The sequence below is a fragment of the Bacillus sp. TH50 genome (assembly GCF_016650565.1).
Taxonomy (GTDB): domain Bacteria; phylum Bacillota; class Bacilli; order Bacillales; family Bacillaceae_G; genus Bacillus_A; species Bacillus_A mycoides.
This window is the reverse complement of record NZ_JAEKFM010000003.1, coordinates 2,765,835-2,823,505: the sequence shown is the minus strand read 5'-3', so window position 1 is coordinate 2,823,505 and position 57,671 is coordinate 2,765,835. Positions and strand designations below refer to the sequence as shown.

At 38.9% G+C, this 57,671-nt stretch carries 61 protein-coding genes (2 of these 61 cut by a window edge); 57 read left to right on the top strand and 4 right to left on the bottom strand.

Annotated elements, in window-relative coordinates; translation table 11 throughout:
- The 6 genes from JFU23_RS14775 to pyrG all read left to right on the top strand — a co-directional run.
- On the top strand, nt 1-481 hold the 3' portion of the coding sequence (locus tag JFU23_RS14775) for a 3-hydroxybutyryl-CoA dehydrogenase (RefSeq protein WP_002016322.1). Its footprint begins 371 nt before the window's first position; only the last 481 of its 852 coding nucleotides appear in the window; its start codon lies beyond the left edge, outside the window; it ends in the stop codon at nt 479-481.
- Nucleotides 482-553: 72 nt separating this feature from the next.
- A complete protein-coding gene (locus tag JFU23_RS14770; protein WP_002034888.1) occupies nt 554-1,684 on the top strand; it encodes an acyl-CoA dehydrogenase in 1,131 nt (376 codons plus the stop codon).
- Nucleotides 1,685-1,706: 22 nt separating this feature from the next.
- Entirely contained in the window at nt 1,707-2,846 is a 1,140-nt protein-coding gene (gene acdA / locus JFU23_RS14765) for an acyl-CoA dehydrogenase AcdA (protein WP_002016320.1), read from the top strand.
- 64 nt (nt 2,847-2,910) lie between these two features.
- Nucleotides 2,911-3,540 (top strand): TetR/AcrR family transcriptional regulator, encoded by a 630-nt coding sequence (locus tag JFU23_RS14760; protein ID WP_002034889.1) that lies wholly within the window; start codon nt 2,911-2,913, stop codon nt 3,538-3,540.
- A 165-nt stretch (nt 3,541-3,705) separates the two neighbouring features.
- A complete protein-coding gene (gene rpoE, locus JFU23_RS14755; RefSeq protein WP_002143883.1) occupies nt 3,706-4,233 on the top strand; it encodes a DNA-directed RNA polymerase subunit delta in 528 nt (175 codons plus the stop codon).
- A gap of 257 nt (nt 4,234-4,490) precedes the next feature.
- Nucleotides 4,491-6,098, top strand: a complete 1,608-nt coding sequence (pyrG, locus tag JFU23_RS14750; protein WP_002016314.1) for a CTP synthase — start codon at nt 4,491-4,493, stop codon at nt 6,096-6,098.
- A gap of 33 nt (nt 6,099-6,131) precedes the next feature.
- Here the strand turns inward: pyrG and JFU23_RS14745 are convergent, their stop codons facing one another.
- Nucleotides 6,132-6,656 carry a DUF2529 domain-containing protein gene (locus tag JFU23_RS14745; protein ID WP_201032178.1) on the bottom strand — a complete coding sequence of 175 codons (525 nt, stop codon included), beginning with the start codon at nt 6,654-6,656 and terminating at the stop codon, nt 6,132-6,134.
- Between the two features lie 202 nt (nt 6,657-6,858).
- On the opposite strand from JFU23_RS14745, the gene spo0F reads away from it, so the two are divergent.
- The 14 genes from spo0F to JFU23_RS14675 all read left to right on the top strand — a co-directional run bounded on the left by spo0F (nt 6,859) and on the right by JFU23_RS14675 (nt 20,994).
- Nucleotides 6,859-7,227 (top strand): sporulation initiation phosphotransferase Spo0F, encoded by a 369-nt coding sequence (gene spo0F / locus JFU23_RS14740; RefSeq protein ID WP_000398592.1) that lies wholly within the window; start codon nt 6,859-6,861, stop codon nt 7,225-7,227.
- 211 nt (nt 7,228-7,438) lie between these two features.
- On the top strand, nt 7,439-8,296 hold the full coding sequence (locus tag JFU23_RS14735; RefSeq protein WP_201032177.1) for a class II fructose-bisphosphate aldolase: 858 nt from the start codon (nt 7,439-7,441) through the stop codon (nt 8,294-8,296).
- A 347-nt stretch (nt 8,297-8,643) separates the two neighbouring features.
- Nucleotides 8,644-9,933, top strand: a complete 1,290-nt coding sequence (murA, locus tag JFU23_RS14730; protein ID WP_002034893.1) for a UDP-N-acetylglucosamine 1-carboxyvinyltransferase — start codon at nt 8,644-8,646, stop codon at nt 9,931-9,933.
- Between the two features lie 183 nt (nt 9,934-10,116).
- Complete coding sequence (gene glpX / locus JFU23_RS14725) at nt 10,117-11,082, top strand: class II fructose-bisphosphatase (protein WP_002016310.1); 966 nt, start codon at nt 10,117-10,119, stop codon at nt 11,080-11,082.
- Between the two features lie 504 nt (nt 11,083-11,586).
- Nucleotides 11,587-12,858 carry a transcription termination factor Rho gene (gene rho, locus JFU23_RS14720; protein WP_002016308.1) on the top strand — a complete coding sequence of 424 codons (1,272 nt, stop codon included), beginning with the start codon at nt 11,587-11,589 and terminating at the stop codon, nt 12,856-12,858.
- Nucleotides 12,859-13,427: 569 nt separating this feature from the next.
- On the top strand, nt 13,428-13,673 hold the full coding sequence (locus JFU23_RS14715; RefSeq protein ID WP_000643447.1) for a type B 50S ribosomal protein L31: 246 nt from the start codon (nt 13,428-13,430) through the stop codon (nt 13,671-13,673).
- 110 nt (nt 13,674-13,783) lie between these two features.
- On the top strand, nt 13,784-14,368 hold the full coding sequence (locus JFU23_RS14710) for a thymidine kinase (protein WP_000281086.1): 585 nt from the start codon (nt 13,784-13,786) through the stop codon (nt 14,366-14,368).
- A 721-nt stretch (nt 14,369-15,089) separates the two neighbouring features.
- Nucleotides 15,090-16,157 carry a peptide chain release factor 1 gene (gene prfA / locus JFU23_RS14705; protein WP_002139009.1) on the top strand — a complete coding sequence of 356 codons (1,068 nt, stop codon included), beginning with the start codon at nt 15,090-15,092 and terminating at the stop codon, nt 16,155-16,157.
- On the top strand, nt 16,157-17,008 hold the full coding sequence (gene prmC, locus JFU23_RS14700) for a peptide chain release factor N(5)-glutamine methyltransferase (RefSeq protein ID WP_201032176.1): 852 nt from the start codon (nt 16,157-16,159) through the stop codon (nt 17,006-17,008). Before prfA ends, prmC begins: the two co-directional genes overlap by 1 nt.
- A 331-nt stretch (nt 17,009-17,339) precedes the next feature.
- Nucleotides 17,340-18,200 (top strand): stage II sporulation protein R, encoded by an 861-nt coding sequence (gene spoIIR / locus JFU23_RS14695; protein WP_085312859.1) that lies wholly within the window; start codon nt 17,340-17,342, stop codon nt 18,198-18,200.
- 49 nt (nt 18,201-18,249) lie between these two features.
- On the top strand, nt 18,250-18,708 hold the full coding sequence (locus JFU23_RS14690; protein WP_201032175.1) for a GNAT family N-acetyltransferase: 459 nt from the start codon (nt 18,250-18,252) through the stop codon (nt 18,706-18,708).
- 108 nt (nt 18,709-18,816) lie between these two features.
- Complete coding sequence (locus JFU23_RS14685; protein ID WP_002016299.1) at nt 18,817-19,857, top strand: L-threonylcarbamoyladenylate synthase; 1,041 nt, start codon at nt 18,817-18,819, stop codon at nt 19,855-19,857.
- A gap of 77 nt (nt 19,858-19,934) precedes the next feature.
- Nucleotides 19,935-20,483 (top strand): manganese efflux pump MntP, encoded by a 549-nt coding sequence (locus JFU23_RS14680; RefSeq protein ID WP_201032174.1) that lies wholly within the window; start codon nt 19,935-19,937, stop codon nt 20,481-20,483.
- Nucleotides 20,484-20,715: 232 nt separating this feature from the next.
- Nucleotides 20,716-20,994, top strand: coding sequence for a DUF3935 domain-containing protein (locus tag JFU23_RS14675; protein WP_002034899.1), 279 nt, complete (start codon nt 20,716-20,718; stop codon nt 20,992-20,994).
- Nucleotides 20,995-21,423: 429 nt separating this feature from the next.
- On the opposite strand, the gene JFU23_RS14670 is transcribed toward JFU23_RS14675, so the two are convergent.
- Complete coding sequence (locus tag JFU23_RS14670) at nt 21,424-22,035, bottom strand: flavin reductase family protein (protein ID WP_201032173.1); 612 nt, start codon at nt 22,033-22,035, stop codon at nt 21,424-21,426.
- 165 nt (nt 22,036-22,200) lie between these two features.
- Nucleotides 22,201-22,587 (bottom strand): DoxX family protein, encoded by a 387-nt coding sequence (locus JFU23_RS14665; protein WP_002068579.1) that lies wholly within the window; start codon nt 22,585-22,587, stop codon nt 22,201-22,203.
- Between the two features lie 386 nt (nt 22,588-22,973).
- On the opposite strand from JFU23_RS14665, the gene JFU23_RS14660 reads away from it, so the two are divergent.
- The 19 genes from JFU23_RS14660 (at nt 22,974) to JFU23_RS14570 (ending at nt 37,538) form a co-directional block, all read left to right on the top strand.
- Nucleotides 22,974-23,471: a PTS sugar transporter subunit IIA gene (locus JFU23_RS14660; protein WP_002016294.1), complete on the top strand. Its 498-nt coding sequence runs from the start codon at nt 22,974-22,976 to the stop codon at nt 23,469-23,471.
- Between the two features lie 301 nt (nt 23,472-23,772).
- Nucleotides 23,773-24,213 carry a low molecular weight protein arginine phosphatase gene (locus JFU23_RS14655; RefSeq protein ID WP_002130066.1) on the top strand — a complete coding sequence of 147 codons (441 nt, stop codon included), beginning with the start codon at nt 23,773-23,775 and terminating at the stop codon, nt 24,211-24,213.
- A 96-nt stretch (nt 24,214-24,309) separates the two neighbouring features.
- Complete coding sequence (rpiB, locus tag JFU23_RS14650) at nt 24,310-24,753, top strand: ribose 5-phosphate isomerase B (protein ID WP_000869917.1); 444 nt, start codon at nt 24,310-24,312, stop codon at nt 24,751-24,753.
- 66 nt (nt 24,754-24,819) lie between these two features.
- Nucleotides 24,820-25,392, top strand: a complete 573-nt coding sequence (locus JFU23_RS14645; RefSeq protein WP_002130064.1) for a TIGR01440 family protein — start codon at nt 24,820-24,822, stop codon at nt 25,390-25,392.
- 253 nt (nt 25,393-25,645) lie between these two features.
- On the top strand, nt 25,646-26,887 hold the full coding sequence (gene glyA / locus JFU23_RS14640; RefSeq protein ID WP_002143868.1) for a serine hydroxymethyltransferase: 1,242 nt from the start codon (nt 25,646-25,648) through the stop codon (nt 26,885-26,887).
- Nucleotides 26,888-27,159: 272 nt separating this feature from the next.
- Entirely contained in the window at nt 27,160-27,789 is a 630-nt protein-coding gene (gene upp / locus JFU23_RS14635; protein ID WP_000517533.1) for a uracil phosphoribosyltransferase, read from the top strand.
- A gap of 380 nt (nt 27,790-28,169) precedes the next feature.
- Nucleotides 28,170-28,283 carry a DUF4024 domain-containing protein gene (locus JFU23_RS14630; RefSeq protein ID WP_000232963.1) on the top strand — a complete coding sequence of 38 codons (114 nt, stop codon included), beginning with the start codon at nt 28,170-28,172 and terminating at the stop codon, nt 28,281-28,283.
- A 26-nt stretch (nt 28,284-28,309) separates the two neighbouring features.
- Nucleotides 28,310-28,534, top strand: a complete 225-nt coding sequence (locus JFU23_RS14625; RefSeq protein ID WP_002089742.1) for an AtpZ/AtpI family protein — start codon at nt 28,310-28,312, stop codon at nt 28,532-28,534.
- Nucleotides 28,534-28,926, top strand: coding sequence for an ATP synthase subunit I (locus JFU23_RS14620; protein WP_002016288.1), 393 nt, complete (start codon nt 28,534-28,536; stop codon nt 28,924-28,926). The genes JFU23_RS14625 and JFU23_RS14620 overlap by 1 nt, the downstream gene beginning before the upstream one ends.
- A 7-nt stretch (nt 28,927-28,933) precedes the next feature.
- A complete protein-coding gene (gene atpB, locus JFU23_RS14615; protein WP_201032172.1) occupies nt 28,934-29,653 on the top strand; it encodes a F0F1 ATP synthase subunit A in 720 nt (239 codons plus the stop codon).
- A 56-nt stretch (nt 29,654-29,709) separates the two neighbouring features.
- The gene (gene atpE, locus JFU23_RS14610) at nt 29,710-29,928 is read left to right on the top strand and encodes a F0F1 ATP synthase subunit C (protein ID WP_000052064.1); all 219 of its coding nucleotides are present in this window, start codon (nt 29,710-29,712) and stop codon (nt 29,926-29,928) included.
- Between the two features lie 129 nt (nt 29,929-30,057).
- Entirely contained in the window at nt 30,058-30,564 is a 507-nt protein-coding gene (atpF, locus tag JFU23_RS14605) for a F0F1 ATP synthase subunit B (RefSeq protein ID WP_002016287.1), read from the top strand.
- The gene (atpH, locus tag JFU23_RS14600; RefSeq protein ID WP_002130060.1) at nt 30,561-31,103 is read left to right on the top strand and encodes a F0F1 ATP synthase subunit delta; all 543 of its coding nucleotides are present in this window, start codon (nt 30,561-30,563) and stop codon (nt 31,101-31,103) included. Before atpF ends, atpH begins: the two co-directional genes overlap by 4 nt.
- An 11-nt stretch (nt 31,104-31,114) precedes the next feature.
- The gene (gene atpA / locus JFU23_RS14595; protein WP_002016284.1) at nt 31,115-32,623 is read left to right on the top strand and encodes a F0F1 ATP synthase subunit alpha; all 1,509 of its coding nucleotides are present in this window, start codon (nt 31,115-31,117) and stop codon (nt 32,621-32,623) included.
- 214 nt (nt 32,624-32,837) lie between these two features.
- Complete coding sequence (atpG, locus tag JFU23_RS14590) at nt 32,838-33,698, top strand: F0F1 ATP synthase subunit gamma (RefSeq protein WP_002016283.1); 861 nt, start codon at nt 32,838-32,840, stop codon at nt 33,696-33,698.
- A gap of 194 nt (nt 33,699-33,892) precedes the next feature.
- On the top strand, nt 33,893-35,302 hold the full coding sequence (gene atpD / locus JFU23_RS14585) for a F0F1 ATP synthase subunit beta (protein WP_002139020.1): 1,410 nt from the start codon (nt 33,893-33,895) through the stop codon (nt 35,300-35,302).
- A gap of 20 nt (nt 35,303-35,322) precedes the next feature.
- Nucleotides 35,323-35,724, top strand: coding sequence for a F0F1 ATP synthase subunit epsilon (gene atpC / locus JFU23_RS14580; RefSeq protein ID WP_002016279.1), 402 nt, complete (start codon nt 35,323-35,325; stop codon nt 35,722-35,724).
- A gap of 330 nt (nt 35,725-36,054) precedes the next feature.
- On the top strand, nt 36,055-36,840 hold the full coding sequence (locus JFU23_RS14575; RefSeq protein ID WP_002016277.1) for a DUF975 family protein: 786 nt from the start codon (nt 36,055-36,057) through the stop codon (nt 36,838-36,840).
- A gap of 44 nt (nt 36,841-36,884) precedes the next feature.
- Nucleotides 36,885-37,538, top strand: a complete 654-nt coding sequence (locus tag JFU23_RS14570) for a DUF975 family protein (protein ID WP_085312853.1) — start codon at nt 36,885-36,887, stop codon at nt 37,536-37,538.
- A gap of 17 nt (nt 37,539-37,555) precedes the next feature.
- Here JFU23_RS14570 and JFU23_RS14565 read toward each other — a convergent pair whose 3' ends face one another.
- Nucleotides 37,556-40,285, bottom strand: a complete 2,730-nt coding sequence (locus JFU23_RS14565; protein WP_201032171.1) for a putative bifunctional diguanylate cyclase/phosphodiesterase — start codon at nt 40,283-40,285, stop codon at nt 37,556-37,558.
- Nucleotides 40,286-40,591: 306 nt separating this feature from the next.
- Here JFU23_RS14565 and nuoA point away from each other — a divergent pair, with 306 nt between their 5' ends.
- The 18 genes from nuoA to JFU23_RS14475 form a co-directional block, all read left to right on the top strand.
- Nucleotides 40,592-40,960, top strand: a complete 369-nt coding sequence (gene nuoA / locus JFU23_RS14560) for an NADH-quinone oxidoreductase subunit NuoA (protein WP_000179270.1) — start codon at nt 40,592-40,594, stop codon at nt 40,958-40,960.
- On the top strand, nt 40,951-41,469 hold the full coding sequence (gene nuoB / locus JFU23_RS14555; protein ID WP_002089729.1) for an NADH-quinone oxidoreductase subunit NuoB: 519 nt from the start codon (nt 40,951-40,953) through the stop codon (nt 41,467-41,469). Before nuoA ends, nuoB begins: the two co-directional genes overlap by 10 nt.
- Entirely contained in the window at nt 41,466-43,049 is a 1,584-nt protein-coding gene (locus tag JFU23_RS14550; RefSeq protein ID WP_201032170.1) for an NADH-quinone oxidoreductase subunit C, read from the top strand. Before nuoB ends, JFU23_RS14550 begins: the two co-directional genes overlap by 4 nt.
- 3 nt (nt 43,050-43,052) lie before the next feature.
- On the top strand, nt 43,053-44,153 hold the full coding sequence (gene nuoD, locus JFU23_RS14545; RefSeq protein WP_201032169.1) for an NADH-quinone oxidoreductase subunit NuoD: 1,101 nt from the start codon (nt 43,053-43,055) through the stop codon (nt 44,151-44,153).
- Nucleotides 44,153-45,154: an NADH-quinone oxidoreductase subunit NuoH gene (gene nuoH, locus JFU23_RS14540; RefSeq protein WP_002068471.1), complete on the top strand. Its 1,002-nt coding sequence runs from the start codon at nt 44,153-44,155 to the stop codon at nt 45,152-45,154. Before nuoD ends, nuoH begins: the two co-directional genes overlap by 1 nt.
- A gap of 25 nt (nt 45,155-45,179) precedes the next feature.
- Nucleotides 45,180-45,599 carry an NADH-quinone oxidoreductase subunit NuoI gene (gene nuoI / locus JFU23_RS14535; RefSeq protein WP_002016193.1) on the top strand — a complete coding sequence of 140 codons (420 nt, stop codon included), beginning with the start codon at nt 45,180-45,182 and terminating at the stop codon, nt 45,597-45,599.
- The gene (locus JFU23_RS14530) at nt 45,596-46,120 is read left to right on the top strand and encodes an NADH-quinone oxidoreductase subunit J (protein ID WP_001012819.1); all 525 of its coding nucleotides are present in this window, start codon (nt 45,596-45,598) and stop codon (nt 46,118-46,120) included. The genes nuoI and JFU23_RS14530 overlap by 4 nt, the downstream gene beginning before the upstream one ends.
- Entirely contained in the window at nt 46,113-46,427 is a 315-nt protein-coding gene (gene nuoK, locus JFU23_RS14525; RefSeq protein WP_000100081.1) for an NADH-quinone oxidoreductase subunit NuoK, read from the top strand. Before JFU23_RS14530 ends, nuoK begins: the two co-directional genes overlap by 8 nt.
- A 29-nt stretch (nt 46,428-46,456) precedes the next feature.
- Nucleotides 46,457-48,319, top strand: coding sequence for an NADH-quinone oxidoreductase subunit L (nuoL, locus tag JFU23_RS14520; RefSeq protein WP_201032168.1), 1,863 nt, complete (start codon nt 46,457-46,459; stop codon nt 48,317-48,319).
- On the top strand, nt 48,316-49,818 hold the full coding sequence (locus tag JFU23_RS14515; protein WP_201032167.1) for an NADH-quinone oxidoreductase subunit M: 1,503 nt from the start codon (nt 48,316-48,318) through the stop codon (nt 49,816-49,818). The genes nuoL and JFU23_RS14515 overlap by 4 nt, the downstream gene beginning before the upstream one ends.
- A gap of 7 nt (nt 49,819-49,825) precedes the next feature.
- The gene (nuoN, locus tag JFU23_RS14510; RefSeq protein ID WP_341850031.1) at nt 49,826-51,340 is read left to right on the top strand and encodes an NADH-quinone oxidoreductase subunit NuoN; all 1,515 of its coding nucleotides are present in this window, start codon (nt 49,826-49,828) and stop codon (nt 51,338-51,340) included.
- 208 nt (nt 51,341-51,548) lie between these two features.
- Complete coding sequence (locus JFU23_RS14505; protein ID WP_002016201.1) at nt 51,549-51,785, top strand: DUF1146 family protein; 237 nt, start codon at nt 51,549-51,551, stop codon at nt 51,783-51,785.
- 51 nt (nt 51,786-51,836) lie between these two features.
- Entirely contained in the window at nt 51,837-52,541 is a 705-nt protein-coding gene (locus tag JFU23_RS14500) for a YwmB family TATA-box binding protein (protein WP_201032165.1), read from the top strand.
- Nucleotides 52,542-52,580: 39 nt separating this feature from the next.
- Entirely contained in the window at nt 52,581-53,885 is a 1,305-nt protein-coding gene (gene murA / locus JFU23_RS14495; protein WP_002068497.1) for a UDP-N-acetylglucosamine 1-carboxyvinyltransferase, read from the top strand.
- A 254-nt stretch (nt 53,886-54,139) separates the two neighbouring features.
- Nucleotides 54,140-55,159, top strand: coding sequence for a stage II sporulation protein D (gene spoIID / locus JFU23_RS14490; RefSeq protein WP_201032164.1), 1,020 nt, complete (start codon nt 54,140-54,142; stop codon nt 55,157-55,159).
- Between the two features lie 102 nt (nt 55,160-55,261).
- Nucleotides 55,262-56,269, top strand: coding sequence for a LytTR family transcriptional regulator DNA-binding domain-containing protein (locus JFU23_RS14485; protein WP_201032163.1), 1,008 nt, complete (start codon nt 55,262-55,264; stop codon nt 56,267-56,269).
- 179 nt (nt 56,270-56,448) lie between these two features.
- On the top strand, nt 56,449-57,291 hold the full coding sequence (locus tag JFU23_RS14480; protein ID WP_144512916.1) for an ABC transporter ATP-binding protein: 843 nt from the start codon (nt 56,449-56,451) through the stop codon (nt 57,289-57,291).
- A protein-coding gene (locus JFU23_RS14475) for an ABC transporter permease (RefSeq protein WP_201032162.1) crosses the window boundary here: on the top strand, nt 57,291-57,671 show its 5' portion. Its footprint extends 324 nt past the window's final position; 381 of the gene's 705 nt are visible here — the first part of the coding sequence; its start codon is at nt 57,291-57,293; its stop codon lies beyond the right edge, outside the window. The genes JFU23_RS14480 and JFU23_RS14475 overlap by 1 nt, the downstream gene beginning before the upstream one ends.

The following is a 57,671-nucleotide window of genomic DNA, read 5'->3' as shown; positions in this document are numbered from 1 at the left end:
GGAAATTGCAGCGGTAACGAAACGTCCTGAGAAAGTAATCGGCATGCACTTTATGAATCCAGTTCCAGTTATGAAACTCGTTGAAATTATTCGTGGTTTAGCTACAGATGATGCAGTGTACGAAACGATTGAGGATATTACGAAAAAAATCGGGAAAGTGCCAGTTGAAGTAAATGATTTCCCAGGGTTTGTATCGAACCGTATTTTATTACCGATGATTAACGAAGCGATTTATACGTTATACGAAGGAGTGGCGACGAAAGAAGCGATTGATGAAGTAATGAAACTCGGTATGAATCATCCGATGGGACCACTTACGTTAGCTGATTTTATCGGTTTAGATACGTGTTTATACATTATGGAAGTGTTGCATGAAGGATTAGGAGATAGTAAATATCGCCCATGTCCATTATTACGTAAGTATGTGAATGCAGGATGGTTAGGACGTAAAACCGGTCGTGGTTTCTACGTTTACGAATAAATTCCTCCCTTTATTAAAGTAGTGGTCTGACCAAATTGTTAAGAAGATATATAGCAAACGGAGGCGAAGTACATGAATTTTCATTTTACTGAAGAGCAACAAATGATGAGGAAAATGGTTCGAGATTTTGCACAGAAGGAAATAGCTCCCTTTGTTCCTAGTATGGAACAAGGGGTGTTCCCGAAAGAGATTTTGCAAAAGATGGGTGAGCTTGGACTAATGGGTATTCCAGCGCCTGCAAAATATGGCGGGGCAGAAATGGATTTTATTTCTTACATTCTAGCAATTGAGGAAATTTCAAAGGTAAGTGCAACGGTTGGTGTAATTTTAGCTGTACATACGTCAGTTGGAATGAATCCGATTTTATACTTCGGAACAGAAGAACAGAAGCAGAAATATGTTTCTAAATTGGCGACTGGTGAATATTTAGGCGCATTTGCTCTAACAGAACCGAATGCAGGATCAGATGCAGGTAGTTTGAAATCGAGAGCTGTAAAGAAAGACGATCACTACATCATTAATGGATCGAAAGTCTTTATTACAAATGGTGGTGAAGCAAGTACATATATCGTCTTCGCGTCTACAAATCCAGATGCGGGGAAAAGCGGGATTTCAGCATTTATAGTAGAGAAAGATACACCAGGCTTAATCATTGGAAAAGATGAGCATAAGATGGGTCTTCTTGGTTCTCGTACAGTGCAACTTACGTTTGAAGATATGAAAGTGCCGGCCGAGAATTTACTTGGTGAAGAAGGACAAGGATTTAAGGTGGCAATGGCGAATTTAGATGTTGGGCGAATTGGAATCGGAGCACAAGCATTAGGAATCGCGGAAGCGGCGCTTGCATGTGCGATTGATTATGCGAAAGAGCGTGAGCAATTCGGAAAGCCAATTGCGGCGCAGCAAGGACTCGGATTCAAACTTGCAGATATGGCAACAAGTGTAGAAGCATCGCGATTACTTGTATACAGAGCAGCATCGCTAAGAGCACAAGGATTACCATGCGGTAAAGAAGCTTCTATTGCGAAATTATTTGCTTCTAAGACGGCTGTTGAAGTTGCGATTGAAGCGGTGCAAGTATTTGGTGGTTATGGTTATACGAAAGATTATCCAGTAGAAAGATTTTTCCGTGATGCGAAGATCACACAAATATATGAAGGAACGAGCGAAATACAAAAGCTTGTAATTAGTCGAGCTTTATAAAAAGGCAGAGGGGGAGACGGGAATGCATTTTAAATTATCAGAAGAACATGAAATGATAAGAAAAATGGTTCGGGATTTTGCGAGGAATGAAGTAGCACCGACAGCAGCAGAGCGTGATGAGGAAGAGCGATTTGATCGCGCTTTATTTGATCAAATGGCAGAGCTTGGTTTAACCGGTATTCCGTGGCCTGAAGAATACGGCGGAATTGGAAGCGATTACTTGGCGTATGTAATTGCCGTTGAAGAATTATCCCGCGTTTGTGCTTCTACAGGTGTAACGTTGTCTGCACATACTTCACTTGCTGGATGGCCAATTTTTAAATTTGGAACGGAAGAGCAAAAACAAAAGTTTTTGCGCCCAATGGCTGAAGGGAAGAAAATTGGTGCATATGGCTTAACAGAACCAAGCTCTGGATCAGATGCTGGTGGAATGAGGACGACTGCAAAACGAGATGGAGACCATTACATTTTAAATGGTTCGAAAATTTTTATTACAAATGGCGGTATTGCTGATATTTATGTTGTTTTTGCATTAACAGATCCTGATTCGAAGCAGCGCGGCACGAGTGCATTTATTGTGGAGAGTGATACGCTAGGATTTTCGGTTGGGAAGAAGGAAAGTAAGCTGGGGATTCGTTCTTCGCCAACAACTGAAATTATATTTGAAGACTGCCGTATTCCTGTAGAGAATTTACTAGGGGAAGAGGGCCAAGGATTTAAAGTTGCGATGCAGACATTAGATGGCGGCCGTAATGGTATTGCGGCACAAGCAGTCGGTATTGCACAATCCGCTTTAGATGCTTCTGTAGAATATGCAAGAGAACGTCATCAGTTTGGGAAGCCAATTGCGGCGCAACAAGGAATTGGCTTTAAACTTGCGGATATGGCAACGGATGTAGAGGCAGCGCGTCTTTTAACATATCAAGCGGCTTGGCTTGAATCTGAAGGGCTTCCGTATGGGAAAGAGTCAGCGATGTCAAAAGTATTTGCAGGTGATACAGCGATGAAGGTAACGACTGAAGCGGTACAAGTATTTGGTGGTTATGGTTATACGAAAGATTATCCAGTAGAGCGTTATATGCGCGATGCAAAGATTACACAAATATATGAGGGAACACAAGAGATTCAAAGGCTTGTAATTTCTCGTATGTTAACGAAGTAGGAACAAAAGCGTAGGTATTTTCCTACGCTTTTTACTTCCAAAAATAATAGAGAGAGGTGAAGGGATGGTTAAACATAATGTACATGCGTCAGTGAAAGATGAAAAATTAGTTGCGTTAAGACGTGAACAAATGATTAAAGGTGCGGTGCAGCTGTTTAAGCAAAAAGGATTCCCGCGTACAACAACGAGAGAAATTGCGAAAGCGGCTGGATTTAGTATCGGAACACTTTATGAGTATATTCGCACAAAAGATGATGTATTATATTTAGTTTGTGATAGTATTTATGAACATGTAAAAGAGCGGTTAGAGGAAGTAGTGTGTACAGAGAAGGGAAGTATAGAAAGCTTAAAGATAGCGATAATGAATTATTTTAAAGTGATGGATGAATTGCAAGAAGAAGTATTAATTATGTATCAAGAGGTACGTTTTTTACCGAAGGAATCACTCCCATATGTATTAGAAAAAGAGTTTCAAATGGTCGGGATGTTTGAGGATATTTTAGAGCAGTGTACGGAAAATGGGACATTTACACTAAATAAAAAGGAAATACAGCTTCTTGCACATAATATTTTCATACAAGGACAAATGTGGGGATTTAGACGTTGGGCCCTGCAAAAACTGTATACTCTCGAAGAATATACAGAAATGCAAATTAGGTATGTACTGCAAGGAGCACATATGTCTCCGAAATAAAGAATGGACAAATTATAATTTTATTGCCCGTAAATAGCGCGATAAAAGTTTCCCGTTTTTTTTGTAGCATATTTGTGCGACTTTTGTTTATAATGAATAGTATGGATTTTTTTAAGCAGACCGTTATATATAAGCTTATATTTGAAGAAAGGAAGTGCCGCATAAGTGGGTTTTAAGCAATATTCACCAGAAGAGCTAAAAGAATGTTCAATGATTGAAGTTGTACATAGTGTTTTAGGGAATAAAAGACAAGCAACGACATTCAACGAGTTGGTTCAAGAAATCGCTCAAGTGCTGGGACTATCTCAAGGGCAAGTTAATACGAAACTCGCACAATTTTATACAGATTTAAACATCGATGGACGTTTCATTAATTTAGGAGAAAATCGTTGGGGGCTACGTAGCTGGTACCCATATGAGCAAATTGATGAAGAAATTCTGCCTCAGCCAAAACCGAAGAAGAAACGCAAAGTTGAAGAAGACGGTTTTGACGACTACATTGAAGAAGATGATGTAGAAGAAGTAGAAGAAGAAGTAGAAGAAGATGTAGTAGATTTGGACAAAGTTCTTGAAGACGAAGACGCAGATGATGAAGATGATGATCTTGATGATTTAGAAGAAGATAATGAAGACTTCGCAGAAGAAGAACTTGAGTATGATGAAACTGAAGAAGAAGAAGAGGAAGAGCGGTAGTTCTTGACTTTTCATTATCGTCCATGTAGAATCATTTTTGGGCTCTTTAAAAAAAGACGATAATACTTTTAAAGTGTAAATATAAAAGAAAATTGCTCCCTACTTATTACTTTATGTGATGAGGGGAGCAATTTTCTTTTTTGTTTTTTGTTTAGAAAATAAAAAGAGTCTAACAATAAGATGGATACAGTGTTATCTACATACGTTGCGCTTTGCAACGGTGATTATATAACAGCAAAATAGGAGGGAGCTTTTTCATGACTAAGTATATTTTTGTAACAGGCGGTGTAGTATCGTCTTTAGGTAAAGGTATTACAGCAGCATCTCTTGGAAGACTTTTAAAGAATCGTGGTTTAAACGTAACTATTCAAAAGTTTGATCCATACATTAACGTAGACCCAGGGACTATGAGCCCCTACCAACACGGTGAGGTATTCGTAACAGATGATGGTGCAGAAACGGACTTAGACCTAGGTCACTATGAGCGTTTTATCGACATCAACTTAAACAAATACAGCAACGTAACAACAGGTAAAATTTACTCTTCAGTTCTTCAAAAAGAGCGTCGTGGTGAATATTTAGGAGGAACAGTTCAAGTTATTCCTCACATTACTAACGAAATTAAAGAACGTGTATATCGTTCTGGTCGCGAAACAAATGCCGACGTTGTTATTACAGAAATCGGTGGAACTGTTGGTGATATCGAGTCTTTACCATTCTTAGAAGCAATTCGTCAAATTAAGAGCGACATCGGTCGTGACAATGTAATGTACATTCACTGTACGTTAATCCCGTACTTAAAAGCAGCGGGTGAAATGAAAACAAAACCAACGCAACATAGCGTTAAAGAGCTTCGCAGCTTAGGTATTCAACCAAATATTATCGTTGTTCGTACAGAACTACCTGTTTCTCAGGACATGAAAGACAAGCTTGCATTATTCTGTGACATCGATACAAAAGCAGTTATCGAAGCACGCGATGCAGATACTTTATATGCGGTTCCATTATCTCTTCAAGAACAAAACATGGACCAAATCGTTTGTGATCACTTGAAGTTAGACAATCCAGCTGCAGATATGACAGATTGGACTGCGCTAGTTAATAAAGTACGTAACCTTTCTAAGAAAACAAAAATCGCTCTTGTTGGTAAATACGTAGAGCTTCAAGATGCATACATTTCTGTTGTAGAAGCGCTTCGTCATGCAGGTTATTCATTCGACACAGATGTAGAAGTGAAATGGGTAAATGCTGAGCACGTAACAGCAGAGAACGTAAAAGAATTAGTTGGCGACACAGATGGTATCCTTGTACCAGGTGGCTTCGGCGATCGTGGTGTAGAAGGTAAAATCGTTGCAATTCAATATGCTCGTGAAAACAAAGTTCCATTCTTAGGAATTTGCCTAGGTATGCAACTTGCATCAATCGAATTTGCACGTAACGTATTAGGATTAGAAGGAGCTAACTCTTCTGAAATTAATCCTGACACACCTTATGCAATTATCGATTTATTACCAGAACAAAAAGATGTAGAAGATTTAGGTGGTACACTTCGCCTTGGTCTATACCCATGTAAGCTTGCTGAAGAAACAAATGCTTACAATGCTTACAATGAGCCGGTTGTATATGAGCGTCATCGTCATCGTTATGAGTTCAACAATCAATTCCGTCCAGATATGGAAAAAGCAGGATTTGTATTCTCTGGTACAAGCCCAGACGGTCGTCTAGTGGAAATTATTGAATTACAAGATCACCCTTGGTTCGTGGCAGCACAGTTCCATCCAGAACTTGTATCTCGTCCAAACCGTCCACAACCATTGTTCCATGACTTCGTAAGTGCTTCTATTACGAATAAAGAGAGCAAGTAATAAAAAAAAAGCGCCTGAAATAGGGCGCTTTTTTTAATATTCGTTTAACATTTCATCAATTGTAAATTTCAATCCGTGATAAGCAAATAAAGCTATAATTAAACTTGGGAACCCATAGCGGTTACCTTCATCATCTGGAATAAGACCTTTTAACAGCTTTGTATCAATATGTACATCTGTATATTGTTCCAGTGATTCAACACCTTCTTGAATAGCCGAGATTCCAACGATAGATTGGCCTTCTTCATGAAGTTTTTTCGCGGTTTTTATAATTTCTTCATCTGTCGAAAAACGACTAATAAGAAGTACGCGGTCCGCAGAAGTCACTGCCGCCGGTTCACCGTTTTCTATTAAACGTTTTGCTTGTTTCATTGGTTCGGCGCCAAATAATGCTTCTGAAACAATACCTTCCATTTCGTTTGTACCATGCAAGTAAATGAAGCCGTTGCCAACTAACGCCTGGGCAAGTAGACGAGCGCTATCTTCTATATTCATTTCTTCTTTTTGAGAAATTTTGGAGAAATATCCACTTAATTGAGTCGAGAAAATTTTTAACATGTTGTTGCTCCTTTCTTTCGTGTTAGCTGGTTCTCATTATAGCTTATTTTTTTTGGAAAGGGGAAATAGTAGGGTGGCATAACAAAATAGGAAACGGTAAAATAAGAAAGAATAGGAAGGGATTTGGCAAAGAGTAGCGAAAATAAACCGATAAGATATAAGAAGCTTTAAATCTTGTACTTACACAGAAAGGTTGGGAGTTATGGAAGGGAAAATTTTAATCGTTGATGATCAATACGGCATTCGTGTTTTATTGCATGAAGTGTTCCAAAAAGAAGGTTATCAGACGTTCCAAGCAGCGAATGGATTTCAAGCTTTAGATATCGTGAAAAAAGATAATCCGGATTTAGTAGTGTTAGATATGAAAATCCCAGGTATGGATGGTATAGAGATTTTAAAACATGTAAAAGAAATTGATGAGAGTATTAAAGTGATTTTAATGACTGCTTATGGAGAATTGGATATGATTCAAGAAGCGAAAGATTTAGGAGCTTTAATGCACTTTGCTAAACCGTTTGATATTGATGAGATTCGTCAAGCAGTGAGAGATCAGCTTGCTGTAGAGGCGTAAAAAATGAATTTTTTATAAAAAATATAGAAAAAAGCGTTTACATGGACTATTGAGCAGGTGAATACAGTTGAGTTTTTGAGTACAAGTTGTTATCCTATTGAGTGTAGAAAGAAGTCCGGTATGTAAATATACATATTTTACCTTATTCTGGTCATACTACCAGCGATAAGAATTTATCGGATACAAAAAACGTTTTTTAGGAGGATTCACCATGCCTTTAGTTTCTATGAAAGAAATGCTAAACACAGCACTAGAAGGAAAATACGCAGTTGGTCAATTCAACATGAACAACTTAGAGTGGACTCAAGCTATCTTAGCTGCTGCGGAAAAAGAAAAATCTCCTGTAATCTTAGGTGTATCTGAGGGTGCAGCTCGTCATATGACTGGTTTCAAAACAGTTGTAGCTATGGTTAAAGCTTTAATCGAAGAAATGAACATTTCTGTTCCTGTAGCGATTCACCTTGACCATGGTTCAAGCTTCGAAAAATGTAAAGAAGCAATTGATGCAGGTTTCACATCTGTAATGATCGACGCTTCTCACCACCCATTCGATGAAAACGTTGAAACTACTAAAAAAGTGGTAGAATACGCACACGCTCGTAACGTATCTGTTGAAGCTGAGCTTGGAACAGTTGGCGGACAAGAAGACGACATCATCGCTGAAGGCGTAATTTACGCTGATCCAGCAGAGTGTAAGCACCTTGTTGAAGCAACAGGTATCGATTGCCTAGCTCCAGCTTTAGGTTCTGTACACGGTCCTTACAAAGGTGAGCCTAACTTAGGATTCGCTGAAATGGAACAAGTTCGCGACTTCACTGGCGTACCTTTAGTATTACACGGTGGTACTGGTATCCCAACTGCTGATATCGTAAAAGCTATTTCTTTAGGTACTTCAAAAATTAACGTAAACACTGAGAACCAAATTGAGTTTACAAAAGCTGTTCGTGAAGCATTAAACAAAGACCAAGAAGTTTACGATCCTCGTAAATATATTGGACCTGGCCGCGACGCTATCAAAGCAACTGTTGCTGGTAAAATGCGTGAGTTCGGTTCTAACGGTAAAGCGTAAGAATAAAATTCCGTTTTGGAAACCGTCTAGTCTTTTAGACGGTTTCCTTTCGTTGTATAATGAAAGCGCGAACAAGTCTAAAGATTTTATAAAGTGAATTTTTGGTTTGCAAATATAGAAAATAATGTGCATAGTCCTATTAATAAATGTGGTAAGTATCTGAATTGAGTAATTTGATTCGATGAATAGTTAATCTTCATCTATTTGTACAGCAGGGGAGCTACAGGTGATGGTTTTCTACTTATTGAGTTTCGGGATGGAAAGAGTGATTGAGATTCTTAAGGGGGAATCTTCTACTTCTTATAAAGAAGTAGAAGATAAATACATTCATAAGAAGGGAGCTCAATATGGAAAAGTTGCTAATTGAAGGCGGAAGAGCTTTAAATGGAACGATTCGTGTGAGTGGTGCAAAGAACAGTGCTGTTGCACTAATTCCAGCGACAATTTTAGCAGATACTCCAGTAACTATTGGCGGTGTTCCTAATATTTCGGACGTGAAAATGTTAGGAGACTTACTAGAGGAAATTGGAGGGAAAGTAACTTATGGGCAGGAAGAAGAGATGGTAGTCGATCCTTCTAACATGGTTGCGATGCCTTTACCAAATGGAAAAGTGAAAAAATTGCGCGCCTCTTATTATTTAATGGGTGCAATGCTTGGCCGTTTTAAAAAAGCTGTTATTGGGCTTCCAGGTGGATGTCATTTAGGGCCACGACCGATTGATCAGCATATTAAAGGGTTTGAAGCGTTAGGGGCATATGTTACAAATGAACAAGGTGCCATTTATTTAAGAGCAGACGAACTACGTGGGGCACGTATTTATTTAGATGTTGTTAGTGTAGGAGCTACAATTAATATTATGCTAGCGGCTGTACGAGCGAAAGGTAGAACTGTTATTGAAAATGCAGCGAAAGAACCAGAGATTATTGATGTAGCTACATTGTTAACGAGTATGGGAGCACGTATTAAAGGTGCTGGTACAGACGTAATCCGAATTGATGGTGTGGATTCACTGCACGGTTGTCACCACACTATTATTCCAGACCGTATTGAAGCTGGTACGTATATGATTTTAGGAGCAGCATCAGGAGGAGAAGTAACAGTTGATAATGTTATTCCTCAGCATTTAGAATCCGTTACTGCGAAGCTAAGAGAAGCTGGTGTTCAAATTGAAACGAACGATGACCAAATTACAGTGAACGGCAATAGAAGGTTAAAAGTAGTTGATGTAAAAACGCTTGTATATCCAGGGTTTCCAACGGATTTACAACAGCCGTTTACAACGCTTTTAACAAAAGCACATGGAACAGGAGTTGTAACTGATACAATTTACAGCGCACGTTTCAAGCATATTGATGAATTGCGCCGTATGAACGCGCAAATTAAAGTAGAAGGCCGTTCAGCAATTGTGACTGGACCGGTTTTATTGCAAGGTGCGAAGGTGAAAGCGAGTGACCTACGAGCTGGTGCGTCCCTTGTTATTGCGGGTTTAATGGCAGATGGCATTACAGAAGTAACGGGACTTGATCATATTGATCGAGGTTACGAAAATATAGTAGACAAGCTTAAAGGGCTTGGTGCAAACATTTGGCGAGAACAAATGACAAAGCAAGAAATTGAAGAAATGAAGAATGCATAAAGTGAAACTTTAATCAGTATGGGGTATCCCACGTCGATTATTAACCCTCACCAATCGGGATAAGGTGGTGATACTTCCGTTAATGGGGAGCGAAGAATCACTACTAACGGAAGTACACTTTATAGAAAAATAAGGTTCACAAAATACGGCAGAAATATAAAGGCTTAAAGGAGAGGGATTATCGTGGAAAGAAGTTTATCTATGGAGTTAGTACGTGTAACAGAGGCTGCAGCATTATCATCAGCGCGTTGGATGGGGCGCGGGAAAAAAGATGAGGCAGATGGTGCAGCAACATCAGCTATGCGTGATGTATTTGATACAATTCCGATGAAAGGTACAGTTGTAATTGGCGAAGGTGAAATGGATGAAGCGCCAATGCTATATATCGGAGAAAAATTGGGTACAGGATATGGACCACGCGTAGACGTTGCAGTTGATCCTTTAGAAGGGACAAATATCGTAGCGGCTGGCGGCTGGAATGCGCTTGCTGTTATTGCAATTGCAGATCACGGCAATTTGTTACATGCTCCTGACATGTACATGGATAAAATAGCGGTTGGTCCAGAAGCAGTTGGTGCAGTTGATATTGACGCACCTATTATCGACAACTTACGTGCAGTTGCGAAAGCGAAAAATAAAGATATCGAAGATGTTGTAGCGACAGTTTTAAACCGTCCACGTCATCAAGCAATTATCGAAGAAATTCGTAAAGCTGGTGCTCGTATTAAATTAATTAACGATGGAGATGTAGCTGGAGCAATCAATACAGCATTTGACCGTACTGGTGTAGATATTCTATTCGGTTCTGGTGGAGCACCTGAAGGTGTATTAGCTGCGGTCGCATTAAAATGCTTAGGTGGAGAAATTCATGGGAAGCTCTTACCTCAAAACGAAGCTGAACTAGCTCGTTGTAAAAGAATGGGTATTGAAGATATCAATCGTATCCTTCGTATGGAAGACTTAGTAAAAGGTGACGATGCAATCTTTGCAGCAACAGGTGTAACAGACGGAGAACTATTACGAGGCGTTCAATTTAAAGGTAGCGTCGGAACAACACAATCCCTTGTTATGCGTGCAAAATCAGGCACAGTACGCTTCGTAGACGGCCGCCATAGCTTAAATAAAAAACCGAATTTGGTTATTAAATAAAAAGTGCAAGCGGCTCGTTCAGAAGGGGAGGGGGATGGAGCTTCAGACGAAGAGGCGCTTTTTGCCTCGCAGGAAGAAGTGAAGCCACCGACCATTCTAGCCGCTGGAACTGGATTAAGTAAAAAGTGCAAGCGGCTCGTTTAGAATCGCAGGACACTTCAAACTCCTGACGAAGAGGCGCTTTTTGCCTCGCAGGAAGAAGCGAAACCACCGACCATTCTAGCTGCTGAAGCTGGATTAAATAAAAGCAGAAATGCCTTATCTATTCTGCCTTAAAATCAGGTGAGTAGAAAAAAGAAAGAAATATGAAAAGGCGAAGACAAATTTTCTTGTCTTCGCTTCTTGTATTTGTGTTTCAACGTATTGATTAAAACTAGATAAAAGGGTTACAATAGTGAATATTATCCTACTTGAACTTATTGCCTTTCATTATTATTTATTTGCCTTCCGTATTTTTCCCTTTACCCATGTGAAAAGAGAATAAAGTTAAAGTGTGGTGTCTGAATGAATTTGTCAATTGCAGCATTAGAAAACATGAAATTAAAAGAGTTATACGAGCTTGCGAAGGAATTTAAGATTTCGTATTACAGCAAGTTAACGAAAAAAGAGCTAATCTTCTCTATCTTAAAAGCTCGAGCAGAAAAAGAAGGTTTCTTTTTCATGGAAGGCGTATTAGAAATTATTCAATCAGAAGGATTTGGATTCTTACGTCCTATCAATTATTCTCCAAGCTCAGAAGATATTTATATCTCGGCTTCGCAAATTCGTCGTTTCGATTTACGTAATGGAGATAAGGTTTCTGGTAAAGTACGACCTCCGAAAGAAAATGAGCGCTATTTTGGATTGCTACAAGTTGAAGCTGTAAATGGAGATGATCCAGACTCAGCAAAAGAGCGTGTACATTTCCCTGCATTAACACCGTTATACCCAGATCGCCAAATGAAATTGGAGACGGAAACGAAAAAGTTACCGACACGCATCATGGATTTAATCGCACCAGTTGGATTTGGACAACGTGGTTTAATTGTTGCGCCTCCAAAGGCTGGTAAAACAAGTCTGTTAAAAGAAATTGCACACAGTGTCACAACAAATCATCCGGAAGCAGAATTAATTGTACTTTTAATTGATGAGCGTCCAGAGGAAGTAACAGATATTGAACGTTCTGTTAAAGGTGATGTTGTAAGTTCTACTTTTGATGAAGTGCCAGAGAATCATATTAAAGTAGCGGAGCTTGTATTAGAGCGTGCAATGCGTCTTGTAGAACATAAAAGGGACGTTGTCATTTTAATGGATAGTATTACCCGTTTAGCGCGTGCTTACAACCTTGTTATTCCGCCAAGTGGTAGAACCTTATCGGGTGGTATTGATCCTGCTGCTTTTCATAGACCGAAGCGTTTCTTTGGGGCTGCGCGTAATATCGAAGAGGGCGGTAGCCTAACGATTTTAGCAACAGCGCTTGTTGATACAGGGTCTCGTATGGATGATGTAATTTACGAGGAGTTTAAAGGAACTGGAAATATGGAACTTCACTTAGATCGCTCATTAGCTGAGCGCCGTATCTTCCCAGCGATTGATATTCGTCGCTCTGGTACGCGTAAAGAAGACCTATTAATTCCGAAAGAACATTTAGACAAGCTGTGGGGTATTCGTAAAACAATGCGTGATACACCAGACTTTGTTGAAGGCTTCTTACGTAAACTTCGTCAAACAAAGACAAATGAAGAATTTTTACAAAACATTGTTGCAGACTCAAAAAGGTATGTAACCACTAAGTAAAGGGAAAAGATGGGGACTCGCTTATTTCGTAGTAAGCGAGTTTTTTATGTTTTTAAGGGAATATTAGAGAGTAATATATGGAAAAAAATTTGTTTTTTAAGATGGAAATCATATTTGGATTGAGAGCTTGAAGTGCCCTACGATTCTGGGCGAGCCGCTTGCGCTTTAAGGTGTATCTAGTTCCATCTCCAGCGGCTAGAATGGTCGGTGGCTTCGCTTCTTCCTACGAGGCAAAAAGCGCCTCTACGTCAGAAGCTCCATCCACCTCTCATTCTGAACAAGCCGCTTGTGCTTTTAGGTATATCCAGCTCCAACGGCTAGAATCTCCGGCCATTTCGCTCTCTCGGTCGAAGCAAAAAGCGCTTCTTGGTCGAGAGCTTGAAGTGACCTGGATTCTGAACGAGCCGCTTGTGCTTTTAATTTTTAAAAAGACAAAAACAGGTAGTTGCAAAATGGAGTTAGCCTTGTTATAATTTCATCATATGTGTTTCATCAATATAGTTGTGTAAGCAGCTGAAGATGAAAAACTCTGTTTCGAAAATGATTCAGGGCGGAAGGAGATGAAAAGAATGAAAGCAGGAATCCATCCAAATTACAATAAAGTTGTATTTATGGACACGAACACTGGCTTCAAATTCTTAAGCGGGTCTACAAAAGGCTCTAGCGAAACTGTTGAGTGGGAAGATGGTAACACTTATCCATTACTAAAAATTGAGATCAGTTCTGATTCTCACCCATTCTACACTGGACGTCAGAAGTTTGCTACTGCAGACGGACGTGTTGACCGCTTCAATAAGAAATACGGCATCAAGTAATAAAGAACATAAAACAGGCAAGTGTATGTATTCGCTTGTCTGTTTTTTTTGCGAAAATATTAAACCTTTACCCTACTTTGGATTAGGAAAGTAGATGAAAGGAGAGCTCAATGTACTTAATGAATCAAAATGGTTGGATTGAAGTGATTTGCGGGAGTATGTTTTCTGGGAAATCAGAAGAGCTCATCCGCCGTATACGCCGTACACAATTTGCGAAACAACATGCGATTGTATTTAAACCATGTATTGATAATCGTTATAGTGAAGAAGATGTTGTATCACATAATGGATTAAAGGTTAAAGCAGTTCCTGTTTCAGCTTCAAAAGATATATTTAACCATGTAACAGAAGAAATGGATGTTATTGCAATCGATGAGGTACAATTTTTTGATGGGGACATTGTGGAAGTGGTGCAAGTATTGGCAAATCGTGGCTATCGTGTCATTGTAGCTGGATTAGACCAAGATTTCCGTGGTCTACCATTTGGACAAGTTCCTCAGCTGATGGCGATTGCTGAACATGTAACTAAATTGCAGGCAGTTTGTTCTGCATGTGGATCTCCTGCAAGTCGTACGCAACGTTTAATCGATGGAGAACCAGCGGCATTTGATGATCCAATTATTTTAGTTGGGGCTTCAGAATCGTATGAACCACGTTGTCGTCATTGTCATGCAGTACCTACAAAACAAAGATAAGTGAAACTCGCTATGTAGAGCGGGTTTTTTTCGAAAATAGATGAAGATTGGTGGCAAGCTCTTCGTGTCTAAGAACCGCCGCAACTCAAGGTGAAAAGCACCTTTTGTGCGAGAGAACCTTAGCCAGTCAGAGCTGAGCGAGCCGCTTGCGCTTTTAAATATTATCTAGCTCCAGCGGCTAGAATGGTCGGTGGTTTCGCTTCTTCCTGCGAGGCAAAGGGCGCCTCTCTGTCAGAAGCTCCAACCTCCTCCCATTCTGAGCGAGCCGCTTGCGCTTTAAATATTATCTAGCTCCAGCGGCTAGAATGGTCGGTGGTTTCGCTTCTTCCTGCGAGGCAAAGGGCGCCTCTCTGTCAGAAGCTCCAACCTCCTCCCATTCTGAGCGAGCCGCTTGCGCTTTAAATATTATCTAGCTCCAGCGGCTAGAATCTCCGGCCATTTCACTCTCTCGCTCGAAGCAAAAAGCGCTTCAAGGTCGAGAGTTCCAATGTCCTGCGATTCTGAGCAAGCCGCTTACGCTTTTAAATATTATCTAGCTCCAGCGGCTAGAATCTCCGGCCATTTCACTCTCTCGCTCGAAGCAAAAAGCGCTTCAAGGTCGAGAGTTCCAATGTCCTGCGATTCTGAGCAAGCCGCTTACGCTTTTAAATATAATTTGCGTTTTTTTGATTAAGTACCATATACTATTTGTATTAGATACTAGGATGTAGAGGTGAATGGTGTGTTAGATCGTTTGCAAGCTGTAGAAAATCGTTATGAGAAGTTGAATGAATTGTTAAGTGACCCAGAGGTTATTAGCGATACAAATAAGCTTCGTGAGTATTCAAAAGAGCAATCTGATATTCAGGACACGGTAGAGGTGTACCGTGAGTATAAAGATGTTCGTGAGCAATTACGAGATGCAAAAGCAATGTTAGAAGATAAGTTAGACGCTGATATGCGTGATATGGTAAAAGAAGAGGTTTCTGAATTAGAAGGACAAGAGAAAACATTATCAGAACGTCTGAAAATTTTACTTGTTCCAAAAGACCCTAATGATGATAAAAACGTTATCGTTGAGGTTCGTGGCGCTGCTGGTGGTGACGAGGCAGCTTTATTTGCTGGTGATTTATATCGTATGTATAGCCGTTATGCTGAGGTGCAAGGTTGGAAAACTGAAATTATCGAAGCGAGCTATACAGAGTTAGGTGGATATAAAGAGATTATCTTTATGATTAATGGTAAAGGTGCTTTCGCGAAGCTGAAATTCGAGAATGGTGCTCACCGTGTGCAACGTGTTCCTGAAACGGAATCTGGTGGACGTATTCATACATCTACAGCAACTGTAGCTGTACTACCAGAGGCAGAAGAAGTAGAAATTAATATTCATGAAAAAGATGTTCGTGTTGATACGTTTGCTTCTAGTGGTCCTGGTGGACAAAGCGTTAATACAACGATGTCAGCGGTACGTTTAACGCATTTACCGACTGGTGTAGTTGTATCTTGTCAGGATGAGAAATCACAAATTAAGAATAAAGAAAAAGCGATGAAAGTATTACGCGCACGTGTTTATGATAAATTTAGACAAGAAGCGCAAGCTGAGTATGATCAAAACCGTAAACAAGCTGTTGGTACGGGAGATCGTTCAGAGCGTATTCGTACGTATAACTTCCCGCAAAACCGTGTTACAGACCATCGAATCGGTTTAACGATTCAAAAGCTAGATCAAATCCTACAAGGTAAGTTAGATGATTTCATCAATGCCTTAGTGATGGAAGATCAGGCGCAAAAGATGGAGGCAGCTGAGTAATGCGTGTCTATGAAGCCCTGAAATGGGCTTCTTCTTTTTTACAGGAAAATGGACGAGATGAAAATGCGGGAGAAATTGTCCTTTGTCATGTATTAAAGACGAACAGAACCGGAATGCTCATGAATATGCGTGAAGAAATAACTGCGGAACAAGAGAAAAGTTTTGCACAATTTATCCACAAGCATGTAGAAGGTATTCCGATCCAATATATGCTCGGTTATGAAATGTTTTATGGCCGATCATTCTTTGTAAATGAAGAGGTATTGATACCAAGACCGGAAACAGAGGAACTTATAGTTGGAGTGCTAGAGAGAATTGAGCGCCATTTCGGTAATGAGGAGCTTCACATAGCGGATATTGGAACAGGTAGTGGAGCGATTTCTATTACGCTCGCTTTAGAAAATAAAAATCTTCATGTGTATACAGTAGATATCGCACAGGAGTCGATTGAAGTTGCAAAAGAAAATGCAAAAACTTTAGGGGCGGATGTAACTTTCTATCACGGCGATTTACTATCTCCGTTTTATGAAACAGGTCAGAAGTTAGATGTTGTTGTTTCCAATCCTCCGTACATACCAGAGGAAGATTGGCGTGGTCTTTCTAATGTTGTGAAGGAGCATGAGCCGAAGCGTGCGCTTGTTGGTGGGGAAGATGGACTAGATTTCTATCGTCGTTTTATGGAGGAATTGCCGAATGTATTACAGAACAAGGCGATTGTGGCGTTTGAAATTGGTGTAGGGCAAGGTGAAGATGTGAAAGCATTATTACAGCAAACTTTCCCGCGCGCTCAAGTTGAAGTTGTATTTGATATTAATGGAAAAGATCGCATGGTATTTGCAGAGATGGAGTAAGGCATAAGCCTTACTCTATTTTTTGTATGAAAAATTCGTAACTACTCAGCCATACATTTTATTTAGAATTTTGGTAAGGGGTATCATTTCAGCGAAAATAAGCTATAGATTGCTGTCATAAAGATAAAAATGGACATACACCTTGTTGCCTGTCTTTGTTTTAAAACTTTGCGTGTGGCAGGAAAAGGCCCTGGCCGCCCCTATACATAGCCAGTCCTTCTCGCCAATTAAAAAAATGCTTTTCTATCGGTTTTTTATATAGATTTTGAATTTAATAGTTTAGAAAGATGAAAGTCTGTCCACACTGTTTCTAGAGGGGACGGTGGAGGAAATGAAAAAACAAGTTATTGCTTACTTTCTTTTATTATTAATTGGTGCACAGTTACTTGTGCAGTTTGGATATATGAAAGCTGATGCAAAAGGGCCTACTGTTATTCCGAAAGAGGCCGTTCGATTACGTATTTTAGCTAATAGTGATTCCGATAAAGATCAGGCATTAAAACGTAAAGTACGTGATGAAGTGAAAGCGCAAATTGATGGATGGGTAGCGGATTTAACGTCATTTGAAGAAGCTCGAAAAGTAATTCAAAATCATATTCCTGAAATTGAAAAGACAGTGGCGAATACGCTGAAAAGAGAGGGGAGTAAAGAAGCGTTTCAAGTGAAATTCGGTAAGAATGTGAAGTTTCCTACAAAGGTATATGGGAATTTTATTTATCCGGCAGGAGAATATGAAGCGGTACTTATTACAATCGGAAAAGGTGAAGGTGCAAACTGGTGGTGTGTATTATTTCCACCGATGTGTTTCTTAGATTTTTCAAGTGGTACAGCTGTAAGGAAAGAAGAACATGTTGTGAAAGCTGAATCTCCTGAAGAGGAGCAGGTGAGACAATCAGATGAGGAAGTGGTGGATGTACCGGAGAAGAAAGAGGATAAGGTGAAAGAAAAGAAAGTAGTAAAGCCGGAAAAAGCTGAAAAAGTAACAGCACAGGAAAAGAAAGTAGTAAAACACGAAACACAAGTAGAAGAACAGCCTGTAAAAAAAGTAGAAACAAAAACTGTGGAAAAAGTGGAGAAACCTGTGGAGCAAAAACAAGAAAGGCAAAATGAATATGTAACAGTAGAAGAGGAGGAGAAACCAGAGGTTAAATTATTTATCGTCGAAGCTTTTACATCTTTATTCTCTAAATAGTGCTATTAATAAATCCTTCCTCATATATATCAATGAGGAGGGATTTACTATGAAGAACGTTTATTTTGCTACGAAAGCAGATGTAGAAAAATTACATTCTTTTTTCGGACAAGCTAATAAAAAAGATGATAAAATAAATGAGTTGTACGCACAATTTATGATCTTGGAAGAGGCGGGAGAAATACGAGCGGTAATTGGATATGAACAAAGTGGAGAAAATGCACTTATCCGTTCTTGTTTATTCACACCGAATGTGGATAAACAGACTTTCTTATATTTTTTCGAGATGTTTTTGCAGTATATGAAAGAAAAAGATATTCGACAATTGTACTTACTCACAAATCATCCACAATCTGTGACCATCTTTCAGTTTTTTAACTTTGTCATTATAGAGAAAGAGGAAGTGCCAGAGGAAATTCGACAGTTAGAACACTTTTGTAAAAATATAAAAGAGCTAAATGCAATAATACTAAATTGTCAGCTATTCACAAAGTTATCCACGGATTAACAAGGTTTATCCACATTTTGTGGATAAACCTTGTTTGTCTTTTGGATAAATCTCATAGTAAACTAAAAATAGACAAGTATTTCATGGTAGAAAAGGACGTGGGAAAAAATGCATACAAATATGTGGGTTGTGGATAATGTTGTGGAAAGAAAAAAATATTATCCACAATTAAAAGAAGCAGCGAGATTATTAAGAGAAAATGAAGCGGTGGCCTTCCCAACGGAAACGGTATATGGGTTAGGAGCAAACGCAATGGATGATGAAGCGATAGCGAAAATTTTTGAAGCGAAAGGGAGGCCGAGCGATAATCCACTGATTGTCCACATAGGAACAAAATCTCAGTTAGATGGTATCGTAAGAGAAATTCCGCCGGTTGCAGAAAAGTTAATGGAGCATTTTTGGCCAGGACCATTAACAATCATTTTACCGAGAAAAAAAGGGATTTCAGAGAGGGTTACAGCAGGACTTAATACAGTCGGAGTGAGGATGCCCGATCATCCAGTAGCGCTCGCCCTTATTGAAGAGGCAAACGTGCCTGTTGCGGCACCGAGTGCGAATCGTTCAGGACGCCCAAGTCCAACGTTAGCTTCTCATGTGTATGAAGATTTAAATGGGAAAATTGCTGGTATTGTTGATGGCGGGGCAACAGGAGTAGGCGTTGAATCAACTGTAATTGATTGTACGAGCGAGGTTCCGACGATTTTACGTCCAGGTGGGATTACGAAGGAGCAATTAGAGGCCGTGATAGGAAATGTTTCTTTAGATCCAGCTTTAAAGGATGAGAAAGAAAAACCGAAATCACCTGGAATGAAATATACACATTATGCACCGAAAGCGCCACTTAGTATTGTTGAAGGGTCCCGTGAGTTTATTCAACGTATTGTGGATGAGAAAAAGAAAGAAGGATTTAAAGTAGGTGTATTAACGACAGAAGAGTATCAGCATGTGTATAGTGCAGATGTTGTATTGTCTTGTGGTGTGCGAAGCGATTTAGCCAGCGTTGCGACTAAGTTATATGATGTGCTTAGAACGTTTGATGCAAGTGAAGTAGATGTTATTTTTAGTGAATCATTCCCGAATGAAGGCATAGGAAATGCAATTATGAATCGTTTAACAAAAGCTGCGGGACATCAGATTATTATTGAATGATAATGTACCTTTAGCAAACAGAATATTTCTCCTCGGATAAGCATATTGTGAAGTAGCACGTCCGAGGGGGGATATGAATGACACTTGAACAATTAATACCTTTAATAATTATGGCATTTGCCCTGGGGATGGATGCATTTTCAGTGAGCCTCGGTATGGGGATGGTAACATTAAAGTTAAGACAAATCCTTTATATAGGTATGACGATTGGGATATTTCATATTATTATGCCATTTATCGGAATGGTACTAGGACGTTTTCTATCAGAGAGGTATGGGGATGTCGCAAATTTTGCAGGAGCCATTTTATTAATTGGGCTAGGGTTCCATATCGTATATTCGTCTATTTTAGAAGGGGAAGAGACTAGAACTGCTCCAATTGGAATTAGTTTATTTGTATTTGCATTTGGTGTCAGTATAGATAGTTTTTCAGTAGGTCTTAGTCTTGGAATTTACGGAGCAGAGACAATTATTACGATATTATTGTTCGGACTAATAAGTATGTTACTGGCTTGGATGGGTTTATTGCTTGGTAGCCATGCCAAAAATATACTTGGCACATACGGTGAAATAGTAGGTGGTATTATTCTTGTTGGGTTTGGATTGTATCTCCTTTTTCCTATATAATTTTATGTAGGAGGGAATTATGAACAAGCTATTGGAATGGTATGTTAAGCTTTTAACCTCCTTTCCTCGATGGCTAAGAAGACTTATAATATTGGGTGTTATTTTGCAAATTTCGATGTTAGGTTGGATTAAGTTAATCCGTGAATGGTGAGATAGTTCCTTTCTGTGCATAGTTTCGTTTGTACTATATTGATCACACTAAAAAATTACAAATATAGAAAGGATGAGATGAATGACGAGATTGAAGCAAGTTTTTGGTATTATTATTAGTTTTTTTGTTTTTTGGTTCAGTATGCTCGGTGTACAAATGTTTGCTGAGTTTTTAGATATTGAGTCATTGAAGTTTGTTGCAGGAAAATCGGAGGCGGCGCGTACTTTTTATTCTCCGTACCCTTTTTTAATTGTTTTCCTTATTACGTTACTTTCCTTATATTTCTTTGTAATAAAGCTTGGTAGATCTAAAAAAGAGAAATTCCCGGCATTAGAGGAGAAGAACGAAGAATTACGATAAAAAATCCCCCGCTTTCAGCGGGGGGTTATGTTTAGGTGATGGAAGTGAACGGGCCCCTTGCGCTTTTAGGGGATATATCCAGTTCCAGTGGCCAGCGGTTAGAATGGTCGGTGGCTTCGCGTCTTCCTCTACGTCAGGAGCTCCATCCTCCTCTCATTCTGAGCGAGCCGCTTCCGCCTTTAGGGTGTGATATCCAGTTCCGGCGACTAGCTCTTCGCATCTAAGAACCTTCCGCCCGAAAGGCAAAAAGCGCCTTTCGGGCGAAAGAACCTTAGCCGGTCAGAGCTGAACGAGTCGCCTCCACTTTTAGTCGGTATCCAGCTCCAGCGGCTAGAATCTCCGGTCATTTCGCTCTCTCGCTCGAAGCAAAAAGCGCTTCAAGGTCGAGAGCTCCAATGTCCTGCGATTCTGAGCGAGCCGCTTGCGCTTTTAAATCGGCCTCACTAATTCAAATTGTTCTCCTAGTTTTGCGTAGTTGTGTCCTGCTAGGCGGCTTATTGGTTTTAGTTCTTCGGCGTGAATTCGGCCGTTTTCGTATAAGTGTTCAGCGACGTGAAAGCGGACGACGCGGCCGATTAGTAGGTCACAAGCTGGCGAGTCTTCGGTTCCGCCGAGTGGGATGGCGCGTTCTAATATGCACTCCATTCGAATGTTTGCTTCTTTAACCCCTGGTACTGAAATGATATCACTGTCAATCGGTGTTAGTTTTGCTAATTCGATTTCACTTTCATTAGGAGGTAGGTTCGCTGCTGTTTCGTTGATCGCTTCTACGTAAGATTCATCAGAAATATGTACGACAAATTCTCCTTTTTCTATTGCGTTTCTGGAAGTGTCTTTCGGTTTTCCTTCTTTGCGTTGTACTGAAACTGAGATAAGTGGTGGATTGGCAGCGACGATATTGAAATAACTATATGGCGCACCGTTCAATACGCCATCTTTAGTTACAGAAGTAACGAATGCAACAGGACGTGGAATGATACTTCCTGTTAGTAATTTGTAATTATCTTTTTCGGTTTGTTCGTTTGGATTAATGGATAACATGTTGTAATCCCCTTTCTAAATATGAATACTTATTGTTCCTTTACAAGATATCAATGGGAATCTCCTGCTGAAAATAATATTTTTTTGATGATGTAAAAAAGAGATTACCTCGATTGTACTGAAGTAATCTCTTTTTTGGTAAATATCTTGAAATAGAGATAAATATTAAAGTAAAACGTAAGCGCCAGGTCCAATTAAAGCTACACCGATAGCGACAGCGATTAACATTAAATTATATTCGAATCCGTTTTGTGTTACCCAGTAACCATTTTTTCCGTGAACTGTGAAAATTGCTACTAACATTGTTCCTACGATGAATAAAGAACCAACTACAGTGAAAATACCTGCTGCGAATAAGAAACCACCTAATAGTTCAGTTGCGCCAGCCATAAATGCCATAAACACACCAGGACGTAAGCCGATTGACTCCATCCAGCCGCCAGTTCCCTTTAAGCCGTAACCGCCGAACCAACCAAATAATTTTTGAGCACCATGACCCATGAATGTAATTCCTATAATAAGACGAATAATAAGAAGACCGATATCCATCATTTTAAAAACCTCCTAAAAGTTATTAACTTATCTTATGTAAGTAATAATAAAATAGTTACTTACTTTAGTCAAGTAGATTTCAACAAAAATTTGAAAGGAATTTTACAAATTAACAACAAAAAATAAAATGTAGTAAAGACCTCTAGACAAGTAAGTTAAAAAAAGAGAAAATATAAGTAGAAGTTAACTTCTCATTGTTATTCAGACAATCAGAATTGACTGGAATTTTGTGAAGCGCTACAATAAGAGTCTAGTAGTAATGACATGATTTATTTCGAAAGAGTTTTTACAGTATAACATTCGAAGTATGAAGTCTTACGTGTATTTCGATCTTGAATAGAGATTGCCCTATAAACTTTTAGGTAAATTATAAGGAGGACTATCCTATGTTTAAAAAATTATTCGGTTTTGGTTCAAAAACAAATGAAGAAACAATCGTAGCTCCATTAACTGGAGCAGTGAAAAATATTGAAGAAGTACCAGATCCAGTATTCGCTGGTCGTATGATGGGTGACGGTGTTGCGATCGATCCTACTGAAGGTGTAGTTGTATCTCCAGTTGATGGTGAAATCGTACAATTATTCCACACGAAACATGCTATTGGAATTAAAGCGAAAAACGGTACAGAAATTTTAATCCACGTTGGATTAGAAACTGTAAAAATGGAAGGTGAAGGTTTCGAAGCTCACGTTTCTGAAGGACAAGCTGTAAAAGCTGGAGATAAATTAATCTCATTTGACTTAGAATTAATTCGTGAAAAAGCGAAAAGCACAATTACTCCAATCGTTATTACAAACACAGATGCAGCTGAGTCTATTAAGACAACTGTAGGTGTAACAGCTACAAAAGGTTCAACAGAAGTAATGAAAGTTACAATGAAATAATTATTTGATAGAAGGAATCCGTTTCATATGAAATGGATTCCTTATTTTGTTTCGTAGTGTGTTCATTATGTATGGTAAAATACTTTGGGCACTTGGAAATAGGGTTTCATATATGTGGATAAGGCGCATTTTTCTTAGAAAAATGCGCCTTTCTTATATTCACATTTCTTTTGTTCTATTCTAATGTACGCTATGATAAAGTGAAGGCTAATAATCAGCGGAGGGTGTTCATCCCCCGCTGATTATTAGCCTTCACCAATCGGGATAAATGTAGGAAACAGAAAAAAAGGGGTGGGTTTAGATGAAACGGGTGTTATTTGTTTGCACTGGAAATACATGCCGTAGTCCGATGGCTGAGGCTTTGCTTCGTCATTATGGAGAAGGTAAATTTGAAGTGCAATCTGCTGGTGTCTTCGCCTATCCTGGAAGCGATGTGTCGATACATGCAAAGGAAGCTTTAGCTGAAAAAGGAATTGTAATCGATCATGCTGCGCAGCAGGTAAACGATACTTTGGTTGATTGGGCGGATATTGTAGTAACAATGACGGAAAACCATAAGCAAATTGTACTTGGGTATTATCCGAGCGTGGAAAAGAAATTGGATACATTATATGGATTAACTGAGGGTGTAAGTAAGGATATTTCAGATCCATTTGGCGGATCGCTTTCTATTTATAAAGAAACGTTAGAAGAGATGGAAAAACTTGTACAAACTTTACTGAAAAAACATTCAGAAGGTTGATGTTTCGTGTATAATACGATATTGGAGATCACTTTGTTCCATTAAGGTAGCGAGTGTGAAATGAAGATAATTGATTGAAACTTCGGAGGGGTAAAAATGAAAGTAGTAGTAGCATCTGATCACGGCGGTATGAATATCCGTAAAGAACTTGTAAGTTTATTAGAAGAGTTAAATATTGAATATATTGATTTAGGTTGTGAATGTGAAGCTGGTTCTGTTGATTACCCTGATTTTGCGTTTCCAGCAGCAGAAATGGTCGCGAATGGTGAAGTGGATCGTGGTATTTTAGTTTGCGGGACAGGTATTGGTATGTCAATCGCAGCAAACAAAGTAAATGGTATTCGTTGTGCATTAGTTCATGATACTTTCAGTGCGAAAGCGACGAGAGAGCATAATGACACTAACATGTTAGCGATGGGCGAGCGTGTAATTGGAGCTGGTCTAGCGCGTGATATCGCGAAAATTTGGCTAACAACTGACTATGAAGGTGGCCGTCACGAAAACCGCGTAGGAAAAATTAAAACGTACGAAACAAAGTAATAGATTCTAACTATAAGTAGTATGAAATATAATTTGGTGAACCAACCTGTGAAAGGAAGAGGCGTAATGACAGAAATCGTAAAGGTAAGAGAACAGCTACAAATGTCGCTTTCTGATTTCCAAGAACAAGCCACGCTGCAAAGTGGTCAAATTTTTGTAGTGGGGTGTAGCACGAGCGAAGTGCTAGGTGAAAGAATTGGAACATCAGGAACGATGGAAGTGGCAGAGGCGATTTTTTCTGAATTAAAACAATTTCAAGAGAGAACAGGTATTGAATTGGCGTTTCAATGTTGTGAGCATTTAAATCGTGCTTTAGTAGTTGAGAGAGATGTAGCGATGAAATATCAATTTGAAATTGTAACAGTTACGCCTGTTAGATCAGCAGGTGGTGCATTAGCGACGTATGCGTATCACAATTTTAAAGATCCGGTAGTAATTGAGTTTATTAAAGCAGATGCAGGAATGGATATCGGCGATACATTTATCGGTATGCATTTAAAGCATGTAGCTGTACCGGTTCGTACAAGTGTGAAGGAAATAGGAAGTGCGCATGTAACGATGGCGAAAACACGTGGGAAACTAATAGGTGGAGCACGTGCCGTTTATGCGGCAAATGAAGAAGCTATTCCTTGCCGTTAAACATGAAAAATTATAAAGTCTTATAACAGCTGTATATCGAAAGGTAAAAGGTATGTAGTCTGACTTTATAATAGAAGAAAGAAAAGACCAATTTTGGTCTTTTTTTTTCTTTTATGATATAGAAAGTCATGTTAGAATGTAGTTGAAAACATGAAGGTTCGAAAGAATTACAACCTGAATTTTCGTTTTTTCTGAATAAATGAGAAAAAACTATTGGGAATTGATGTAATTCGTTCAGAAAAGGGGGATTTTGGTGAATCATTTAAAACGTCAAGATGAAAAGGTATTTGCTGCAATTGAGGCAGAACTAGGAAGACAGCGTTCAAAGATCGAGCTAATTGCTTCGGAAAACTTCGTAAGTGAAGCGGTAATGGAGGCGCAAGGTTCTGTTCTAACGAATAAGTATGCTGAAGGATATCCTGGAAAACGTTACTATGGTGGTTGTGAACACGTAGACGTAGTAGAAGATATCGCACGTGATCGCGCGAAAGAAATTTTTGGCGCAGAGCATGTAAATGTTCAACCACATTCTGGTGCACAAGCGAACATGGCAGTATACTTTACGATTTTAGAGCAAGGCGATACAGTACTTGGTATGAATTTATCTCATGGTGGTCACTTAACACACGGAAGCCCTGTTAACTTCAGTGGAGTACAATATAATTTCGTAGAATATGGCGTGGATGCTGAATCTCACCGTATTAATTACGATGATGTATTAGCAAAAGCGAAAGAACATAAACCAAAATTAATCGTTGCAGGTGCAAGTGCATATCCTCGTGTTATCGATTTCAAACGATTCCGTGAGATTGCAGATGAAGTGGGTGCATACTTTATGGTTGATATGGCACATATCGCTGGTTTAGTAGCTGCTGGTTTACATCCAAACCCAGTACCACATGCACATTTCGTTACAACGACAACACATAAAACATTACGTGGTCCACGTGGTGGTATGATTTTATGTGAAGAGCAATTTGCAAAACAAATTGATAAATCAATCTTCCCTGGTATTCAAGGTGGCCCACTTATGCACGTAATTGCTGCAAAAGCTGTTGCATTTGGTGAGACACTACAAGATGAGTTTAAAACATATGCACAACATATCATTAATAATGCGAACCGCTTAGCTGAAGGCCTTCAAAAGGAAGGACTTACACTTGTTTCTGGTGGAACAGACAATCATTTAATCTTAATTGATGTTCGTAACTTAGAAATTACAGGTAAAGTAGCAGAGCACGTATTAGATGAAGTTGGTATTACAGTGAACAAAAATACAATTCCATTTGAAACAGCAAGCCCATTTGTAACAAGCGGCGTACGTATCGGTACAGCAGCTGTAACATCTCGTGGTTTCGGTTTAGAAGAAATGGATGAAATTGCGGCACTTATTGCTTATACATTAAAAAATCATGAGAATGAAGTTGCATTAGAAGAAGCAAGTAAGCGTGTAGAAGCGTTAACGAGCAAATTCTCAATGTATACAGATCTATAATAGATTGAAAAAGACTGCTGAAACGTAATTGTTTTGGCAGTCTTTTTTGTGGACATATATTATTTTTAAAGTATGTATACAAATGATGAATAAATTTTGGCGATATAATGAAGGATACAGCTCCCATAATTGGTAAAGATACTAGATAGATTCATCGCAAAATCATGATTTTGCCAAATTTGCCCTTGAATATTAGTAGCGTTTTCTTTACAATCGTAAATAGTGTAAAGAAGCGTGTAAACGCATGAATATCATCTAAAGGAGAGATTCACATGGGAAAACTGTATGTATTTGATCACCCGTTAATTCAACATAAGATTACATATATTCGCGATAAGAATACAGGTACGAAAGATTTTCGTGAATTAGTGGACGAAGTAGCAAGCTTAATGGCTTTCGAGATTACTCGTGACCTTCCACTTGAAGACATTGAAATTGAAACGCCTGTAAGCAAAGCGACAACAAAAGTGATCGCTGGTAAAAAACTTGGTTTAATTCCGATTTTACGTGCAGGTTTAGGAATGGTTGATGGAATTCTGAAATTAATTCCAGCAGCAAAAGTAGGACACGTTGGTTTATACCGTGACCCTAAAACATTGCAACCGGTAGAATACTATGTGAAACTTCCAACGGATGTAGAAGAGCGTGACTTTATCGTACTAGATCCGATGCTAGCAACAGGTGGTTCTGCAGCTGAAGCAATTAATTCTCTGAAAAAGCGCGGTGCAAAGCAAATTAAATTAATGTGTATCGTAGCTGCTCCAGAAGGAGTAAAAGTAGTGCAGGAAGAGCATCCTGATGTTGATATTTATGTAGCGGCATTAGATGAGAAGTTAAATGACCATGGTTATGTAGTTCCAGGTCTTGGTGATGCTGGTGACCGTTTATTCGGAACGAAGTAAGACAACAGACGAGAGGGGGATTCCCCGCTCGTTTTTTTTTTTTTTCGCCCTCAGCGCACGGGGGAGGGGGAGATAAATATACAGGGTATATACAACATAAGTTATATACACATCACATATAATATAGAAGTCTTACGTCTCGGGGACACTATATTATAGAAGGAAAGCGCTATATCTTAAAAATATAATAGTGACAAACTTGTGAACATTTTCTTCTATTATAAAGAGAAAACTGTTAGAAATTGCATATCTCTAACCAGTATTTAGAAGGGGAACGTTTTCATTTTTGGGAGGAAATGCCTAATACTCAAATTTTTTGATTTTTTACGATTTCTCGTTGACACTGTTAATACCCTATTGTATGCTAACAACGGGGATAGATGGTAGGGCTTTCAGTGACAAAAATGCATCTATTCCGTGACGAAAATGTAAACTTTTTATTTTGTATAGAATTTATGCAGAAAAATGAGTTATTATTAACACATCGTGAATGAGGGTTACATATTGGAGGGATGAATCCTTGCAAAAAAACGATCGCAGCCATATAAAAGCGTATGCTTTAATGTCAGGAATACTTGCTCAGTTAGTTGGTTCTATTCTTATCGGAATCTTTGGTGGGCAATGGATTGATAATAAGGTTGGAACGTTTCCGTTGTTTCTTATTATAGGGTTATTACTCGGGTTAGGAACAGGGGTATACGCAATGATTCGACTCATTCAACATTACTATTCGGGAGAGCAATGATGATAGACGTACATGGACTTGTCCAACGACAAAAGAAATATATGTACTACTTGCTTGCGCTTCTAGTGCTAGGATGGGGAATTACCTCTTACAAGGATGTATTTCTTGGGCTGATTATCGGAACGATTTTCAGTTTTCTTAGTTTGCGCATCATTGCACGTAGAACAGACAAGCTATTAGATCGCGTAACAAATGGAGAAAACGTGAAGTTTAAGGCGACAGCGGTAAGTACATATTCTAGATTCGCCACGATTGGGTTATTAATTTTATTTGCAGCCAAATATCAAGAGTTAATTGCGATGTGGGGCTTAGGTGTAGGATTGCTGACAGGATACCTTGTCATGATCATAGATTTTCTTTATTTAGAGTATACGAGCAGGGAAGAGAGGTGAATTACTAGTGGAACACGGTAAATTAGTTGAATTTCTAGGTTTAACGTTCGATTTGTCATCAGTTATGATGGTTACTGTAGCAGCAGTTATTGTTTTCTTAATCGCTGTTATCGGAACTCGCAGCTTAGCGCTTCGCCCAACCGGGATGCAAAATTTCACGGAATGGGTGTTTGACTTCGTGAAAGGGATTATCAATAGTACGATGGATTGGAAAACAGGTGGACGTTTCTTAACGCTTGGCGTTACGCTTATCATGTTTATCATCGTATCGAACTTCCTTGGTTTACCATTCATGTATTCAACAGTTGAGGCTGGCGAACATATTGCATGGTGGAGATCACCAACGTCTGATCCAGCAGTTGCATTAACATTAGCCGTGATGGTAGTTACCCTCACCCATTATTATGGAATTAAGATGAAGGGTACGAAAGAATATGTTAAAGGTTATTTCCAACCTATGAAATTCTTATTCCCATTAAAGGTTATTGAGGAGTTTGCTAACACATTAACGTTAGGTCTTCGTTTATTTGGTAACATTTACGCAGGTGAAATCTTATTAGGATTACTTGCTAAGTTAGGCGGGGCATCATTCTTAGGAGCATTAGGTGCACTTGTACCGATGTTAGCATGGATGGGATTCAGCGTATTCGTTGGTTCAATCCAGTCATTTATTTTCGTAATGTTAACGATGGTTTATATGGCTCATAAAGTAAGCCATGACCATTAATATAATTTAAGTAAGAAAAAATTTATTTTTTTATAATACAAAGGAGGACAAATTAAATGAGTTTAGGTGTAATCGCAGCTGCAATTGCAATTGGTTTATCAGCATTAGGTGCAGGTATTGGTAACGGTCTTATCGTATCACGTACAATCGAAGGTGTTGCTCGTCAACCAGAATTAAAAGGCGCACTTCAAACAATTATGTTCATCGGGGTTGCATTAGTTGAGGCACTTCCAATTATCGGTGTAGTTATTGCTTTCATCGTAATGAACAAATAAGGGAGACTCCCCTTACATAGATGGCGAAGAGTGTTTTTCCGAACTTTCTTCGCCATTGCTTTATGAACGAAACGTATGTCTTTTTTTTTCATATGATCAATTTAGATATTTTGAAGGGAGTGAATCCTTGTGCCAACTTTATTATTAGGGGCTTCCATTCCATTTGGAACGATTGCTTATACATTGTTCATTTTCTTACTTCTATTAGTAATGCTACGCAAATTCGCGTGGGGTCCTTTAATGGGAATTATGAAAGAACGTGAAGAGCATGTTACTAATGAAATCGACGCTGCAGAAAGAAGTAATGCTGAAGCGAAGAAATTAGTAGAAGAACAACGTGAAATGTTAAAACAATCGCGTGTTGAAGCACAAGAGTTAATCGAAAGAGCGAAGAAACAAGCTGTAGATCAAAAGGATGTTATTGTTGCTGCTGCGAAAGAAGAAGCAGAATCAATTAAAACATCTGCTGTACAAGAAATTCAACGCGAAAAAGAGCAAGCGATTGCTGCTTTACAAGAACAAGTTGCTTCTTTATCTGTTCATATTGCTTCTAAAGTAATTGAAAAAGAATTAAAAGAAGAAGATCAAGTGAAGTTAATTCGCGATTATATTAAAGAAGTAGGAGAAGCGCGATGAGCAATGGGATTGTAGCAAAACGTTATGCTGTCGCTCTTTTCAAAATTGCAAAAGAAAAACACGTATTAGAAATGTTTGAAGAGGAATTACGCCTTGTACAAAACGTTTTTACAAAGAACGGAGAACTACATAGCTTTTTAACGCAACCGAACATTTCAAAAGAGCAGAAGAAAACGTTTCTTGCAAACGTATTCGCATCTGTTTCTGAATCTATTTTAAATACGTTATATATTTTAATTGATAACAAGCGTATTGATATCCTACCTGAAATTGCAAATGAATATGTTGTTCTTGCTAATGAAGAACGTAACGTAGCGGATGCAACTGTATATTCTATTCGTCTTCTATCGGAAGAAGAAAAACTTAACATTGCAGAAGCATTTGCAAAAAAAACAGGAAAAGATGCAATTCGCGTGAAAAATGTTGTGGATGAAGATTTACTAGGCGGCATTAAAGTACGTATTGGAAATCGCATTTACGACGGAAGCTTACAAGGAAAATTAGCACGTATTCAGCGTGAATTAATGAAGAATAGATAGGGGTGAAGCACATGAGCATCAGAGCTGAAGAAATTAGCGCACTGATAAAGCAACAAATCGAGAACTATCAGTCTGAAATCGAAGTTAGTGATGTTGGTACAGTTATCCAAGTTGGTGACGGTATTGCGCGTGCTCATGGTCTTGATAACGTTATGGCTGGTGAACTTGTAGAGTTCTCTAATGGCGTTATGGGACTAGCACAAAACTTAGAGGAAAACAACGTAGGTATCATTATTTTAGGACCTTACACAGAAATCCGTGAAGGTGACGAAGTTCGTCGTACTGGTCGCATCATGCAAGTACCAGTAGGAAAAGAACTAATCGGTCGTGTTGTAAACCCATTAGGTCAACCAGTTGATGGTTTAGGCCCAATCAATACAACAAACACTCGTCCAATCGAAAGTCCAGCACCAGGTGTAATGGATCGTAAATCTGTTCATGAACCACTTCAAACAGGTATTAAAGCGATCGATGCTCTTGTACCAATTGGCCGTGGTCAACGTGAGTTAATCATCGGTGACCGCCAAACAGGTAAAACAGCAGTTGCACTTGATACGATCATTAACCAAAAAGATGAAGATATGATTTGTATCTATGTAGCTATCGGACAAAAAGAGTCAACAGTACGTAACGTAGTAGAAACACTACGTAAGCACGGTGCATTAGATTACACAATCGTTGTAACTGCATCGGCTTCTCAACCAGCTCCATTATTATACCTAGCTCCTTACGCTGGTGTAACAATGGGTGAAGAGTTCATGTACAATGGTAAACATGTATTAGTAGTATATGATGACTTATCAAAACAAGCAGCGGCTTACCGTGAGCTTTCATTACTATTACGTCGTCCTCCAGGTCGTGAAGCATATCCAGGGGATGTATTCTACTTACATTCTCGCTTATTAGAGCGTGCGGCAAAATTAAGTGATGCAAGAGGCGGCGGTTCTTTAACTGCACTACCTTTCATCGAAACACAAGCAGGGGACGTATCAGCTTACATCCCAACAAACGTAATTTCTATTACGGATGGACAAATCTTCTTACAATCTGACCTATTCTTCTCTGGCGTACGTCCAGCAATCGATGCGGGTACTTCTGTATCTCGTGTAGGTGGATCAGCTCAGATTAAAGCGATGAGTAAAGTATCAGGTACACTTCGTCTTGACCTTGCATCTTATCGTGAGTTAGAAGCGTTCGCTCAGTTCGGTTCTGACCTTGATAAAGCAACACAAGCGAAATTAAACCGTGGTGCTCGTACAGTTGAGGTATTAAAACAAGGATTACACAAACCGTTACGTGTAGAGAAACAAGTTATCATTCTTTACGCTTTAACACGTGGATTCCTAGATGATATCCCAGTAGTAGATATCACTCGTTTCGAAGAAGAATTCCATGCTTGGTTAGATTCAAATGCAACTGACTTATTAAGCGAAATTCGCACAACTAAGAAACTTGCGGATGACGACAAATTTGCAGCAGCTATTAATGGATTTAAAAAAGTATTCGTAGCTTCTGAGTAATAAATAAAAGCGGAAGCGGCTCGTTCAGGCTGCTGAAGCTAGATAATATATAAAGGCATCTCAGCTTTTGAGATTGCTGACGGTTATGTAAAGGAAAAGAGTAGGTGCACCTATTCTTTTCCTTCAATCATGAGCAAGAATATCTTGCAACGTAGATTAGGAAGAGGATTCTTACTAATCGTGCCAACTTCCGGAAAAAAGGTGGTGAAAACCTGTGGCATCTTTACGCGATATAAAAGCGAAGATTAACTCGACAAAGAAAACGAGTCAAATTACGAAAGCGATGGAGATGGTATCTGCATCTAAGTTAAACCGTGCAGAACAAAATGCTAAATCTTTCGTTCCGTATATGGAAAAGATTCAAGAAGTAGTAGCGAGCATTGCGCAAGGAAGTAAAGGGATTAATCATCCAATGCTAAATGCGCGTCCTGTAAAGCGTACAGGGTACATCGTTATTACATCTGATCGCGGACTAGCAGGTGGTTATAACAGTAACGTATTACGTACAGTAAGTAACGTAATTCGTGAACGTCATAATATGGATTCAAACCAATATTCAATTATTGTGCTTGGACGACTAGGACGTGATTATTTAAAACGTCGCGGCTTTAACATCATTGATGAAGTAGTTGGATTATCTGACCACCCATCATTTACTGATATTAAAGATATTGCTTCTCGAGCAATTGCGATGTTCGCAGATGGTGCTTATGATGAGCTGTATATTTACTACAATCATTATGTAAGTAAAATTTCACAAGAAGTAACGGAAAATAAAATTTTACCGCTTACGGATGTGGCGTCTGATAAACCGACGACAGCTTATGAATTCGAACCTTCTGAAGAAGAAATTTTAAAAGTATTATTGCCACAATACGCAGAAAGCTTAGTGTACGGTGCATTACTAGACGGTAAAGCAAGTGAGCACGCGGCGCGTATGACAGCAATGAAGAGTGCTACAGACAACGCAATGGAAGTTATCGATTCACTTACACTTTCATTCAACCGTGCGCGTCAAGCAGCGATTACGCAAGAAATTACGGAAATCGTTGGTGGAGTAGCAGCGTTAGAATAGTATTAAAAAGCGTAGGTGGCTTGCTCAGAAGGGGTGAAATGACCGACCCTTCTAGCCACCGGAGCTAGATTCAATAAAAAGTGGAAGCGGCTCGTCCAGAACAGGAGAGTCGCGTAAGCTATAAACTAATAAAAATTAAAAGCCGACTTCTCTTAGAAAGCTGGCTAATTAAAAGAAAGCTAGGAGGGAACCCGATGAATAAAGGGCGCGTTACGCAAATCATGGGTCCGGTTGTAGACGTTAAGTTTGATGGCGGAAAGCTACCAGAAATCTACAACGCCCTTACGGTAAAACAAAGCAACGAAAACGGAGCAAGCATTAACTTAACATTTGAAGTTGCACTTCATTTAGGTGATGACACAGTTCGTACAGTTGCAATGTCTTCCACAGATGGACTTGTTCGTGGCACAGAAGTAGAAGATACTGGTAAAGCAATCTCTGTACCAGTTGGTGATGCAACACTTGGTCGTGTATTTAACGTATTAGGTGATGCAATTGACTTAGATGGTGATGTTCCTGCGGATGTACGTCGTGATCCAATTCACCGTCAAGCGCCTGCATTCGAAGAGTTATCTACTAAAGTAGAAATTCTTGAAACTGGTATTAAAGTAGTAGACTTACTTGCTCCTTACATTAAGGGTGGTAAGATCGGTCTATTCGGTGGTGCCGGTGTAGGTAAAACAGTATTAATTCAGGAATTAATTAACAACATCGCACAAGAGCACGGTGGTATCTCTGTATTCGCTGGTGTAGGTGAGCGTACTCGTGAAGGTAACGACTTATACCACGAAATGAGCGATTCCGGCGTAATTAAGAAAACTGCGATGGTATTCGGACAAATGAACGAGCCACCTGGAGCACGTCAACGTGTTGCATTAACAGGTTTAACAATGGCTGAACATTTCCGTGATGAGCAAGGACAAGACGTACTATTGTTCATCGATAACATCTTCCGTTTCACGCAAGCGGGTTCTGAAGTATCTGCCCTTCTTGGTCGTATGCCATCTGCGGTAGGTTACCAGCCAACACTTGCAACAGAAATGGGTCAATTACAAGAGCGTATTACATCTACAAATAAAGGATCTATCACGTCTATCCAAGCGGTATACGTACCAGCCGATGACTATACGGATCCAGCACCAGCTACAACGTTCGCTCACTTAGATGCAACAACAAACTTAGAGCGTCGTTTAACACAAATGGGTATTTACCCAGCCGTAGATCCATTAGCATCTACATCTCGTGCGCTTTCTCCAGAAATCGTAGGAGAAGAGCATTATGGAGTAGCTCGTCAAGTACAGCAAACTTTACAGCGTTATAAAGAGCTTCAAGATATCATCGCTATCTTAGGTATGGATGAGTTATCTGAAGAAGATAAGTTAGTTGTACATCGTGCTCGTCGTATTCAATTCTTCTTATCACAAAACTTCCACGTAGCTGAACAGTTTACAGGTCAAAAAGGTTCTTACGTACCTGTAAAAAATACAGTTAGTGGTTTCAAAGAAATTCTAGAAGGAAAATATGATGACCTTCCAGAAGATGCGTTCCGTCTTGTTGGTAGCATTGAAGAAGTTATTGAAAACGCGAAGAAAATGATGGCGTAAGGCCTTAGGAGGGACGAATTATGAAGACATTTCCAGTCAGTATTGTAACTCCTGATGGACCGGTTTACGAAAAAGAAGTAGAAATGGTAAGCGTAAAAGCAGAGAGTGGGGAAATGGGGATCTTACCAGGTCACATTCCAACTGTTGCACCTTTAAAAATTAGTGCGGTTCGTCTGAAAAATGGTGGGCACACTGATTATGTAGCAGTAAGCGGTGGCTTTATCGAAGTTCGTCCAGATAAAGTAACTGTATTATCATCATCTGCTGAAGAAGCAAACCATATCGATATCCATCGTGCAAATGAATCGAAACGTCGCGCTGAGCAACGTATGCAAGATAAACAAGCGCATGTTGACTTTAGACGTGCAGAAATGGCCTTGCAGCGTGCTGTGAACCGTTTAAACGTTTCTGATATGAAGTAAAAAAATCCGTAAGGGCTCTTGCCTTTACGGATTTTTTGTTATGGATATAAATAATAAGAGGAAAAAAAAGCCTCTCTTTAGGTAGGAGAGAGCATCTAGCCGTGCATAGAAGCGGTCAGAGCCTTTTTTTGCCCCATGCCAAGTGAAAATCAAGAAATAAAAAGAACTGTAGGTTCGTTTTTTGTTATGCATAGATGTGTTTTATTTAAATGTCGAAACTGAAACTCAATTTAATAGATAGAATAAACTGACAAAATTGGTATAATTATATTGTTGTTTGTATAAGTAGAGAATATATAACAATTTATATTTCATAAAGGAGATGAACAAATGATCGGTGAAATGAAACGAGAAGCATTGTACTCTTTAAAGGGAAAATGGGGACTAGGTGTTGGATCAACGATTTTACATATTATTTTAAGTTATGTTGTTTCAATGGCTGCAATGCTTATACTTTTAATTCCAGGAATTATTATATTTTTCTTAGTTGTTGGTTTAGCGGGTTCAATTGAAGAGGAAGCGATATCAGTCGGGGCAGGTATTACATTTGGAATTTTTTATTGCATAATGATCATTTTGAGTAATGCATCTTATGGTATTACATCATACGGTTATACGAATGTGTTGCTACAAATTAGTAAACGAGAAGATGCTAGAGTAGATTATTTATTTGAAGGATTTCGTGGCTTTAAAAGAATGATGAAAACAATGTGGGCTATGCTTGCGATTTTGCTATATACAGGTACGTGGATTCCGATGTTGTTACTAGGTGTATTCGCGTTTTTTGGTGAGGAAGGGAATGTATCGTTAACAATTGCTTTCTTTGTACTATTAGCTATTTCGATTGTTGTAATGATTGTGATGTATTTTTCTTATGCGATGACGTATTATGTTATGGTTGAAAATCCAGATTATAGCGTTTCACAGGCGATGAAAGAAAGTAAGAACTTTATGAAGGGGCATAAACTAGATTTATTTCTTTTATGGCTTAGCTTCATAGGATGGGCTATTTTAGCAATTCTTACTCTTGGAATAGGATTTCTTTGGCTTAGTCCATATGTAGGTACAACGACAGCACATTTTTATCGCTATATTGCAAAAGGTGAATTGCAGTAGGAACATGCTATACTAATAGAATTATTACGTATTGGAGGCTAATTATGATTAGTGATTTAAAAGGAGAAGCACTAGATTCACTAGAAGGAAAATGGGGCTTAGCTGTTGGGGCAACATTACTTATTTCGATTCTTATTTCAGCTTTTAGTTTTAGTGTTGATTTCATTTTCTCTCAGGTTTGGGATTGGAAAGAAGTAGATAACTCACTTTCAGTAGATGTTATTACAATATTGATGGTAGGTCCATTAACGCTAGGTGGTTATTGTTTAGCACTACATATAATTCGTGAAAAAGAAGCGCGTATTGGGCATATATTCAGATGGTTTACGGAAGGAAGTAAGTTTATAAAGTCATTTTTATTATATATAGTAGTAAACATTTATATTTTCTTATGGTGCTTACTATTTATTATTCCGGGCATTATTAAATCATTTTCTTATGCGATGACGTATTTTATTATAAATGATCATCCTGAGTATTCAATAAATCAAGCTATTACAGAAAGTCGTCGTATGATGGCTGGACATAAGATGGAGTATTTCATTTTATGTTTAAGTTTTATTGGTTGGTTTATATTAAGTTGTATTACATTAGGGATTGGATTTTTATGGTTGATTCCATATTTTTATACAACGACAGCAGCTTTTTACGAAGAGATTGCAGAAGAATATTACGAAAAAAGAATTCCGACACTTTAAAAAACACCCAGTGTGAACTATTGGTTCATACTGGGTGTTTTTTGTAGAAATTTTATAAACTGTTTACTTGTTAGAGGTTTACTGAAATAGTAACCTTGCATGTATTTACAGTTGTTTTTTTGCAGAAATTTAAGCTGTTTTTCTGTTTCAATTCCTTCAGCAACGACAGAGAGATTTAAAGTATTTGCAAGGGAAAGGATAGTGGAAACGATGGCTCTTTCTTCAGGCCGATGATCGGCTAGTTGTGTAAATTCTTTTGGTACTTTTAATGTATCGATAGGGAAAATTGATAAATAAGCAAGAGAAGAGTAGCCGGTACCGAAGTCATCAATGGACGTTTGAATACCATATTCTTTTAATTGCTTTAGTCTCGATAATGTTTCTTTTTCATCAATCATCGCAATTCGTTCTGTTAGTTCAAGTGTTACATCTTTCGGGTCAATCTTAACGTCCTTTAGTATTCGTGAAATATTTTCGATTAATTGATTTTGTTGAAATTCTTTCGCTGATAAATTGACACTCATTTTTAAGTTTGTGTATCCAAAAATTTGCCATATTTTTAGTTGAAGACAAGATTCTCGTAGCACCCAATGTCCAAGTGGGATGACCTGCGGAGTCTCTTCCACAATTGGAATGAACTCACATGGTGAAATGTCACCTAGGAGCGGGTGTTTCCAACGGATTAAAGCTTCGGCACCGATGATTTTATTCGTTGTAATGTCAACTTGTGGTTGATAGACGAGAAAGAATTCTTTATTTACTAAAGCAAGTGGTAAATCTTTTTCAATTCGAGCTTTTCGCTCCATTTTTTTATATAACTCTTTCGTATAAAGTGAGCTACCATTCTTTCCTTTATTTTTGGTTTCGTACATAGCCATATCAGCATGTTGTAAAATAGATAACGGATCTTCGCCTGCTTCTGGGTATATTGCAATCCCGATACTTGGCGAGATTTGTAAATGTTGATTTTCAATTTCGAATGGCTCATTCATAGATAGTACAATCATATCAGCTATTTTTTGTACATCTCTATCTTCTTTATAATCTTCTATAAGAATTGTGAATTCATCCCCAGCTAACCGAGCAAGGTTCATATTTGACGTCGATATTCGTTCTAGTCTTTTTGCTACTGCAATTAATAGAAGATCTCCTACCCGGTGACCGAGAGTATCATTAATAACTTTAAAGCGATCTAGGTCTAGAAACATAACAGCAAAAGGTCTTTTCGATATTTTTGCTCGTGCAATTGCCTTTTCTAACTGTTGATGAAATGAACGGCGATTCGCAAGTTCCGTTAAAGTATCGTGATATGCTAGGAAATTAATTTGCTCTTGTTGCTGCTTACTTTCTGTAATATCTTTAATCATTAAATAGGCCCCAGAAATATGTTCCTTTAAAAAGATGGGAACAGCTGTAACATGTAAGTAGTAAATATCTCTATTTTTATGATATGCCCGTATTTCTAAAGAAATAGATTTCCCTTTTTTCACGTGATGAAAGGCATTAATAATTTCTTCTAAATCTTGTTCATACATAAGTGAATAGTATGGTTGGTTTAATAATTCATTCGTTTGATAACCGAGTAAAGTAGTTCCAGCGTTGTTCACATTGAGAAAATTACCGTACAAATCTAATGTGAAAATTGGATCTGGATGATGCTCGTATAAAGATTTAAACATTTGTTGGTTATGATATAACTCATTTTTTTGTTCTACTAAATCTTCTGTACGTAGTTCGATTTGTTTCTCGAGTTCTAAGCTGAATTGCATTTGTGCTAGCAATAATATTTTATTTTGTCTTCGAACTAACGTATGGCGTATGAGAACGAAGGCGAAGGTTACCATAAGCCCAATTACTACGATAGGTGCAAAAACATTTTCGACCAATATAAAAACAATAAGCATCACGACAGAAATATACGGTAATGATAATCGGATTGATTCACCAACTTGAGGCGTTAGTAATATTTGTTCTTGTTTTTCGGGCTCTTTTGTGTGAAGTATACAAGCGATTGCTACTAATACTAAGGTTACTTGATATAATGGAGCAACTGTGAACATAGAGTGCTCAGGCTGGAAGTATTTTATATAAGCATAAATAGCATCCGTAGTAGCATACAAAATTAAAGCACTGCCAAGAAGAGCACCAACTTGCTTTGGTAGTAAGGATAATGGTCTGAATAAAAGGTTGATTCCTATTAAAAGAAAGAGTAGATCAGCCATTGGATACGTGAGTTGAACAAACATGTCGATATATGATGTTGTAAAAATATGAATGGTTCTTTCAATAAGTAAATAGTAGCTTAAAGTAAATTGAGCAGTAACAATAATACAAATATCACATATCGTAAAAAGCTGTTCCAATAAATCTCGGCCATAAATAATTTCATATAGAAAGGCAAATGCAAAGCTAATTAAAAATAATAAGTAAAAAAAGTCTGATGGATCAACGAATGTATAGTAGTCATGCAGAATTAAGCGTTGATAAGCAACTACTATATCGCCGATGAAATAAGAGAAGGATCCGATAGTTAATGTTATCCAAAATAAACGAGATAACCCTTGTTTTATATTTGAAAAATAAAATATATAACTGCAAATTGTAATATCAATTAATATGGTACTTATTCCAGTTAATATTTGAAATGGGAGTGCGTACTCATATAAAAAGGACATTGATACGTAATGAATAGCTATATACAACAATGAAATGCTTATAAGAATACTTACATGTGTTTGTTTTTTCATTTATATCACCCACTGTATATACATAAGAACCACCTTTTTGTAGTTTATGTTTTTTATGATTGCTTGAAAACATATAGAATTTCTATATTTATTTTACACATTTATAATGAGTTGTAAAAATAGATTTGCTCAGCAAGTATTAATTGTTGTTTCTGTTCCCAATATATCGACATAGGAATTTGAAGTTTGCTATAATGAATTAAATAGTTGCATTATTTAGAAAAATTTAAAAATAATAAATAATGCAAGTAAGACATATTGTTTACTATGTGAACTTGTTCTTAATTCAGGGGGGAGGGTTTCACAATGGCAAGTGTATATGAAAATAGTTATATGATCGTTTTGATTTTCTTGCTATTAGGTATATTGCTGCCGGTAGTGGCTCTTACATTAGGGAAAATGCTGCGTCCAAACAAACCGAGTGCAGCGAAAGCGACGACGTATGAGAGTGGAATTGAGCCTTTTCATGATGCAAATATTCGGTTTCATGCTCGTTATTACATTTTCGCTTTATTGTTCGTCATCTTTGATGTAGAAACTTTATTTTTATACCCATGGGCTGTTGCATATGACAAGCTTGGTTTATTTGCACTGATTGAAATGCTCATTTTTGTTGTGATGTTGCTAGTTGGATTAGCGTATGCTTGGAAAAAGAAGGTGTTACAATGGTTATAAATTTTGAGGAATTACACCCACAGGAGCGAGCGGAATTAGAAAGGAATATCTTTTTTTCTACATTGGAACAGTTGAAGGGATGGGCGCGGAGCAACTCTTTATGGCCGATGACATTTGGACTGGCATGCTGTGCGATTGAAATGATGGGAGTAGGCTCATCACATTACGATTTAGATCGATTTGGGTCATTTTTTCGGACTTCACCAAGACAATCGGACGTCATGATTGTGTCAGGAACGGTAACGAAGAAAATGGCACCTATTGTTCGGCGCCTATATGATCAAATGCCTGAACCGAAGTGGGTAATTGCGATGGGATCTTGTGCAACGGCCGGTGGTCCGTATGTGAATTCGTATGCTGTTGTGAAAGGTGTAGATCAAATTGTACCAGTTGATGTGTATATTCCTGGATGCCCTCCAAATCCTGCTGCTTTAATTTATGGAATTAATAAATTAAAAGAAAAAATTCGTTACGAGGCGAGGACCGGGAAGCAGGTGACGAATAAATGAGTGATCCAAATAAAGACTTAGAAAGTATGAAAAGAGAAGCAGCCCGTCATGCGAAAGAGGAAGCGCGAAAACGTCTTGCTGCGAAACATGGGGCGGAAATGTCTAAACTTGAAGGAGAACATCGAGAAAAAGAGAAAGCGCTACCAAAAGATAAAGGAGTTAATGTAGAAGAAGCGAAGGCGAAAGCCGCAGCAGCTGCAAAAGCAAAAGCAGCGGCATTAGCGAAGCAAAAGCGAGAAGGATCAAAAGAAGTAACGGACGAGGAAAAAGTTAAAGAAAAGGCGAAAGCCGCAGCAGCTGCAAAAGCAAAAGCAGCGGTATTAGCGAAGCAAAAGCGAGAAGGATCAGAAGAAGTAACGGACGAAGAAAAAGCCAAAGCGAAGGCGAAAGCCGCAGCAGCTGCAAAAGCAAAAGCAGCGGTATTAGCGAAGCAAAAGCGAGAAGGATCAGAAGAAGTAACGGACGAAGAAAAAGCCAAAGCGAAGGCGAAAGCGAAAGCTGCAGCAGCCGCAAAAGCAAAAGCAGCAGTATTAGCGAAGCAGAAGCGAGAAAGATCAGAAGAAGTAACGGACGAGGAAAAAGTTAAAGAAAAGGCGAAAGCCGCAGCAGCCGCAAAAGCAAAAGCAGCAGTATTAGCGAAGCAAAAGCGAGAAGGATCAGAAGAAGTAACGGACGAGAAAAAAGTTAAAGAAAAGGCGAAAGCCGCAGCAGCCGCAAAAGCAAAAGCAGCAGTATTAGCGAAGCAGAAGCGAGAAGGATCAGAAGAAGTAACGGACGAAGAAAAAGCCAAAGCGAAGGCAAAGGCCGCAGCAGCCGCAAAAGCAAAAGCAGCGGTATTAGCGAAGCAAAAGCGAGAAGGATCAGAAGAAGTAACGGATGAAGAAAAAGCTAAAGCGAAGGCAAAGGCAAAGGCAAAGGCTGTAGCAGCTGCAAAAGCAAAAGCAGCAGCGTTAGCGAAGCAGAAAGCCTCACAAGGTGAGGGGGATTCTGGAGATGAGAAAGCAAAGGCAATTGCAGCCGCGAAAGCGAAAGCCGCTGCTGCGGCAAGGGCAAAGGGATCTGTAAATAAGATAGAAGACGAACCGCAGCAGGAAGAACCATCAGTTAACCAACCATATTTAAATCGCTATGTGGAGGTTGTTAAGGAGAGGGTAGGAGGATATGCATTAGTAGATTCCTATATTAATAAGCTTTCAAAAGATGTTCCAACTCTTGTGGCGGAGCCTTCGAAATATTATGAAGTGATGGAATTAATGCGATTCCATGAGGGGCTTGCTTTTGATTATATGTCAGAGCTACATGCGACAGATTTTGTGACACATATGGAAGTATACGTTCATTTATTTTCATATGGAAAGAAACAGTCAGTAGCAGTGAAGGTAAAGCTCGATAGGGAAGCGCCGCAAGTAAAATCGGTGACGCCGCTTTGGAAAGGGGCAGATTGGCCGGAGCGTGAAACGTATGATTTGCTCGGTATTGTATTTGAAGGTCATCCTAATTTATCCCGCATTTTAATGCCGGATGATTGGGTGGGGTATCCGCTTAGGAAGGATTATGAACCGTATGATGTGGAGGTGTAGCTTGTGATCCGTACGGAAGAGATGCTCTTAAATGTAGGGCCGCAGCATCCGAGTACACATGGTGTGTTTCGGCTTGTGATTAAGATTGACGGAGAAATTATTAAAGAGGCTACACCGGTTATCGGATATTTGCATCGCGGAACAGAAAAGATAGCTGAGAGCTTGCAATATACACAAATTATCCCGTATACAGATCGAATGGACTATTTATCAGCAATGACGAATAATTACGTCCTTTGCCACGCTGTAGAGACGATGATGGATCTTGAGATTCCAGAGCGTGCTGAATATTTACGGGTGCTTGCGATGGAGCTTGGGAGAGTTGCGAGCCATCTCGTCTGGTGGGGAACGAACCTGCTTGATATAGGAGCGGTTAGTCCATTTTTATATGCCTTTCGTGAACGAGAGATGATTATAAATTTATTAAGTGAATTGTGCGGTGCAAGGCTTACTTTCAACTATATGAGAGTCGGCGGTGTGAAGTGGGATGCGCCAGACGGCTGGATTGAAAAGGTGAAAGAGTTTGTTCCGTATATGAGAGAGCAATTGGCAGGTTACCACGACCTCGTTAGCGGAAATGAAATTTTCTTGAATCGTGTGAAAGGCGTTGGCGTATATAGCGCGGGAGAGGCGATCTCGTATTCTTTAAGTGGTGCAAATTTGCGGTGCACGGGAGTCCACTGGGATCTTCGCAAAGATGAGCCGTATTCTATTTATGATCGTTTTGACTTTGATATTCCTGTTGGGATCTCGGGAGATGCTTGGGATCGCTACGTTTGCCGGATGGAGGAAATTGAGGAGTCATTGAAAATTATTGAGCAAGCAGCCGAGCAGTTCCCGAAAGACGGCGCTGTTATAGCGAAAGTGCCGAAAATTATTAAAGCACCTAAAGGAGAAGCGTTCGTCCGTATAGAGTCACCGCGGGGAGAGATTGGCTGTTATATTGCTAGTGATGGAAAGAAAGAGCCGTACCGCTTGAAATTTCGTAGACCGTCTTTTTATAATTTGCAAATCTTACCGAAGTTATTGAAAGGTGAAAACATCGCCAATTTAATTACGATTTTAGGTGGGGTTGATATTGTACTTGGGGAGGTTGACGGCTAATGATTGAGACGCTCTTACAATCACCTTCAAGCTGGACGAATTTCTTCATTTTTTTCGGATTAGCGGTGCTTCTATTATTTGCAGTCCTTGGCTTCGTTACATACGGTATTTTGGCAGAACGGAAAGTGATGGGATTTATGCAAGGGCGGATTGGACCAAACCAAGTTGGGGGCCGGTTCGGTTTACTTCAAACGGTAGCTGATGTTTTGAAACTATTATTAAAAGAAGATAGTATTCCGAAAGCTGCAGATAAACCGTTGTTTATATTAGCACCTGTTATTGCATTCGCACCAGCATTTATGGTACTTGCGGTTATCCCATTTACTGATAAATTTCAGTTCGCGGATATTGGCGTAGGGTTACTGTATTACATTGCTGTTTCTGGGATTACGACGATCGGCGTCGTAACTGGGGGATGGGCATCAAATAATAAATATTCCCTTTTAGGAGGGATGCGTGCGGCAGCGCAAATGATTTCTTATGAGATTCCACTTGTGATGAGTGTAATTGGCGTCGTTTTGTTAGCTGGTAGTCTTAACTTGAATGAAATTGTAGCGGCGCAGGAAAAGGTATGGTACATTTTCGCACAGCCAATCGGTTTCGTCATTTTCTTAATCGCTGCAGTTGCAGAGTTAAATAGGACACCGTTTGATTTACCCGAAGCGGAGTCAGAACTTGTTTCAGGATACCATACGGAATACTCAGGTTTTCGATGGGCGTTTTTCATGCTTTCAGAGTATGTGTATTTCTTCGGGATGTCATCTTTAATTACAGTACTCTTTTTAGGAGGCTGGAATCCAGTTATGTTCCTTGGGTTTATTCCAGGAGCCGTATGGTTTGCTTTGAAATTCAGCAGTGTGGTCTTTCTATTGATTTGGTTCCGCGTTACGTTCCCGCGCATAAGAGGTGACCAGTTAATGGAGTTTGGCTGGAAAGTATTATTACCAATCGCACTTGCAAATATTTTCTTAACGGCATTGATTAAGGAGCTATTCTTCTAATCTATAAAGGGGGTGCCAGTAAGAGATGAAAGGACTATTTAAAGGGTTAAAATATACGCTTAGTAATTTGAGTAAGAAAAAGGTGACGTATGATTATCCAAATCAACCGTTGCCATTACCAGACCGATTTCGAGGTATTCAAAAGTTTTATCCAGAGAAATGTATTGTTTGTAATCAGTGTTCCAACATTTGTCCGACAGATTGCATTCAATTAACAGGAAAAAAACATCCTGATCCTACGAAAAAAGGGAAAATTATCGACACGTATGATATTAATTTTGAAATTTGTATTCTTTGCGATTTATGTACAGAAGTTTGTCCGACAGAGGCGATTGTAATGACAAATAACTTTGAACTTGCAGAGTATTCACGTGATGATTTATTTAAAAATCTGCAGTGGCTTGACGAGAACGACGAGAACATCAGGAAGGAGAATAAAGCATGAACGGCGAGTTTGTAGCTTTCTTTATATTATCCTTGTCTGCGATTATCGGCGGCGTTCTTATGCTGAATTTAACGAAAGTAATGCATATGATGCTGGCCCTTGTACTTACGTTCCTTAGCATTGCGGGTTTGTACTTTCTCTTATCAGCCGAATTTATCGGAGTGGCACAAATTTTACTTTACTCTGGTGCAATCACTATTATTATGATTTTTGGCATTATGTTAACGAAACATAACGCGGAAAATGAATCGCGCCTTACTCTTCGAAAATGGATTATCTTCTTTGCGGTTGTAGCATTTGGAGCAGTTATGTATTTCGCTGTTAATAGTATCGATTTTTCAAATCAAAGCACACAAGGAAGTTTACCTCTCCATGAAAATAACACACTTCAAATCGGTACACTTCTCTATTCAAAATATATTATTCCATTCGAATTAACCTCAGTTATTTTACTTGTAGCACTTGTAGGAGCGATTATCCTTGCGAAGAAGGATGAGGGAGAGGAGGATTCCCATGAGTAGCGTTCCGGCTTCTGCGTATTTAACACTTGCGATTATTTTGTTTTGCATCGGCTTATTTGGAGCTTTAACAAAGCGAAATACAGTAATTGTACTAGTTTGTATCGAATTGATGTTAAACGCCGCCAATTTAAATCTAGTAGCGTTTAGTAAATTAGGCTTGTTTCCGAATTTAACAGGACAAATTTTTTCGCTGTTTACGATGTCTGTAGCGGCAGCGGAGGCAGCGGTAGGTCTTGCAATTTTGATTGCTTTGTACCGTAATCGCCCGACAGTTCATGTAGATGAGATGGATACGCTCAAAGGATAGCATTGTGACCGAAAAGGGGGAAGGAAACAATGATCGATTATGCATGGCTCATACCGCTTTTCCCGCTTGTTTCGTTTTTGTTACTTATTGTGTTCGGGAAGAAAATTAGAGAGGGAAGTAGTGTACTAGGTATTTTCTTTACCTTTCTCTCCTTTATATCCGCGGTAGTGGTACTAATAGAACGATTTTCATCCGAGGCAGTGAAGCATAAGTGGGTATGGCTTAGGGTAGGAGATATAGACATATCATTTGGTTTTGAAGTTACCGCATTAGGGGCTTTAATGTTGTTTATCGTTACACTTGTGAGTTTTCTTGTACATGTGTACTCAAAAGGTTATATGAAAGGTGACACCAGATTACCAACCTTTTATGCATATTTAGGGCTCTTTACCTTTGCGATGCTTGGGCTAGTTATATCGACGAATTTATTACAGCTTTATATATTTTGGGAGTTAGTCGGCCTTGGTTCGTTTTTACTTATCGGTTTTTATTTCTTTAAAGAAGAAGCGAAGGCTGCTGCGAAAAAGGCTTTTATTATGACACGCATTGGGGATGTTGGGCTATTTATTGGGATGATATTAATTTTTTGGCACGCAGGTAGTTTTGAATATGACGCGATTTTTAAAGCGATTCATACGGGCGACCTCTCTCCTTCTATGATTACAATAACGGCGATATTAATTTTTATCGGTGCGATGGGGAAATCGGGTCAGTTCCCGCTTCATACATGGTTGCCAGATGCAATGGAAGGACCGACGCCTGTTTCGGCGCTTATTCACGCGGCAACGATGGTTGCAGCCGGCGTATATTTAGTAGCGACGATGTTCCCGCTATTTTCAGCAAGTGCGGTAGCGATGCAAACTGTGGCAATCGTTGGGGCTTTCACCGCAATCTTTGCGGCCTCTATCGGTCTAGTGCAAACAGATATTAAGAGGGTTCTTGCTTATTCTACAGTTAGTCAGCTCGGGTATATGATGCTTGCGCTAGGCTCGGCTGGTTATGTAGCTGGTATCTTTCACTTAACGACACACGCCTTTTTTAAAGCATTATTGTTCCTGGCAGCAGGAAGTGTAATTCATGCAGTCCATACGCAAAACATTAATAAAATGGGCGGTTTACAGAAAAAGATGAAAGTAACCGGTGCACTATTTTTAATAGGCACACTTGCAATTAGTGGTGTTCCTCTTCTTTCCGGATTTTTTAGTAAAGATGAAATTTTAGCGGCGGCTTGGATGAATGGCAATTACTTTCTATTCGTTTTAGCAGTAATTGCGGCATTTCTAACAGCATTTTATATGTTCCGTCTATATTTTCTTGTCTTTACGGGGGAAACGAAGACGAAGGAAGAGGTGCATGAATCACCTCGCACCATGACGTATCCGATGATTGTCCTTGGTGTCCTTGCGGTAGTGGCAGGTTATATAAATACACCATGGTTCGGAATGTTTCTTGGGGATTGGCTTACGAAAGATATAGGATTCCAGGTGAAGGAAGTGCATGGACCTGTTTGGATTATGGTTGTTGCGACGCTCGTTTCATTTGCGGGAATTGCCCTCGCATATTTAATATATGGCAAGAAATCTATCTCTAGAGATTGGGCCGGCGGAGAAGGGACGTCTCTTTATAACCTTTTGAAAGAAAAATATTATGTGGATGAACTATACAATGCGGCAGTACTTCCTATTACGAAAGGAATCGCTCATGTGCTTCGCTTATTTGAAGTATACGTTGTAGAAGGAATCGCAGTTTTAATTGCTGGACTCGTTAAAGGTATGAGTGGACTAGGATCACGGCTTCAAAATGGGAATGTACAAGTGTATGGAACTGTAACAGCAGTTTCGCTCGCAGTGCTCCTAATTATTTTGTTATATACGGGAGGGGATTTACGGTGAATGGATTGCTATTAACGTTCTTCATTTTTTCCCCGCTTTTAGGAATTCTCTTGCTTTTATTAACGCCGAAACGAGAATCGCGTACAGTGCAGGCGCTTGGTTTATTCGGAACGGCGCTTCCATTTGGAATTGCTATCGTCCTTGCTTGTACATACGCTTCAGGAAAGAGCTTATCGATATTTGATGAAAAGGTGAAATGGATTCAATTTGGGGATTTCACAGCAGTGGACAAAAGGTGGTTTTCAATTTATTACGAGCTCGGCATTGATGGTTTATCGCTTGTAATGATGGTGCTCACAGCCCTTCTAGCGATGCTTGCAGCAATTGCGGCATTTTCTATTAAAAGAAATTTGAAAGCATTCTACATGCTGTTACTCATGTTAGAAATAGGTATGCTCGGTGTCTTCGCTGCTCAAAATTTAATGTTGTTCTTCATGTTCTTTGAGATTACGTTGCCACCAATGTTTTTATTAATTGGCAAGTGGGGGAAATTGTCGAGTGAAAAGGCTGCATATAGTTATTTAATATATAACGGTATTGGATCAGCTATTTTACTTATCGTTTTCTCGGTTTTATTTGCGAAAACAGGTACAACAAATATTGCGGAGCTTAAAGAAATATTAACGAGTGTAGGTGCTGGGAGAGGAATGGCCGTCTCAAGTAGCGTACAGTTCGGCTTGTTTCTTGCCATAATGATTGCTTTTGCGATTAAACTCCCTGTTTTCCCTTTGCATCGCTGGATGGTCAATGTACACATAGAAGCGCATCCTGCTGTAGTTATGCTTCACGCGGGGGTTTTGCTGAAGATTGGCGCGTACGGTATTGTTCGCTTCGGGAAAGGATTATTCCCAGAATATTTTCGTGATTTTGCAACGCTAATTGCGATTTTAGGGGTAATTAATTTATTGTATGGGGCCTTTCTAGCACTCATCCAAACGGACTTTAGAAAGGTACTTGCTTACTCTAGTATTTCGCATATGGGCATTGTATTAATGGGGCTTGCGGCGTTAAATGCACCAGGTACACAAGGGGCATTGTTCCAAGTTGTGTCTCACGGTTTAATTGCGGCCTTACTCTTTTTCTTGCTTGGCATTATTGAAGAGCGTTTCGGGACTTCGGATATTACAGCACTTGGTGGACTTGCAAAAAGTGTTCCGGTGCTTAGCGGTTTCTTCCTAGCAGGCGGTATGGCATCGCTTGGAATGCCAGGGATGTCCGGATTTATTAGCGAATTCCTTGCCTTTCTCGGTTTATTCCAAGGGAAACCTGTTATCGCCGCCGTCGGTGTAATTGGAATTATTTTAACCGCTGTATACGTATTAAGAGCGACACTTCAAATGATATTTGGTAAGAAAGAATGGGAAGCGAAATTTGATATACACGGATGGGAGTACGTTCCTGTTATAGTGCTTATCGTTTGTATTATTGCAATTGGGGTAATGCCAGAACTACTAGGGGATCCACTTCAAACTACATTGAAAACATTGGGGGTGAAGTAGGATGGATATGAACACGTTACTTAGCTTATCATGGCATCTCATGGTACCAGAATTCATTATTCTCGGGGCAGCCATCCTTCTTTCCATATGTGATTTGTTTTTTAAGCTGAACCATAGGTACGTTGCGATTGGTGCAATTGCCGCTGCCTTGTTAGCGATCGTGTCATTAATGACGCTATATAGCGAACCGGCAGGAGATATTTTAAATGGATCGTTTGTACTAGATGGATTTTCAAAAGGATTTAAAACGTTGTTATTAGGCGGAGCAGCTCTCGTTTTATGTATGGCAATAAGCGATGACAAGAAGGAGCCTATTCAAGATAAAGGAGAATATTATTATTTGTTTTTAATGGCGATTCTTGGAGCGATGTTCATGGCTTCTAGCGTTGATTTCATCACATTGTTCGTTGGTTTAGAGTTGCTTTCGCTCTCTTCCTATATTTTAGTAGGAATCCGAAAAAGAAACCGCGCATCGAATGAGGCTGCAATGAAATATGTCATTAACGGAGGAATTGGAACAGCAATTACACTCTTTGGAATGAGTTATTTATACGGTATTACAGGGTCGACCAACATAGTGGAAATGCAAAAGGTATTTACGCAAGGATTGGCTGGGGGCATTCAGTTATTGTTAGCTCTCGCATTTCTACTACTGCTCGTTGGACTCTCATTTAAAATTGCAACAGTGCCATTTCATATGTGGGCACCAGATGTGTATGAGGGAGCGGCTACACCTGTCACTGCTTTTCTCGGAACGATTTCTAAAATTGCTGGTTTTCTACTCATTACGCGTTTGTTTCTTATGGTGTTTGCAGGTGTGGCAATCCAAGGAGACGCACAATCTTTGTACGGGCGTATGAGTATATACATTGCGGTACTAGCTAGTATTACGATGATTGTTGGGAACGTAGTAGCATTAAAGCAATACAACGTAAAACGTCTATTTGCCTATTCGGGTATCGCGCATGCTGGGTATTTGCTAGTCCCTCTTGTAGCGCTATCACAGTTTACGATGGATAGTATGTGGTTTTATATGCTTGCATATATGCTTATGAATATAGGGGCATTTGCAATCATCCACGGATTAATCTTACAAAACGATAAGGAAAATATGACTATTTTTACAGGGTTATACAAGCGATCCCCATTTACAGCTATAGTGATGACGGTCTTTATTTTATCGTTAGCTGGAATACCAGGGACAGCAGGTTTCATCGGAAAAATTAACATTTTTTTAGGGGCACTTCATGTTGAACCTGCTCATTACGTATTAGCTTCTATTATGATGGGGACGACGATTATTTCATTCATATATTATTTCCAAATATTACAGCAAATGTTTTTCCGCAAGGGAGAAACAGAAGAAAAGCTCCGATTACCGTTAAATATAAAGATTGTCATGAGTCTTTGCGCAATTTCAATTGTAATACTAGGGATTATGCCGATGATTGGTTACAATTTCTTTTATGAACATTTTCCATTAATGAAGGATTTCTTCTTCTTGGGGAACGTGGTACAATAGTGGAAATAAAAGGTGTAGAGTCCGTACTCTACGCTTTTTATTTTGGAGTAACAGCAAATGAAAACGTCTATAGGTACATGTTTTCCGAGAGAAAATTACGATGTAAGATGCTTATTTGCGTTTGAAAAAGTGTGGCTCCTACTTATTTATGGTATCGTTTTTTACATTTTGCGTAAGTAGTAGCCAAGCAAAAAAAGGGGTCGATTTTTTGGCACATCTTTTAGGGCAACAAGCACTGATTGCCATTGTTTCGCATTTATTGTTTATTACCATTACGTGGTGGGCCTTACAAGGTATTCACATTGAGCGCTTAATGAAGTCTGGAAAAGTGATGCAGACGAGAGTATTACTTATCCTAATTACAATTGCAATTGGGACATCTGTAAGTAACTTTTTCCTTGATTATTTAGGCTATTCAAAGAGTTTAACGTATTTAGTAAAGTAAGTGTATAGAACCTCATATCTCCGTTAACAATGGGGATAGGAGGGGATGAAATTGAAGTTTAAAGCCATTCTTATCGTTATCGTAAGTGTTGTTTTATTTTTGGTTGGATATAAAGAGATGAAACCTATAAGCGACGAACAGAAAATGGAGAGCATGATTGCAGCTTTAGAGAAGAACGATGCAAAAGTAGAGCGGTGGTCATGGTTAGCGCGAGAAACGAAAACAATTTCTAATATACATACGTTTCAAAAATTGTTAAACGATGTGAAGGAAGAGGCAAACATCGAAAGTTGGGAATTAGAACAATCTCCAGATGGATATAAGGCTACATCCTATAAAAAATCTTCTTCACATGAAGAACGAATAGTAGTAACTTGGAGTAAGGAAAATACTAAAGAAAACACTTTTATTATTCTTGAAGTGAGCGGGGCGAAATGGGACCCGAAGTACGTTCAGAACATGGATAAAATTTTTAGTGAAAAACCTATAATTTACACTTGTGTTCAAGGTGTACTGAATGATAAGATTGAAGGTGTTTTGCAAAATAAAACCAATCAGGTTTTGAAAGATCTTTCAGCAAGAGCGATCGAACAGATAGAAGAAAGAGCATTTGTATCAGTCTCCGCATATAATAAAAAGTGGAATGACGCTCTTTCAACAAATAGAGAGAAAATAAATGTGCAAATAGCAATACGTTCTACAAACAACAAAGATACAATTGTGGTTGGCACACCGATCATAACTTCTGAGTATTGAGTGAATAGATACTGAAAAAAGGACACGGAGGGGAATAATTTGGAAAAGATCATCGTCCGTGGCGGAAAGCGGTTAAGCGGCACAGTGCGTGTTGAGGGCGCAAAAAATGCTGTATTACCTATAATCGCTGCAGCCCTATTAGCGAGTGACGGAAAGAATGTACTATCTGAAGTACCAGTATTATCTGATGTATACACAATTAACGAGGTATTACGTCATTTAAATGCTGAAGTCGTATTTGAAAATAACCAAGTAACAATCGATTCTTCTAAAGAATTAAACATTGAAGCACCATTTGAGTATGTACGTAAGATGCGTGCATCTGTTCAAGTAATGGGACCATTATTAGCACGTAACGGTCGTGCTCGTATTGCACTTCCTGGTGGATGTGCAATTGGTTCACGTCCAATTGACCAACATTTAAAAGGCTTCGAAGCAATGGGAGCGAAAGTAAAAGTTGGTAACGGATTTGTTGAGGCACACGTAGAGGGCGAACTAAAAGGAGCTAAAATTTATTTAGACTTCCCAAGCGTAGGCGCGACAGAAAACATTATGTCTGCAGCTACATTAGCAAAAGGGACAACAGTCCTTGAAAACGCAGCGAAAGAGCCAGAAATCGTTGACTTAGCTAACTTCTTAAATGCAATGGGAGCGAAAGTACGTGGAGCTGGAACTGGAACGATTCGTATTGAAGGCGTTGAAAAATTATATGGTGCAAACCACCCTATTATTCCTGACCGTATTGAAGCAGGAACATTCATGGTTGCAGCGGCAATTACAGGTGGAGACATCTTAATTGAAAATGCTGTGCCTGAACATTTACGCTCAATTACAGCGAAAATGGAAGAAATGGGTGTTAAAATTATTGAGGAAAATGAAGGTGTACGTGTTATCGGCCCAGATAAGTTAAAAGCGGTTGATATTAAAACTATGCCTCATCCAGGTTTCCCAACAGACATGCAATCACAAATGATGGCATTATTACTACATGCTGATGGAACAAGTATGATTACAGAAACGGTATTCGAAAACCGCTTTATGCACGTTGAAGAATTCCGTCGTATGAATGCTGATATTAAAATCGAAGGTCGTTCTGTAATTATGAACGGTCCAAGTAGCTTGCAAGGAGCTGAAGTTGGCGCAACTGATTTACGTGCTGCAGCAGCATTAATCTTAGCTGGTTTAGTATCAGAAGGTTATACTCGTGTAACAGAGTTAAAACATCTTGACCGCGGTTATGTAGACTTCCATAAGAAATTAGCTGCATTAGGTGCAACTATTGAACGTGTAAACGAAAAAGTAGAAGAAGTGAAAGAACAAGAAGTTTCTGATCTTCACGCTTAATTGAAGTAGTCTCTATGTCTTTTGACATAGGGGCTATTTTTTTTTGGGTTATTACTGTTATAGTCAATAAATTCTATACTTATGCACGTCTCAGTAAAAATATTTAGAAAATTTTTGTTTTATTCCACTATTTGCGGTCAGTAAAACCCCACTGATTATAGTTTCACTTTATACCGATACCCCCAAGTATGTTCTAAAAGATCCCGTATTTCCATAAGAATGAAAGGAATCCAACTTTATATTGGGGGAATAGGATGAAATTTTCAAAGCCACTTTTCATTACAGTAGCGCTCTTAATAGCGCTCGTTATCATTGTACCTGCTGCTCTTGTTATTCCGTTTGCGAAAGCAAAAGTAGGGGAAGAAGCAGCTTCTAAAACTCCTCCAGCGATAGAAAGTATACCAGCTCCAGGGAAAGTGGATACAGCGGTTCAAGTTGCTGTATATCGTGATCAGCAGAAGAAGGTAGAAACATTACCTATGGAGGAGTATGTGGCCGGTGTAGTAGCTTCTGAGATGAATGCCAGCTTTGAAATAGAGGCGCTAAAGGCGCAGGCATTAGCAGCAAGAACATTTGTAGTGCAGCGCATGCTAAGCGGAGGTAAGAAAAACAATGCGGACGTGACAGATACGGTGAAAGATCAAGTGTACAAAAGCAAAGAGGAATTGAAGAAACAATGGGGTAATAACTACGAAAATAATTTAAAGAAAATTGAGGAAGCCGTTTCGAAAACCGCAGGACAAGTTTTAACGTATGATGGAAAACCAATTTCAGCATCCTTCTTCTCAACGAGTAACGGACGAACAGAAAATGCAGCTGATTATTGGGGAAATGATTATCCATACTTAAAGAGTGTAGATAGTCCGTGGGATCAAGCCTCTCCAAAATTTACGAGTGAGCAAAAATTCACAGTAGCTGATTTTCAAAAACGTCTCGGTGTGAAAGTACTAGCAAACGGAAAGGTTGGTAATATTAAAGACCTTACGGAAGGAAAGCGAGTAAAGGATGTAGAGTTCCAAGGGAAAACATTAACAGGAAAACAAGTTCGTGAAAAGTTAGATTTACGCTCCTCAGACTTTACGTGGAAACAAGAAGGGGATAACATCACCGTTACGACGAAAGGATTCGGTCACGGCGTCGGTATGAGCCAGTACGGTGCGAATGGTATGGCAGGGGAAGGTAAGAAATATACAGAGATAGTCGCTTATTACTATAAAGGCGTTGAAATAAAGACGATGAATGATTATGAAGGGAAATTGATGGTGAAGAAGTAGGTGTCAGGGGTTTCCTGATACCTACTTCTTTTTTGTTTAAAATATCATAATCTTCCATTAATTGTTTGGTATAATAGGATAAAAACATTTGGGGGAGACGAAATGGCGCTACTGGAGTTGAAACAGTTAGGGAAGACGAACCAGTTACCGGCAATTGAGCTAGAGGTTGAGAAGGGACAATGTGTTGTTTTGCAGTGTAATAACCATACAGCTAAAGTGTTGCACCGCATCATTATCGGTGAAGAAGAAGCTTCAACTGGGAATGTACTATTTGAAGGCACAGCGATTGGAAAGAAGAATTATTCCCGCATTGGTTTTTGTTTTTTGAAAGATGAAGCATACGACCGTTTGAAGGTGAAGGAGTACTTCAAGTTTATATTAGGGCTTTATGAATCCAATATGAGTATGGAAGAGGTAGTACAATATGTCGGTCTCCTAGATAAGTTGAACGTTAAAATAGAAAAATTATCATTTTCAGAGAAACGCCGTCTTCATCTTGGGCGAGTTATGATTCATAATCCGGATTTAGTTATTTTAGAAGAGCCAGAGCAAAATGTCGATACAGAGAGTACGATCATTATTCGAAAAGCGATTATGAAAATGAAAGAGCAAGGAAAGGCAATCTTTATTACGTCCTCCTTTTTATCAGATGCCCTTTCGCTGACAGAAGATGTATACATATTAAATAACAATGGTGTGAAAAAGGTAGAAATTGAGCAAGAAGAAGTGAAAGAAGTTGACGAAGAAAAGGTCATTCAAATGATTCCGCAAATGAAATTAGAAAGGATACCAGCGAAAGTGAATGATAAAATCATTTTACTGGATCCGATGGAAATCCATTTCATTGAAACACAAAATGGAGTGACACATATTCATGTGCGCGAAGGTGATTTCGTATGTACATTAACATTAAGTGAACTAGAAGTGAGATTAACAGGATTCGGGTTCTTCAGATGTCATCGCTCGTACCTCGTTAATTTACAAAGAGTACGAGAAGTCATTACGTGGACACGTAATAGTTTTAGTTTAATTTTGGATGACGAAAGAAAAAGTTCAATCCCGCTTTCAAAAGGAAGAATGGATGAGTTAAAAGGTGTAATTGGGATATAAAAATGCTCCGATAAGCTCAAAATACGATTCATTCAACAGTAAAAATACTCCTTTTACTGGTATTTTACTGCGTAAACCCTTTGTTTTTCATATGATTGAGTCAAGAAAAGCGAAACAATCAAATCGAAACTTGCGAAAGTAAATTTCATCTATAAAAGAAAAACAAAGGGGATGACGAAATGACATTGGCAATTGAAATGAAAGATGTAATGAAAAGTTTCGATGGAAAAACGGCCCTTCGAAATGTAAATATTGAGGTAAAGCAAGGAGAAATCTTTGGATTCCTCGGACCGAGTGGATCTGGAAAAACGACAACCGTAAAAATATTAACATCTCAATTGCTTCATAGTATTGGAACGGTACGAGTATTGGAGAAAGACATTACAGGACCAAGCAGCATCGATTACAAACGAATCGGCATTTTAACAGACAATAGCGGCTTATACGAAAGACTTAGTATTTATGATAACTTACTATTATTTTGTGACTTATACGATTGCAAAAAAGAACGAATTGATGAAGTGTTAGCACAAGTGAACTTATTGGATGATAAAAAAACACAAGTGAAAAAATTATCAAAAGGAATGAAGCAGCGTGTCACACTAGCGAGAGCGATTCTTCACAAACCAGATATCCTCTTCTTAGATGAACCAACATCTGCACTTGATCCAGTAAATGTGCAAAACATTCATAAAATCTTAAAAGACTTAAATAAAGAAGGAACAACGATTTTTTTAACAACGCACAACATGGACGAAGCAGAGACGCTTTGTAACCGTATTGCCTTTCTGTGCGGCGGAGAAATTGTAGCGCTTGATACACCAGAAAACTTGCGATTAAAATACGCGAAAGATCAAATACAAGTTGTGTTAAAAGATAAACAAAAAGAAACAGTGAAAAAAGACGAATTAGGTGCAAAACGTATTTCAGAATGGATGAACAAAGGAGAATTACTATCCATTCATTCACACGAACCAACTTTAGGTGATATCTTTATTGAAGTTACTGGGAGGGGATTATAATGACATTTTCAATGAGACGTTTATCAGCTATTTTTAGAAAAGAAGTACAAGATTTTAAGACGAATTCACAAGTGTTGTTAATGGCATTTTTACCAATTATATTTTCATTTTTATTTAGCAGATTTGGAGCGGGAAAGGAAATGTTAGGCACTACTACTATAACGGCCTTCCTATTTGTCGCAGGCTTTGTTCAATCTATGGTAATTGCAGAAGAAAAAGAAAAACATACACTACGTGTGTTAATGTTATCCCCAGCATCTTCTGTTGAAGTTCTTCTTGGAAAGAGTTTATTAACAGCGGGTCTGACGATGGTCATTTGTATTGCAAATTTATTCATTTTAGATCAGTTAAATATCAATCTTCCATTGGTAGGATTGATA

Excerpts from the sequence above, each read along its gene's own strand:
- rpiB (WP_000869917.1), top strand. The coding sequence starts at position 24,310 with ATGAAAGTAGTAGTAGCATCTGATCACGGCGGTATGAATATCCGTAAA.
- JFU23_RS14760 (WP_002034889.1), top strand. The coding sequence starts at position 2,911 with ATGGTTAAACATAATGTACATGCGTCAGTGAAAGATGAAAAATTAGTT.
- nuoI (WP_002016193.1), top strand. The coding sequence starts at position 45,180 with ATGAAAGGACTATTTAAAGGGTTAAAATATACGCTTAGTAATTTGAGT.
- JFU23_RS14710 (WP_000281086.1), top strand. The coding sequence starts at position 13,784 with ATGTACTTAATGAATCAAAATGGTTGGATTGAAGTGATTTGCGGGAGT.
- spo0F (WP_000398592.1), top strand. The coding sequence starts at position 6,859 with ATGGAAGGGAAAATTTTAATCGTTGATGATCAATACGGCATTCGTGTT.
- nuoA (WP_000179270.1), top strand. The coding sequence starts at position 40,592 with ATGGCAAGTGTATATGAAAATAGTTATATGATCGTTTTGATTTTCTTG.
- spoIID (WP_201032164.1), top strand. The coding sequence starts at position 54,140 with ATGAAATTTTCAAAGCCACTTTTCATTACAGTAGCGCTCTTAATAGCG.
- prmC (WP_201032176.1), top strand. The coding sequence starts at position 16,157 with ATGCGTGTCTATGAAGCCCTGAAATGGGCTTCTTCTTTTTTACAGGAA.
- atpC (WP_002016279.1), top strand. The coding sequence starts at position 35,323 with ATGAAGACATTTCCAGTCAGTATTGTAACTCCTGATGGACCGGTTTAC.
- JFU23_RS14630 (WP_000232963.1), top strand. The coding sequence starts at position 28,170 with ATGGTAGGGCTTTCAGTGACAAAAATGCATCTATTCCGTGACGAAAAT.
- JFU23_RS14715 (WP_000643447.1), top strand. The coding sequence starts at position 13,428 with ATGAAAGCAGGAATCCATCCAAATTACAATAAAGTTGTATTTATGGAC.
- JFU23_RS14575 (WP_002016277.1), top strand. The coding sequence starts at position 36,055 with ATGATCGGTGAAATGAAACGAGAAGCATTGTACTCTTTAAAGGGAAAA.
- spoIIR (WP_085312859.1), top strand. The coding sequence starts at position 17,340 with ATGAAAAAACAAGTTATTGCTTACTTTCTTTTATTATTAATTGGTGCA.
- rho (WP_002016308.1), top strand. The coding sequence starts at position 11,587 with ATGAATTTGTCAATTGCAGCATTAGAAAACATGAAATTAAAAGAGTTA.
- upp (WP_000517533.1), top strand. The coding sequence starts at position 27,160 with ATGGGAAAACTGTATGTATTTGATCACCCGTTAATTCAACATAAGATT.
- JFU23_RS14645 (WP_002130064.1), top strand. The coding sequence starts at position 24,820 with ATGACAGAAATCGTAAAGGTAAGAGAACAGCTACAAATGTCGCTTTCT.
- atpH (WP_002130060.1), top strand. The coding sequence starts at position 30,561 with ATGAGCAATGGGATTGTAGCAAAACGTTATGCTGTCGCTCTTTTCAAA.
- JFU23_RS14670 (WP_201032173.1), bottom strand. The coding sequence starts at position 22,035 with ATGTTATCCATTAATCCAAACGAACAAACCGAAAAAGATAATTACAAA.
- JFU23_RS14690 (WP_201032175.1), top strand. The coding sequence starts at position 18,250 with ATGAAGAACGTTTATTTTGCTACGAAAGCAGATGTAGAAAAATTACAT.
- JFU23_RS14655 (WP_002130066.1), top strand. The coding sequence starts at position 23,773 with ATGAAACGGGTGTTATTTGTTTGCACTGGAAATACATGCCGTAGTCCG.
- JFU23_RS14745 (WP_201032178.1), bottom strand. The coding sequence starts at position 6,656 with ATGTTAAAAATTTTCTCGACTCAATTAAGTGGATATTTCTCCAAAATT.
- JFU23_RS14570 (WP_085312853.1), top strand. The coding sequence starts at position 36,885 with ATGATTAGTGATTTAAAAGGAGAAGCACTAGATTCACTAGAAGGAAAA.
- nuoB (WP_002089729.1), top strand. The coding sequence starts at position 40,951 with ATGGTTATAAATTTTGAGGAATTACACCCACAGGAGCGAGCGGAATTA.
- pyrG (WP_002016314.1), top strand. The coding sequence starts at position 4,491 with ATGACTAAGTATATTTTTGTAACAGGCGGTGTAGTATCGTCTTTAGGT.
- JFU23_RS14735 (WP_201032177.1), top strand. The coding sequence starts at position 7,439 with ATGCCTTTAGTTTCTATGAAAGAAATGCTAAACACAGCACTAGAAGGA.
- JFU23_RS14550 (WP_201032170.1), top strand. The coding sequence starts at position 41,466 with ATGAGTGATCCAAATAAAGACTTAGAAAGTATGAAAAGAGAAGCAGCC.
- nuoL (WP_201032168.1), top strand. The coding sequence starts at position 46,457 with ATGATCGATTATGCATGGCTCATACCGCTTTTCCCGCTTGTTTCGTTT.
- JFU23_RS14485 (WP_201032163.1), top strand. The coding sequence starts at position 55,262 with ATGGCGCTACTGGAGTTGAAACAGTTAGGGAAGACGAACCAGTTACCG.
- nuoK (WP_000100081.1), top strand. The coding sequence starts at position 46,113 with ATGAGTAGCGTTCCGGCTTCTGCGTATTTAACACTTGCGATTATTTTG.
- JFU23_RS14665 (WP_002068579.1), bottom strand. The coding sequence starts at position 22,587 with ATGATGGATATCGGTCTTCTTATTATTCGTCTTATTATAGGAATTACA.
- JFU23_RS14620 (WP_002016288.1), top strand. The coding sequence starts at position 28,534 with ATGATAGACGTACATGGACTTGTCCAACGACAAAAGAAATATATGTAC.
- atpA (WP_002016284.1), top strand. The coding sequence starts at position 31,115 with ATGAGCATCAGAGCTGAAGAAATTAGCGCACTGATAAAGCAACAAATC.
- JFU23_RS14565 (WP_201032171.1), bottom strand. The coding sequence starts at position 40,285 with ATGAAAAAACAAACACATGTAAGTATTCTTATAAGCATTTCATTGTTG.
- JFU23_RS14530 (WP_001012819.1), top strand. The coding sequence starts at position 45,596 with ATGAACGGCGAGTTTGTAGCTTTCTTTATATTATCCTTGTCTGCGATT.
- JFU23_RS14770 (WP_002034888.1), top strand. The coding sequence starts at position 554 with ATGAATTTTCATTTTACTGAAGAGCAACAAATGATGAGGAAAATGGTT.
- murA (WP_002034893.1), top strand. The coding sequence starts at position 8,644 with ATGGAAAAGTTGCTAATTGAAGGCGGAAGAGCTTTAAATGGAACGATT.
- JFU23_RS14680 (WP_201032174.1), top strand. The coding sequence starts at position 19,935 with ATGACACTTGAACAATTAATACCTTTAATAATTATGGCATTTGCCCTG.
- JFU23_RS14660 (WP_002016294.1), top strand. The coding sequence starts at position 22,974 with ATGTTTAAAAAATTATTCGGTTTTGGTTCAAAAACAAATGAAGAAACA.
- nuoH (WP_002068471.1), top strand. The coding sequence starts at position 44,153 with ATGATTGAGACGCTCTTACAATCACCTTCAAGCTGGACGAATTTCTTC.
- JFU23_RS14675 (WP_002034899.1), top strand. The coding sequence starts at position 20,716 with ATGACGAGATTGAAGCAAGTTTTTGGTATTATTATTAGTTTTTTTGTT.
- acdA (WP_002016320.1), top strand. The coding sequence starts at position 1,707 with ATGCATTTTAAATTATCAGAAGAACATGAAATGATAAGAAAAATGGTT.
- nuoN (WP_341850031.1), top strand. The coding sequence starts at position 49,826 with ATGAACACGTTACTTAGCTTATCATGGCATCTCATGGTACCAGAATTC.
- JFU23_RS14480 (WP_144512916.1), top strand. The coding sequence starts at position 56,449 with ATGACATTGGCAATTGAAATGAAAGATGTAATGAAAAGTTTCGATGGA.
- atpE (WP_000052064.1), top strand. The coding sequence starts at position 29,710 with ATGAGTTTAGGTGTAATCGCAGCTGCAATTGCAATTGGTTTATCAGCA.
- JFU23_RS14685 (WP_002016299.1), top strand. The coding sequence starts at position 18,817 with ATGCATACAAATATGTGGGTTGTGGATAATGTTGTGGAAAGAAAAAAA.
- atpD (WP_002139020.1), top strand. The coding sequence starts at position 33,893 with ATGAATAAAGGGCGCGTTACGCAAATCATGGGTCCGGTTGTAGACGTT.